At 59.4% G+C, this 57,671-nt stretch carries 52 protein-coding genes and 3 tRNA genes (1 of these 55 running past the window's edge); 31 read left to right on the top strand and 24 right to left on the bottom strand.

Annotated elements, in window-relative coordinates:
* A protein-coding gene (gene hemH, locus D8779_RS16975) for a ferrochelatase (protein ID WP_136665658.1) crosses the window boundary here: on the bottom strand, positions 1–497 show its start. The gene continues 526 nt to the left of window position 1, outside the view; only the first 497 of its 1,023 coding nucleotides appear in the window; it begins with the start codon at positions 495–497; the stop codon falls past the left edge of the window.
* A gap of 8 nt (positions 498–505) precedes the next feature.
* Complete coding sequence (locus D8779_RS16970; RefSeq protein WP_136665657.1) at positions 506–1,411, bottom strand: TIGR01777 family oxidoreductase; 906 nt, start codon at positions 1,409–1,411, stop codon at positions 506–508.
* A 191-nt stretch (positions 1,412–1,602) separates the two neighbouring features.
* Here D8779_RS16970 and D8779_RS16965 point away from each other — a divergent pair, with 191 nt between their 5' ends.
* The 12 genes from D8779_RS16965 to D8779_RS16910 all read left to right on the top strand — a co-directional run bounded on the left by D8779_RS16965 (position 1,603) and on the right by D8779_RS16910 (position 11,731).
* Complete coding sequence (locus D8779_RS16965; protein ID WP_136665656.1) at positions 1,603–2,595, top strand: NAD(P)/FAD-dependent oxidoreductase; 993 nt, start codon at positions 1,603–1,605, stop codon at positions 2,593–2,595.
* A complete protein-coding gene (locus D8779_RS16960; protein ID WP_136665655.1) occupies positions 2,592–2,837 on the top strand; it encodes a TIGR02450 family Trp-rich protein in 246 nt (81 codons plus the stop codon). The genes D8779_RS16965 and D8779_RS16960 overlap by 4 nt, the downstream gene beginning before the upstream one ends.
* 123 nt (positions 2,838–2,960) lie before the next feature.
* Positions 2,961–3,926: a YbgA family protein gene (locus D8779_RS16955; RefSeq protein ID WP_136665654.1), complete on the top strand. Its 966-nt coding sequence runs from the start codon at positions 2,961–2,963 to the stop codon at positions 3,924–3,926.
* The gene (locus tag D8779_RS16950; RefSeq protein WP_136665653.1) at positions 3,923–4,864 is read left to right on the top strand and encodes a MerR family transcriptional regulator; all 942 of its coding nucleotides are present in this window, start codon (positions 3,923–3,925) and stop codon (positions 4,862–4,864) included. The genes D8779_RS16955 and D8779_RS16950 overlap by 4 nt, the downstream gene beginning before the upstream one ends.
* 14 nt (positions 4,865–4,878) lie before the next feature.
* A complete protein-coding gene (gene phrB / locus D8779_RS16945; RefSeq protein WP_136665865.1) occupies positions 4,879–6,318 on the top strand; it encodes a deoxyribodipyrimidine photo-lyase in 1,440 nt (479 codons plus the stop codon).
* On the top strand, positions 6,315–6,737 hold the full coding sequence (locus D8779_RS16940; protein WP_136665652.1) for a nuclear transport factor 2 family protein: 423 nt from the start codon (positions 6,315–6,317) through the stop codon (positions 6,735–6,737). The genes phrB and D8779_RS16940 overlap by 4 nt, the downstream gene beginning before the upstream one ends.
* Positions 6,734–7,513: an SDR family NAD(P)-dependent oxidoreductase gene (locus tag D8779_RS16935; RefSeq protein WP_136665651.1), complete on the top strand. Its 780-nt coding sequence runs from the start codon at positions 6,734–6,736 to the stop codon at positions 7,511–7,513. The genes D8779_RS16940 and D8779_RS16935 overlap by 4 nt, the downstream gene beginning before the upstream one ends.
* The gene (locus tag D8779_RS16930) at positions 7,510–8,757 is read left to right on the top strand and encodes an NAD(P)/FAD-dependent oxidoreductase (RefSeq protein WP_136665650.1); all 1,248 of its coding nucleotides are present in this window, start codon (positions 7,510–7,512) and stop codon (positions 8,755–8,757) included. Before D8779_RS16935 ends, D8779_RS16930 begins: the two co-directional genes overlap by 4 nt.
* 17 nt (positions 8,758–8,774) lie before the next feature.
* The gene (locus D8779_RS16925; protein ID WP_136665864.1) at positions 8,775–9,575 is read left to right on the top strand and encodes a DUF1365 domain-containing protein; all 801 of its coding nucleotides are present in this window, start codon (positions 8,775–8,777) and stop codon (positions 9,573–9,575) included.
* Positions 9,562–10,836 carry an SAM-dependent methyltransferase gene (locus tag D8779_RS16920; protein ID WP_136665649.1) on the top strand — a complete coding sequence of 425 codons (1,275 nt, stop codon included), beginning with the start codon at positions 9,562–9,564 and terminating at the stop codon, positions 10,834–10,836. The genes D8779_RS16925 and D8779_RS16920 overlap by 14 nt, the downstream gene beginning before the upstream one ends.
* Entirely contained in the window at positions 10,829–11,356 is a 528-nt protein-coding gene (locus tag D8779_RS16915; protein WP_136665648.1) for a DUF2878 domain-containing protein, read from the top strand. Before D8779_RS16920 ends, D8779_RS16915 begins: the two co-directional genes overlap by 8 nt.
* 63 nt (positions 11,357–11,419) lie before the next feature.
* Positions 11,420–11,731, top strand: a complete 312-nt coding sequence (locus D8779_RS16910; protein ID WP_136665647.1) for a YkgJ family cysteine cluster protein — start codon at positions 11,420–11,422, stop codon at positions 11,729–11,731.
* Between the two features lie 12 nt (positions 11,732–11,743).
* Here D8779_RS16910 and rtcR read toward each other — a convergent pair whose 3' ends face one another.
* Positions 11,744–13,354, bottom strand: a complete 1,611-nt coding sequence (gene rtcR / locus D8779_RS16905) for an RNA repair transcriptional activator RtcR (RefSeq protein ID WP_136665646.1) — start codon at positions 13,352–13,354, stop codon at positions 11,744–11,746.
* Between the two features lie 229 nt (positions 13,355–13,583).
* On the opposite strand from rtcR, the gene D8779_RS16900 reads away from it, so the two are divergent.
* The 5 genes from D8779_RS16900 to rtcA all read left to right on the top strand — a co-directional run bounded on the left by D8779_RS16900 (position 13,584) and on the right by rtcA (position 20,344).
* Entirely contained in the window at positions 13,584–15,134 is a 1,551-nt protein-coding gene (locus tag D8779_RS16900) for a vWA domain-containing protein (RefSeq protein ID WP_136665645.1), read from the top strand.
* A 665-nt stretch (positions 15,135–15,799) separates the two neighbouring features.
* Positions 15,800–17,026 (top strand): RtcB family protein, encoded by a 1,227-nt coding sequence (locus tag D8779_RS16895; protein ID WP_136665644.1) that lies wholly within the window; start codon positions 15,800–15,802, stop codon positions 17,024–17,026.
* A 12-nt stretch (positions 17,027–17,038) separates the two neighbouring features.
* Positions 17,039–18,421, top strand: a complete 1,383-nt coding sequence (locus D8779_RS16890; protein WP_136665643.1) for a HEAT repeat domain-containing protein — start codon at positions 17,039–17,041, stop codon at positions 18,419–18,421.
* A 25-nt stretch (positions 18,422–18,446) separates the two neighbouring features.
* Complete coding sequence (locus D8779_RS16885) at positions 18,447–19,247, top strand: nucleotidyltransferase domain-containing protein (protein WP_136665642.1); 801 nt, start codon at positions 18,447–18,449, stop codon at positions 19,245–19,247.
* 47 nt (positions 19,248–19,294) lie between these two features.
* Positions 19,295–20,344, top strand: coding sequence for an RNA 3'-terminal phosphate cyclase (rtcA, locus tag D8779_RS16880; RefSeq protein WP_136665641.1), 1,050 nt, complete (start codon positions 19,295–19,297; stop codon positions 20,342–20,344).
* 40 nt (positions 20,345–20,384) lie between these two features.
* On the opposite strand, the gene D8779_RS16875 is transcribed toward rtcA, so the two are convergent.
* The 6 genes from D8779_RS16875 to hemA form a co-directional block, all read right to left on the bottom strand.
* The gene (locus D8779_RS16875; protein ID WP_136665640.1) at positions 20,385–20,900 is read right to left on the bottom strand and encodes an acyloxyacyl hydrolase; all 516 of its coding nucleotides are present in this window, start codon (positions 20,898–20,900) and stop codon (positions 20,385–20,387) included.
* 98 nt (positions 20,901–20,998) lie between these two features.
* The gene (gene murI, locus D8779_RS16870; RefSeq protein ID WP_136665639.1) at positions 20,999–21,802 is read right to left on the bottom strand and encodes a glutamate racemase; all 804 of its coding nucleotides are present in this window, start codon (positions 21,800–21,802) and stop codon (positions 20,999–21,001) included.
* Positions 21,792–22,547, bottom strand: coding sequence for a molybdopterin-synthase adenylyltransferase MoeB (locus D8779_RS16865; RefSeq protein ID WP_136665863.1), 756 nt, complete (start codon positions 22,545–22,547; stop codon positions 21,792–21,794). The genes murI and D8779_RS16865 overlap by 11 nt, the downstream gene beginning before the upstream one ends.
* A gap of 31 nt (positions 22,548–22,578) precedes the next feature.
* Positions 22,579–23,412: a peptide chain release factor N(5)-glutamine methyltransferase gene (prmC, locus tag D8779_RS16860; protein ID WP_136665638.1), complete on the bottom strand. Its 834-nt coding sequence runs from the start codon at positions 23,410–23,412 to the stop codon at positions 22,579–22,581.
* Between the two features lie 115 nt (positions 23,413–23,527).
* Entirely contained in the window at positions 23,528–24,610 is a 1,083-nt protein-coding gene (prfA, locus tag D8779_RS16855; RefSeq protein WP_136665637.1) for a peptide chain release factor 1, read from the bottom strand.
* Between the two features lie 9 nt (positions 24,611–24,619).
* Positions 24,620–25,915: a glutamyl-tRNA reductase gene (gene hemA / locus D8779_RS16850; RefSeq protein ID WP_136665636.1), complete on the bottom strand. Its 1,296-nt coding sequence runs from the start codon at positions 25,913–25,915 to the stop codon at positions 24,620–24,622.
* Positions 25,916–26,101: 186 nt separating this feature from the next.
* Between hemA and D8779_RS16845 the strand changes: the two genes are divergently transcribed.
* From D8779_RS16845 to D8779_RS16795, 11 genes are all read left to right on the top strand, one after another.
* Complete coding sequence (locus D8779_RS16845; RefSeq protein ID WP_136665635.1) at positions 26,102–27,832, top strand: tetratricopeptide repeat protein; 1,731 nt, start codon at positions 26,102–26,104, stop codon at positions 27,830–27,832.
* Positions 27,832–28,449 (top strand): lipoprotein insertase outer membrane protein LolB, encoded by a 618-nt coding sequence (gene lolB, locus D8779_RS16840; protein WP_136665634.1) that lies wholly within the window; start codon positions 27,832–27,834, stop codon positions 28,447–28,449. Before D8779_RS16845 ends, lolB begins: the two co-directional genes overlap by 1 nt.
* Positions 28,446–29,321: a 4-(cytidine 5'-diphospho)-2-C-methyl-D-erythritol kinase gene (ispE, locus tag D8779_RS16835; RefSeq protein ID WP_136665633.1), complete on the top strand. Its 876-nt coding sequence runs from the start codon at positions 28,446–28,448 to the stop codon at positions 29,319–29,321. Before lolB ends, ispE begins: the two co-directional genes overlap by 4 nt.
* Before the next feature lie 40 nt (positions 29,322–29,361).
* A tRNA-Gln gene (locus D8779_RS16830) sits at positions 29,362–29,436 on the top strand.
* Positions 29,437–29,486: 50 nt separating this feature from the next.
* Positions 29,487–29,561 (top strand) — tRNA-Gln (locus D8779_RS16825).
* Between the two features lie 45 nt (positions 29,562–29,606).
* Entirely contained in the window at positions 29,607–30,548 is a 942-nt protein-coding gene (locus tag D8779_RS16820) for a ribose-phosphate pyrophosphokinase (protein ID WP_090244757.1), read from the top strand.
* Between the two features lie 115 nt (positions 30,549–30,663).
* A complete protein-coding gene (locus tag D8779_RS16815; RefSeq protein ID WP_136665632.1) occupies positions 30,664–31,284 on the top strand; it encodes a 50S ribosomal protein L25/general stress protein Ctc in 621 nt (206 codons plus the stop codon).
* Between the two features lie 63 nt (positions 31,285–31,347).
* Entirely contained in the window at positions 31,348–31,938 is a 591-nt protein-coding gene (pth, locus tag D8779_RS16810) for an aminoacyl-tRNA hydrolase (protein WP_136665631.1), read from the top strand.
* 32 nt (positions 31,939–31,970) lie between these two features.
* On the top strand, positions 31,971–33,071 hold the full coding sequence (gene ychF / locus D8779_RS16805) for a redox-regulated ATPase YchF (RefSeq protein WP_136665630.1): 1,101 nt from the start codon (positions 31,971–31,973) through the stop codon (positions 33,069–33,071).
* 77 nt (positions 33,072–33,148) lie between these two features.
* Positions 33,149–33,225, top strand: a tRNA-Met gene (locus D8779_RS16800).
* Between the two features lie 96 nt (positions 33,226–33,321).
* Entirely contained in the window at positions 33,322–33,990 is a 669-nt protein-coding gene (locus tag D8779_RS16795) for a hypothetical protein (protein WP_136665629.1), read from the top strand.
* Between the two features lie 95 nt (positions 33,991–34,085).
* Here D8779_RS16795 and D8779_RS16790 read toward each other — a convergent pair whose 3' ends face one another.
* The 12 genes from D8779_RS16790 to D8779_RS16735 all read right to left on the bottom strand — a co-directional run bounded on the left by D8779_RS16790 (position 34,086) and on the right by D8779_RS16735 (position 48,718).
* Positions 34,086–34,994 carry a DMT family transporter gene (locus D8779_RS16790; protein WP_136665628.1) on the bottom strand — a complete coding sequence of 303 codons (909 nt, stop codon included), beginning with the start codon at positions 34,992–34,994 and terminating at the stop codon, positions 34,086–34,088.
* A gap of 3 nt (positions 34,995–34,997) precedes the next feature.
* Entirely contained in the window at positions 34,998–35,642 is a 645-nt protein-coding gene (gene can, locus D8779_RS16785; protein ID WP_136665627.1) for a carbonate dehydratase, read from the bottom strand.
* Between the two features lie 87 nt (positions 35,643–35,729).
* On the bottom strand, positions 35,730–37,640 hold the full coding sequence (locus tag D8779_RS16780; protein WP_136665626.1) for a bifunctional metallophosphatase/5'-nucleotidase: 1,911 nt from the start codon (positions 37,638–37,640) through the stop codon (positions 35,730–35,732).
* 214 nt (positions 37,641–37,854) lie between these two features.
* Positions 37,855–38,307: a ribosomal protein S18-alanine N-acetyltransferase gene (gene rimI, locus D8779_RS16775; RefSeq protein ID WP_136665625.1), complete on the bottom strand. Its 453-nt coding sequence runs from the start codon at positions 38,305–38,307 to the stop codon at positions 37,855–37,857.
* Between the two features lie 56 nt (positions 38,308–38,363).
* Positions 38,364–39,176: an energy transducer TonB gene (locus tag D8779_RS16770; RefSeq protein ID WP_136665624.1), complete on the bottom strand. Its 813-nt coding sequence runs from the start codon at positions 39,174–39,176 to the stop codon at positions 38,364–38,366.
* Positions 39,173–40,720 (bottom strand): 2-isopropylmalate synthase, encoded by a 1,548-nt coding sequence (locus D8779_RS16765; protein ID WP_136665623.1) that lies wholly within the window; start codon positions 40,718–40,720, stop codon positions 39,173–39,175. Before D8779_RS16765 ends, D8779_RS16770 begins: the two co-directional genes overlap by 4 nt.
* Positions 40,721–41,006: 286 nt before the next feature.
* Positions 41,007–42,251, bottom strand: a complete 1,245-nt coding sequence (locus D8779_RS16760; protein WP_136665622.1) for a saccharopine dehydrogenase family protein — start codon at positions 42,249–42,251, stop codon at positions 41,007–41,009.
* Between the two features lie 109 nt (positions 42,252–42,360).
* Complete coding sequence (locus D8779_RS16755; RefSeq protein ID WP_136665621.1) at positions 42,361–43,458, bottom strand: carboxynorspermidine decarboxylase; 1,098 nt, start codon at positions 43,456–43,458, stop codon at positions 42,361–42,363.
* A gap of 216 nt (positions 43,459–43,674) precedes the next feature.
* Positions 43,675–46,008 carry a DUF6160 family protein gene (locus tag D8779_RS16750; protein WP_136665620.1) on the bottom strand — a complete coding sequence of 778 codons (2,334 nt, stop codon included), beginning with the start codon at positions 46,006–46,008 and terminating at the stop codon, positions 43,675–43,677.
* A 13-nt stretch (positions 46,009–46,021) separates the two neighbouring features.
* Complete coding sequence (locus D8779_RS16745; RefSeq protein WP_338109875.1) at positions 46,022–46,627, bottom strand: DUF6160 family protein; 606 nt, start codon at positions 46,625–46,627, stop codon at positions 46,022–46,024.
* Positions 46,617–47,660 carry a hypothetical protein gene (locus D8779_RS16740; RefSeq protein ID WP_136665619.1) on the bottom strand — a complete coding sequence of 348 codons (1,044 nt, stop codon included), beginning with the start codon at positions 47,658–47,660 and terminating at the stop codon, positions 46,617–46,619. Before D8779_RS16740 ends, D8779_RS16745 begins: the two co-directional genes overlap by 11 nt.
* A gap of 2 nt (positions 47,661–47,662) precedes the next feature.
* Positions 47,663–48,718 carry a DUF6160 family protein gene (locus tag D8779_RS16735; RefSeq protein WP_136665618.1) on the bottom strand — a complete coding sequence of 352 codons (1,056 nt, stop codon included), beginning with the start codon at positions 48,716–48,718 and terminating at the stop codon, positions 47,663–47,665.
* A 286-nt stretch (positions 48,719–49,004) separates the two neighbouring features.
* On the opposite strand from D8779_RS16735, the gene mksB reads away from it, so the two are divergent.
* From mksB to mksF, 3 genes are all read left to right on the top strand, one after another.
* Entirely contained in the window at positions 49,005–50,246 is a 1,242-nt protein-coding gene (gene mksB, locus D8779_RS16730) for an Mks condensin complex protein MksB (RefSeq protein WP_136665617.1), read from the top strand.
* A 99-nt stretch (positions 50,247–50,345) separates the two neighbouring features.
* Positions 50,346–51,041 (top strand): Mks condensin complex protein MksE, encoded by a 696-nt coding sequence (gene mksE, locus D8779_RS16725; RefSeq protein WP_136665616.1) that lies wholly within the window; start codon positions 50,346–50,348, stop codon positions 51,039–51,041.
* Complete coding sequence (gene mksF, locus D8779_RS16720; RefSeq protein ID WP_136665615.1) at positions 51,038–53,872, top strand: Mks condensin complex protein MksF; 2,835 nt, start codon at positions 51,038–51,040, stop codon at positions 53,870–53,872. Before mksE ends, mksF begins: the two co-directional genes overlap by 4 nt.
* 52 nt (positions 53,873–53,924) lie before the next feature.
* On the opposite strand, the gene D8779_RS16715 is transcribed toward mksF, so the two are convergent.
* Genes D8779_RS16715 through D8779_RS16705 form a run of 3 tightly spaced genes read right to left on the bottom strand, consistent with a single transcriptional unit; the run spans position 53,925 to position 57,490 of the window.
* A complete protein-coding gene (locus tag D8779_RS16715; RefSeq protein WP_136665614.1) occupies positions 53,925–56,228 on the bottom strand; it encodes a PqiB family protein in 2,304 nt (767 codons plus the stop codon).
* Entirely contained in the window at positions 56,221–56,844 is a 624-nt protein-coding gene (locus D8779_RS16710) for a paraquat-inducible protein A (RefSeq protein ID WP_136665613.1), read from the bottom strand. The genes D8779_RS16715 and D8779_RS16710 overlap by 8 nt, the downstream gene beginning before the upstream one ends.
* Positions 56,831–57,490, bottom strand: coding sequence for a paraquat-inducible protein A (locus tag D8779_RS16705; RefSeq protein ID WP_136665612.1), 660 nt, complete (start codon positions 57,488–57,490; stop codon positions 56,831–56,833). Before D8779_RS16705 ends, D8779_RS16710 begins: the two co-directional genes overlap by 14 nt.
* Positions 57,491–57,671: the final 181 nt, after the last annotated feature.

The raw sequence follows: 57,671 nt of genomic DNA, 5'->3' as shown, positions 1-57,671 counted from the left end.
AGGTATTCAGGCTGATCATAGAACGGCGGCAGCAGCGAGAAGCGCATCGCAAGCTGATGTTCACGCACCACCCGCTTGGCCTCTTCGATCACCGTGGTGGTGGTGCTGTCGGCAAATTGCGGGTACAGCGGCGCCAGGGTGACCTGTTTGATGCCCTGGCTGGCCAGACGGGTCAGCACGGTTTGCAGCGATGGTTCACCGTAACGCATGGCCAACTCCACCGGCCCGTGCGTCCAGGATGCCTTCATCGCTTCCTGCAGGCGCTTGCTCAACACCACCAGCGGTGAACCTTCATCCCACCAGATTGAGGCATAGGCATGCGCCGAAGCCGCTGGGCGCCTAATCAGAATCAGCGACACAATCAGGCGGCGCAGTGGCCAAGGCACATCGATAACATAGGGGTCCATCAAGAACTGGTTGAGGTAGCTGCGCACATCCGCCACCGAGGTGGAGGCTGGCGAACCCAGATTTACCAGTAACAAGGCGTGATCGGTCATGCAAAGTCCTAGTTCGGTTGGCCGAGCAAGTCTGCCAGGGCCACATCCAAATGAGTGAAACGAAAACTGAAACCGGCTTCCTGCAACCGAATCGGCAACGCGCGCTGGCCGCCCAGCAATAGCCCAGACAACTCACCTAAAGCCAGGCGCAGAGCAAAGGCTGGGGCCGGCATAAAGGCTGGCCGATGCAACTCACGGCCCAGTGCCTGACTGAAGGCGCGGTTACGCTCAGGCGTCGGCGCGCAAGCATTATAAGGACCGCGGGCCTGCTCTTGCTGCAGGAGAAAATCAATCAGGGCGATTTGATCGGCAATATGAATCCATGGCATCCATTGCCGACCATTGCCCAGCGGGCCGCCTAGGCACAGCTTGAATGGCAGCAGCAAGCGCTTGAGAAACCCACCCTCAGTGGCCAATACCAGCCCGGTGCGTAGCAGCACCACGCGGATGCCCAGTGCCTCAGCACGCAAGGCGGTTTCCTCCCAGGCACCACACAACTGCGCGGCAAAATCCTCACTGACTGGCGGCGAATCCTCATGCAGCTCGCGCTCGCCGCCATCGCCGTACCAACCCACTGCCGAACCGGACAGCAGCACGGCCGGCTTGTGTTCGCGGCGGCGCAACCACGCCAACAGCTGTTCGGTCAGGCCGATTCGGCTGGCCCACAACAACGCCTTGCGCTTGCGCGTCCAGGGCCGATCAGCAATGGGCGCGCCGGCCAGGTTGACCACCGCATCCAGCGGTTCCTCGGCCAACTCATCGAGCTGGCCAATACCGCGCACGGCCTCACCGCACAGTGCCGCCACCTGTTCGGGGCGACGGCTCCATACCGTTAACTGATGGCCTTGTTGCAACCAGTAGCGGCACAGCGCCTGGCCGATTAAACCGGTGCCGCCAGTCAGAAGTATGTGCATCAGAATGCCCTCGCTGGTTCGTCCATCAATAACAGTCGGCTGATTTATGCCTGGTTGTGGCTTCAATCCGTCCGCAGGTTGTCTTAACTATAGGAAAGCCGAATCGACTTCGGACTAGCTTATACACAAAATCAATATTGTATAGCTTTTGTCTAAAGCGTAGCCTAACGCTTGAAAACACGAGGTAGACCATGACCATTCTTAATCCCATCGCCATTATCGGTACCGGTATTGCCGGGCTGTCAGCGGCCCAGGCGCTGCATGCCGCCGGTCACTCGGTGCAGCTGTTCGACAAGAGCCGTGGCAGTGGCGGGCGCATGGCCAGCAAGCGCAGTGATGCCGGCGCGCTGGATCTGGGTGCACAATATTTCACCGCCCGCGACCGCCGTTTTGTCGAGGTGGTGCAGCAATGGCAAGCCCGCGGCTGGGTCGCCGAATGGAGCCCCAGCCTCTACAACTTCAACAATGGGCAACTCAGCGCCTCGCCGGATGAGCAGGTTCGCTGGGTCGGCAGTCCGCGCATGAGTGCAATTACCCGCGCCATGCTCGGTGCCCTGCCGGTGAGTTTCTCTTGCCGCATCACCGAAGTATTCCGCGGCGAACAGCACTGGCACTTACAAGATGCCGAGGGCAACAGCCACGGCCCGTTCAGCCACGTGATTGTCGCCACCCCGGCGCCGCAGGCCACAGCGCTGCTGTCCAGCGTGCCAAAACTCGCGGGGGCCGCCGCCAGCGTGACCATGGACCCGACCTGGGCAATCGCCCTGGCGTTCGACGCCCCATTGCAGAGCAACGTCGAAGGCTGCTTTGTGAAAGACAGCCCGCTCGATTGGCTGGCGCGCAACCGCAGCAAACCCGGCCGCGACACCCACCTTGATACCTGGGTGCTGCATGCCACCAGCCAGTGGACCAAACAACACCTGGATCTGCCCAAAGAAGACGTGATCGAGCATTTACTCGGCGCATTCGCCGAGCTGATCGGTTGCGCCGTGCCCGCTCCGGCTTTCAGCCTGGCGCACCGCTGGCTCTACGCACGCCCAGCCAGCGCGCATCAGTGGGGGGTATTGGCCGATGCCGATCTGGGTATTTATGCCTGTGGCGACTGGTGCTTGTCCGGCCGGGTTGAAGGCGCTTGGCTCAGCGGTCAGGAGGCGGCGCGGCGTTTGCTCGAACACCAGCAATGAACACGCACAGGCACGCCACACCCAATAAGCACCGCATCAACCCACACAAGCTGCTGCTGTCGAAATGGACAGCCGCGCAGCCGCAAAACCGTGAAAAACATTTCCTCGTCACCGAACTGTTCTGTGATGAGGACGGCACGGTGTTACAGATCGAGCTGCAAGCGGTGCTCAACCAGCGCTGCCAACGCATGGACTGGCGCGCACTGGAAAATCCCGAACAGTGGTGCATGGGCTGGAAGTAATCAGCACAGACAAAGCCATACAGTAGTTGTACAAATATATTGACTTGTACAACTGCGAGCCTATGATGAAGTTAAGTTGTACATCCAGCAGGATCTGTACAAGTCGCCATCAGAGGTTACCCCATGAGCCCATCCGAAAACGCCGTCGCCAAACCCAAACTGGGCATCAGCGCTTGCCTGCTGGGCTCCGAGGTGCGCTACAACGGCGGTCACAAAGAGTCACGGCTGTGCAACCGAGTACTCAGCGAGTATTTCGACTTCGCCCCCTTATGCCCGGAAGTGGCGATTGGCATGGGCACCCCGCGTGAACCGATCCGTTTGGTCGGCGACCCACAAGCGCCCCGCGCCCTGGGCACCGTCAACCGCGAAATGGATGTCACCCAGCCCCTGGCCGCCTACGGCGAGCGCATGGCGGGCGAGCTGACCGATATCTGCGGCTACATTTTTATGCAGCAGTCGCCTTCCTGCGGCTTACACCGGGTCAAGGTGTACCAGGACAACGGCCGCCCCAGCGAGCCAGGGCGCGGTATTTTTGCCGAGGCGTTCTGCGCGCGGCACCCCAACCTACCGGTAGAAGAAGACGGCCGCCTTAACGACCCGATCCTGCGCGAGAATTTCATCACCCGCGTATTTGCCTACTCTGAATGGCAACAGCTGCTGCGTGATGGCCTGACCCGGCAAAGCTTGATTGCCTTCCACTCGCGTTACAAATACCTGTTGATGGCCACCAATCCGCAGCAATACAAACAGCTCGGGCGCATGCTCGGTGAGCTCGGCCAGCAGGATTTGAACGAGCTGGCCCCACGCTACTTCAGCGAGCTGATGAGCGCGCTAAAAAGCTGCGCCACCCGCCGCACCCACAGCAACGTGTTGCAGCACATCAGCGGTTACCTCAAGCGAGCGCTGAGCAGCGAAGATAAGCAGGAAATGCAGCAATTGATTGGCCAGTATCGCCATGGCGTCGTGCCATTGGTGGTGCCCATGACCTTGCTCAAACATCACTTGCGCCGCCACCCTGACACCTATATCGCGCAGCAGGTGTACCTGCAGCCGCATCCAGAAAGCCTCAGCTTGCGTAATGCCCTATGAGCCTTGAGCCGACCACCGACGGCCAGAGTGCGGACGACTACCAAGCCGCCATTGCTCAAGGTTTTATGCCGATCCGCGATGTCGCGCGCATCACTGGGGTCAACGCCGTCACGCTACGCGCGTGGGAGCGCCGTTATGGCCTGATCGTGCCGCACCGCACGCCCAAAGGGCATCGCCTGTATTCAGATGAGCATGTCGCGCACATTCAGGCCATTCTCACGTGGCTCAATCGTGGCGTGTCGGTCAGCCAAGTCAAAGGCCTGTTGCGCAGCAACCAGCCTGCGTTTGCCGAAGCCAGCTCACAGTGGGAAACCAAGCGCCAGCAACTGCAGGAAGCCATCTGCAACCTCAGCGAACGCCGTCTGGACGACTGCTTCAACAGAGAACTGGCGCTCTACCCGCCTAATACCCTGTGCGAGCAACTGCTTTTGCCGCTGCTTGAGGAGCTGGAGTTACGTTGGCGCAATCAATTTGGTGCACAGGCTGAGCGGGTATTTTTCTATTCGTGGCTGCGCAGCAAGCTCGGTGCTCGCCTCTACCACAACAACCGCCAACACAATGGTGCGCCACTGCTGCTGATCAATGTATCTGACCTGCCCATGGCGGCTGGCATGTGGCTGACCGCTTGGCTGGCGAGCAATGCAGGAGTGGCGGTTGAGGTGTTCGACTGGCCGTTGCCACCGCCTGAACTCGCCCTGGCGGTTGAACATATTCAACCGCGCGCGCTGCTGCTGTATTCCAGTCAGGCGCTCAACAGCACCCACCTGCAACGTCTGCTGGGCGGCTATGACTGCCCGTGCTTGCTGGTTGGCCAGGTGGTGCAGATCCACGCCGATGAGCTCAAGGTCATCGCGCAGCAAAACCCCGAACTGAGCCTGGCAGTCGATCCGCTGGCTGCGCTGCACTGCCTCACCGACCTCAACTTGCTGCACAGCTAATGGAAAATACCATGCTGCAACTCATCTGGTTTCGCACTGACCTGCGGGTACAGGACAACAGCGCGCTGGCCGCGGCCATGACCACCGGCCCGACGGTTGCCTTGTACCTGATCAGCCCCGGCCAATGGCTGGCGCACGATGATGCGCCGAGTAAGGTCGACTTCTGGTTGCGCAACCTCAAAGAGCTGGCCATTGAGCTGGGCAAACTTAACGTGCCGTTGCTGGTGCGACACGCCGATGACTGGAGCGCTGCGCCAAAGGTCATCAGCGAGCTGTGCCAGCAACTGCAGATCGGCCAGGTACAGGTCAACGAAGAATATGGCGTGCATGAAAGCCGCCGCGATGAGGCCGTGGCCGATGCACTAGACGCGCAAGGCATCAGCTTGCGCCGCCACCTGGATCAGGTTCTGTTCAAGCCCGGTAGCGTGCTGACTCAATCAGGCACCTACTTCCAGGTCTACAGCCAATTTCGCAAGGTCTGCTATCAGCGTCTGCACACCGCCCTGCCCGTCCGGATCGTCACCCCCAAGGCGCAAGAAAAGCTGGCGATCAGCAGTGATAGCCTGCCCGATCAGGTCAGCGGTTTTGCGCCACCCACTGACACGCTGCGTCAGCTGTGGCCTGCCGGCGAAGCCGAAGCGCAACGACGGATGGATGACTTCGCCGCCGAGCACATTGAGTGCTACCAGGGCGCTCGCGATTTCCCGGCGAAACCCGGCACCAGTCAACTGTCTGCTTACCTGGCTGCTGGGGTGATTTCGCCGCGCCAGTGCCTGCATGCGGCGCTGGCCGCCAATCAGGGTGAGTTCGACAGCGGCAATGTCGGCGTGGTGACTTGGATTAACGAGCTGCTCTGGCGTGAGTTCTACAAACATATTCTGGTCGGTTACCCGCGCGTATCCATGCACCGCGCGTTTCGCGCGGAAACTGAAGCCGTGGCCTGGCGTGATGCGCCGTTGGAACTCAAAGCCTGGCAGGAAGGCCGCACCGGCTTGCCGATTATTGATGCGGCGATGCGTCAACTGCTGGCCACCGGCTGGATGCACAACCGCTTGCGTATGGTTGTGGCGATGTTTTTGACCAAGAACTTGCTGATCGACTGGCGCGAAGGCGAGCGTTTCTTCATGCGCCACCTGATCGACGGTGACCTGGCGGCAAACAACGGCGGTTGGCAGTGGAGCTCCTCCACCGGCACCGATTCGGCGCCCTACTTCCGCATCTTCAACCCGCTCAGCCAGTCGCAGAAATTCGACCCGGATGGCCGTTTTATCCGCCAGTGGCTACCAGAACTGGTTGGCCTCAACAAAACCAACATTCATAACCCGGCGGCCATCGGCGGGCTGTTCGGCGTTGCCGATTACCCCGCGCCCATTGTCGATTTGAGCAAGAGCCGTGCGCGTGCCCTGGCAGCCTTCAAAAGCCTGCCGCACTTTGCTGCCAAGGAGGCGCTATGAGCGATTTTCTACGTCAGTTCGCCCAGGATTTTGCCGGACTGAACAAGAACAACCTAGACCGTTTGGACCAGCTTTACAGCGACGATGCGCTGTTCTGCGACCCCCTGCATGAGATACGCGGGCTGGCCAATATGCAGCGCTACTTTGCCGAGCTGTACGCTAACGTCAGCGAGCTGCGCTTTGACTTCTACGGCTTTGACCAGGTGCGCGAAGGTGAAGGCTACCTGCGCTGGACCATGAGCTATCGCCACCCACGCCTGGCGGCTGGCCAGTTGATCCGTGTGGAAGGCTGCTCGCACCTGCTGTGGCACAGCAAAGTCTATCGCCACCGCGACTATTTCGACGCCGGCAGCCTGCTCTATGAGCACCTGCCCTTACTCGGCTCGGCGATTCGCTGGCTAAAAAGGAGGTTGGCATGAACGTCAACGCACGACGTATCTGGCTCACCGGCGCCAGCAGTGGCATCGGCGCCGCACTCGCCGAACAGTTGCTGCAGCAAGGCCACCGCCTGGCACTCAGCGCACGCACGCTGGAGCCCTTGCAGGCCCTGGCCAAACGCTACCCCCACCAGGTATTGGTGGTCGCCGGCGATCTCAGTGATGCCGACGAAGTACGCACGATTGGCGAGCACATCACCCAGGTATGGGGCGCGCTGGATTGCGCCATCCTCAATGCGGGCACCTGCGAGTATGTCGAGGTCAGCACGTTTGAGGCCGCGATGATTGAGCGGGTGATGCGAGCCAACCTGTTTACCGCCAGCTACTGCATCGAGGCCGCTTTGCCCTTATTGCGTCTGGGTAACCGCCCGCACCTGGTCGGGGTCGGCAGCTCGGTGACCTTTATGCCGCTACCACGGGCCGAGGCTTACGGCGCATCGAAAGCGGCAATGCGCTACCTGATGGAAACCCTACGCATTGATCTGCGCGCCGAGAACATTGCCGTGACCCTGGTCAGCCCCGGCTTTGTCGACACGCCGCTGACGCAGAAAAATGACTTTGCCATGCCCATGCGCTGGCCGGTCGACAAAGCCGCACGCTATATCGCCGAGCGCCTGGCCGGGCAGCCTTTTGAAATCGCCTTCCCCGGCCCTTTTATTGCCATTCTCAAGCTACTTGGCTGCCTGCCCAAACGCTTACAAGTGGCCATCGGCGCGCGCATGGCCCGCACCGAAGCTAAGACTAAGGACACGCCATGAAAATCGCCATTATCGGCAGCGGCATCGCCGGTTTAACCAGTGCCTACCTGCTTAATCGTAACCACGACATTACGGTGTTCGAGGCGGGCGACTGGATCGGCGGCCATACCCACACCGTAAATGTGCAGGTGGATGGCCAGCCCTATGCGGTGGACACCGGTTTTATTGTGTTTAACAACTGGACCTACCCCAACTTTATCCGTCTGCTCAGCCAGATCGGTGTTGGCTTCAAAGATACCGAAATGAGTTTCTCGGTCAGCGATCCGGTGAGCGGCGTTGAATACAACGGGCACAACCTCAACAGTCTGTTTGCTCAGCGCAGCAACCTGATTTCAGCGAAATTCTGGGGCATGGTGCGCGACATTCTGCGGTTTAACCGTGAGGCGCTGATTGACCTGAACCTGCAACGTATCGCCAGCGATATGACCCTGGGTGACTACCTCAAGGCCAATGCCTACAGCGAGCGATTTATCCAGCATTACATCGTGCCCATGGGTGCGGCGATCTGGTCGATGTCGCTGAACGACATGTTGGGCTTTCCGCTGCAATTCTTTGTGCGTTTCTTCAAGAACCACGGCTTGCTCTCGGTCAGCGATCGGCCGCAGTGGTGTGTGGTGGAAGGCGGCTCCAGCAGCTACATCGCGCCGCTGACCGAATCCTTCAAACAGCACATCCGCCTGAACTGCCCGGTTAGCCGCGTAGAACGCGATGTAGACGGCGTCACCCTGCACAGCGCCGCCGGCAGTGAGCGTTTCGACAGAGTGATTTTCGCCTGCCACAGCGATCAGGCCCTGGCGCTGCTGGCCGAGCCCACGCGAATTGAGCAAGAAATCCTCGGCGCATTGCCTTATGCCGATAACGATGTGGTGCTGCATACCGATACACGCCTGCTGCCAAAACGGCCACTGGCTTGGGCCAGTTGGAACTACCGCCTGGGCGGGCCAGCGGATCAACCGGCGGCCGTGACTTATGACATGAATATTTTGCAGGGCATCCAGAGCGACACGACTTTTTGCGTCAGCCTGAACCAGACCGCCACCATCGACCCGAGCAAAATTCTGGCACGCTACACCTACGCTCACCCGCAATACAGCCTGGCCGGCACCCAGGCGCAAGCACGTTGGGAAGAACTGCTGGGCGCCAACCGCAGCTACTTCTGTGGGGCGTACTGGGCCAACGGTTTTCACGAAGATGGCGTGGTCAGCGCACTGCGCGTGGCCCGTGAATTCGGCGAGCAACTGTAATGAACAGCCCTGCGGCGATGAACAGCGCCCTGTACAGCGGCTGGGTGCAGCACCGGCGTTTTGCGCCGCGCGTGCACAACTTCCGCTACCGCATGGGCCTGCTTTACCTGGACCTGAGCGAGCAGGAGGCGGTACTCGCCTTGTCGCCACTGGCCGGGCGTGGCCGTTTTGCGCCCTTCGCCTTTCGTGAAACCGATTACCTGCCGGAGTTCACCTGCGCGGGCACCATGCTGATCGACGCAGTGCGCCAGCGTGTTACTGAAGCCCTAGGTCGCACGCCGCTGGGGCATATCTGCCTGCTGACCCAGCCACGCAGCTGGGGCCTGGCATTCAACCCCGCCAGTTTCTTTTACTGCCATGAGGCCGATGGCAGCCTGGCGGCGATTCTCTGTGAGGTGAGCAACACGCCGTTCCGCGAGCGCTACCACTACGTGCTGCCAGCAGAAGGCACAGGCCATCAGCACGTTGCCGTGGCCAAGGCGTTTCACGTGTCGCCGTTTCTACCGCGTGAGCTGGAGTACCGCATGAGCTTCAGCCCGGCAGGCGAGCGCCTGGGCATTCATATGGCCGACTGGCAAGCGGATGAAAAACTCTTCGACGCCACCCTCACCCTGCAACGCAGCGAACTGACCCGCGCCAGCCTGCACCGCTACCTGATTCAGTTTCCCTGGATGACCGGCAAAACCGTCGTGGCCATCTACTGGCAAGCCCTGCGCCTGTTGCTCAAACGCATCCCCCTGTTCACCCATCGGGCCGCTGAAGGCGATTTCCGCGCCGCCCGCTCCGTATCAAAGGAAGCCCCCCATGAAAAGCTCTAGCCTTGTCTCCGCGAAAGACAGTGTGCGCGCCGGCAGCGGCATCGGTGCCAGCCTGCTACGCCGGGCGGTGCTGCGCCAGCTCAAGCAACTGCGTCATGGCCAGTTGGTGGTCGTCGAAGGTGACGAACGCATGGAGTTCGGCGACCCGCACTCCAGCCTCTGCGCCGAGATCCAGGTGCAAGATGGCGCGCTCTGGGGGCTGGTGGCCGGTAACGGCTCAATCGGTTCGGGGGAGGCTTATATCCATGGTTACTGGACCAGCCCTGATCTGACCGCGGTGATCCGCGTGTTCGTCAGTAACCTCGATGTGCTCGACGCCATGGAAAACGGCCTGGCCCAGCTCGGCCGCCCGCTGATTCAGGGTCTGCACTGGCTCAACCGCAATACCCGCAAGGGTTCACGCAAGAACATCTCGGCCCATTACGACCTGGGCAACGACCTGTTCGAGCAATTTCTCGACCCGAGCATGATGTACTCGGCGGCCATGTTCCGCAGCGCCAACGACAGCCTGGAACAGGCGCAGCTGAACAAGCTTGAACGCATCTGCCAGAAGCTCGCACTCAAGCCCAGCGACCACCTGCTGGAAATTGGTACCGGCTGGGGCAGCATGGCGATCTACGCCGCCACTCACTACGGCTGCAACGTCACCACCACCACCTTGTCGCACGAGCAGTTTGCCTACACCGAGCAACGCATCAAGACGCTGGGCCTACAAGGCCAGATCACCCTGCTGCTGGAGGATTATCGTGATCTGGCCGGGCAGTACGACAAGCTGGTGTCGATCGAGATGATCGAAGCCGTGGGCCATCGTTTTCTGCCCACCTACTTCGAACAATGCGCCAACCTGCTCAAACCCGATGGGCTGATGCTGCTGCAAGCTATTACCATCCGCGATCAACGTTATGAGCAGGCGAAAAGCGCGGTCGACTTTATCCAGCGCTATATCTTTCCCGGCGGCGCCCTGCCCTCGGTGAACAAGATGCTGGAAATCATCACCGCCAAGACCGACATGAACCTGCACCACATGGAAGATTTCGGCCTGCACTACGCGCGCACTTTGCGCATCTGGCACGACAATCTGCGCCACGCGCGGCACAAGCTCGAACAACAAGGCTACGACGACTACTTCTTCCGTCTGTGGGAGTTTTACCTCTGCTATTGCGAGGGTGGCTTTATCGAGCGCACCATCGGCACCGCGCAACTGCTGCTGGCCAAACCGTCGGCCCGTCCGGCGCCATTACTGGGAAACCTCGATGCCTAAATTGATCGTCAACACCCTGCTGTTTCAGCTCGGCTGGTTCGCCTGCGTGTTTGGCGGCGACAGTTTATGGCTGCTGATTGTTGCCGCGGTGCTGGCAGTACACCTGCTCTGGACCAGCAGCTGGGCTGCCGAAGGCAAGTTGCTGGTGACGGTGTTTATTGCCGGCAGCGCCCTGGACAGCTTCCTGCTCAACCTCGGCGTGTTTGAGTTTGGCGAGCCGCGCACGCTGATCCCCCTGTGGCTCGCCTGCCTGTGGTTGCTGCTGGCTACCACGCTTAATCACTGCCTGGCCTGGACCGCGCAACCCTGGTGGCGCGGCAGCTTGCTGGGAGCCATCGGCGCCCCCCTGTCTTATTACGGCGGTGCACAGATTGCCGGCGTCAGCCTGCCCTATGGCACCTGGCAAAGCCTGCTGCTAATCGCAGCCATCTGGGCGGTAGTGATGCCCGTGCTGCATGGCTTCGCCAAGCTTTATCGCAACCAGCACGAACAGCGCCTGCGCACGCAGCAATCGGCCTAGCTAAAGCGCATCTAGGTCGTCAGCCCAGCCCCTGAGCGACGCCCATGGCGTACACTGCGCGGCATGAGCGAGAGCATTCCCCACATCCAGCTGCACACCCCAGAAGCCGTCAGTTGCTCCAACTGTGCGGCGTGCTGCTGCCAGCTGGAAGTCATGCTGATTACCGACACCGGTGTGCCGCGTCGCTATATCGACACCGATGACTGGGGCGGCGAAGTCATGCTGCGCCTGGATGACGGCTGGTGCGCCGCGCTGGACCGCAACACGATGCGCTGCACCATCTACGAAGTGCGCCCGCTGATTTGCCGCGAATTCGAGACCGCGTCCCCTGAGTGCCTGGAAGAGCGCAAGGGCATGTCGAGCATTTACCGCTAAGCGGTATTGCTGTTACAACGCCCGCACCATCTGCCAATCCAACCCAAAACGCGTCAAGTATTTGCGTAGCCGATCCGCATCGTTGGGCTGGCTTTTGCCCTGACGCGATTGGGCGAATAACCGGCGGCCTGCATCCGACAGGCTGGCAGCCTCGCGACAGATTGCCACCACCCCCGGCAACTGCAGCTGATCGAACAGATCCAGGGTCTGCCAACGCTCGCCAAGCAGGCGCTCCAGCTCTTGTTGCATGCCTGTCTTGACCAGTCCTTTACCGCTCCAGGCACTTTGCAGGCGCAGGATTTCATCTTCAACCTGGGCCTCGTCGATCCGCCCACTGTCGGCCAGGGTGGCCATACGGGTGATCGAGGCCGACAGCTCGCGGAAGTTGCCGCTCCAGGCCGCTTCCCTACTGCTGGCGAAAGCCAGGTAACGCTGCCGCGCCTGCAAATTGAAGCGTACCTGGCGGCCCTGCTCGCGGGCATAGCGCTCCAACTCGAACTCCAGGTTCGGTTCAATATCCTCCCGGCGCCCGGCCAGGCCCGGCAGCTCGAAGGTCCAGAGGTTGATGCGGGCGAACAGGTCCTCGCGAAACAGGCCCTGCTGCACCCGCTCGCGCAAGTCGCGGTGGGTGCCGGCGATCAGCAGAAAGTCGCTCTCCACCTCCTTGTCGCTGCCCAAGGGAAAGAAGCGTTTCTCCTCAATGGCCTTGAGCAACATGGCCTGCTCGTCCGGCCCCAATTCGCCGATCTCGTCGAGAAACAGCATGCCGCCATCGGCCGAGCGCAACAGCCCTTCGCGCGCATTTTGCGCTCCGGTAAAGGCGCCCTTGCTGTGGCCGAACAGCGCGGACATGGCGCCGTCGCCGCGCAGGGTGGCGCAGTTGACCTCGACGAAACGGCCCTGCAACAGGTGCCGGGCGCGCTTGAGCTCATAGATGCGCCGGGCCAGAAACGACTTGCCCGAGCCCGTCGGCCCGACCAGCAGCATGGGCGCCCGCGAGCGCACCGCCACCCGTTCGATCTGCTCGATGCTGCGGTTGAACGCCGGGTTGCGCGTGGCGATGCCGGATTTGAGGAACGCCAGGGTTTCCTGCTGCTCGCGGCGAAAGCGCGTGGCGATGCTGTCGTAGCGCGACAGGTCGAGGTCGATCAGGGTGCAGGTGCCGCTGTGGGTGGTTTCCTCCGCGCGCCGCCCCGGCGAGGTCTGCGCCAACCGCGCCGGCAAGTAGCGTGCCTCGGTCAGCAAAAACCAGCAGATCTGCGCGACGTGGGTGCCGGTGGTGATATGCACCAGGTAATCCTCACGCTCGGTATCGAAGGCGTAGCTGCTGACGAACTCATGCAGGACGCCGTAGACCTCCTGAAAATCCCAGGGGTCGTGCAGGACCATGGCATGCAAACACACCTCGGTTTCCGGCGAAACCGCGGCGATATCGTCACGTATGCGCCCAGCCAACCCTACGTCGCGGGGGCTATGGATCAGTTCGAGACGGTCAACCAGTAGGTCCTGCTGCTGGCACAGGCCGACGCTGGGCCGCCATTTGCTCCAGCGATTGGCGCCCTTGCCGACCCGATCCAGGGTCGCTCCAACAAAGCCGATGGCAACGGTGCGCTTGCGAGTCATGCTCAATCCCCAAAAATAAAAAATCATCTTATCTTTAAAGATAATTTCCAATCTATAAAGATAATAAAATTGAATTACAGCTCCTTATCGCGCCAACATAAAACAATCATAATTAAAATAATTTTCTTATAAATCAACAGTTTAAAAATAAAATTCATATTTATCACAACCATGGCACAGCCACTGCAATAGTCCTGGCAAGCACGGACAAACAGAGCGAGATGCCACGATGGCCAACATCAAATTGTTCAACACCAGGGAAGCCCAGCTACCAACCAGCGATGCGCTGAACAACCAGCAGGCACCAGCCTACGCCTACCAGCCCAAGCACAAGCTGGCCCAGCTGGCAGTAACCGGCTGCCTGAATCAGACCTTCTACGCCGACGCTGAAACCCAACTGGCCGAAGTGCTGAAGCTGGTAGCCGAGCTAGACGCTCGCTACGTGGCCAAGGCCGCGCTTTATGCCCGCAAGAAAGGCCATATGAAAGACATGCCGGCCTTGTTATTGGCAGCCCTGGCCGCGCAGCGTTCGAGCTTGATGCCGGCGCTGTTCGAGCAGGTGGTGGATAACGGCAAGATGCTGCGCACCTTCGTGCAGATCCTGCGTAGCGGCGTGACCGGGCGAAAGTCCCTTGGCTCGCAGCCCAAGCGTCTGGTGCAGACATGGCTGAACAGCGCCAGCGAACGCCAGCTGCTGCAAGCCGCCATCGGCAACCAGCCGTCGCTGGCGGACGTAGTGAAGATGGTTCACCCCAAGCCGGCCGACGCCTGGCGCGAAGCCTTTTTCGCCTGGCTGATCGGCAAACCAGCGGATGCTGCGGCCCTGCCGGCGCTGACCCGCGCACTGCTGGCGTTTCGCAGCGGTGCAAACAGCGAGCTGCCTGAGGTGCCGTTCCAGCTGCTCGGCAACGAGACGCTGAGCGCGGCGCAATGGGCCGAGCTGGCGGGACGGATGAGTTGGCAGGCTCTGCGCATGAATCTCAACACACTGGTGCGCCACGGCGCATTCGCGGTGGAGGGTTGTGCCGAAATGGTGGCGAAGCGTCTGGCCGATAGCGCGGCAGTGGCCAAGGCGCGGGTGTACCCATACCAGTTGCTGGCCGCCTACAGGATGACCGGGGATGGTGTACCGCTGGTAGTGCGTGAAGCGCTGCAGGATGCCCTGGAGCTATCGCTGGTCAACGTGCCAGCGCTGAGCGGCAAGGTGGTGGTGTGCCCGGACGTGTCCGGCTCGATGTCGAGCCCGGTGACCGGTTACCGCCAGGGTGCGACCACAGCGGTGCGCTGCATCGATGTGGCCGCACTGGTGGCGGCGGCGATCCTGCGCAAACAACCGCAGGCCCAGGTGCTGCCGTTCGAGAACAAGGTGGTTAAAGTGTCGCTCAACCCACGTGACAGCGTGATGAGTAACGCACAGAAGCTGGCGGCAATCGGTGGCGGCGGAACCAGCTGCTCCGCCCCGCTAAAGCAACTGGCGGATACCGGGGCCAAAGTGGATACGCTGATCCTGGTTTCCGACAACGAATCCTGGATCGACGCCCGCCGCCATGGCGCCACGGAAACCCTGCGCCAGTGGGAGCGGATCAAGCAGTTCAACCCGCAAGCGCGGCTGATCTGCATTGACCTGCAACCCTACGGCACCACGCAGGCAGCGGATCGTGCAGACATCCTGAATGTCGGCGGTTTCAGCGACGCAGTGTTCGATGTGCTGGCACAGTTCGCCAGCGGCACCTTCGGCGCCGGCCACTGGGTCGACGCCATCGAGAAGATGGAGCTATGAGAACGCGCTCGGCCAATAAGGGACGAGCGCACATAAATTAACGATTTCGAGCGTATTCGAATACCGGTGGGACTACATCCAAGACGTATCACCACGCCCTTGTCGAATACGCGCGAAGGCACGAATGCCAGTGGCTGTACAGGTTATGCCGGTTTCGATATCGGCCCGTGGCAACACGGAACAGTCACTTCCCTTGTCGTGCCACCTGATTCAACGGTTTTGCGACGAATGCCGGTGGAACTACACCCTTCCACGGTCGAGATGCGGGTTCGAGTCCCGTCGGCTCCATCATTGGGGGGCCGTAGTTCAATGGCAGAACACGAAAATACGTTTCACCACACCTTGTCGTCGCATCTTTTTCAGGCAGCGAATGCCTTGGGTACTACATTGTGTCGCGGGTTCGAGCCCCGCCCCGTTAACGGGTAGCTCAGCTGGTAGAGCAAATGTGCCCATCAACTCGTCGCTGCACGGAGGCCTGGCCTCCCCCCTTTTTTGATTGACCCGGCGAATGCCGGTGGAACTACAGAACGCAAAGGTCGCGGGTTCAACTCCCGCCAGCCGCAAGGCTGTAGCTCAGCGGATAGAGCACTGCGCATGTTTCACCAAGGATTGTCGCCGCAATGAGAGCACGCTGGCACGGCCAGCCCGAATACGAGTGAATGACAATGCAAAGCAAGACCTACAACCTGCTGGAAGTCGCCAACGGCAAGCCGATCAAGCTCTGGACCCAGGGCGTGCCGGTGGAGGCCGAAGCGCAGCAACAGCTGATCAACACCGCCAAGCTGCCGTTTATCTTCAAGCACCTGGCGGTGATGCCAGACGTGCATTTGGGTAAGGGGTCGACCATCGGCAGCGTGATCCCCACCCAGGGCGCGGTGATCCCAGCAGCGGTGGGCGTGGATATCGGCTGCGGCATGATGGCCGCGCGCACCTCGCTGACTGCTAGCGACCTACCGGACAACCTTAGCGGGCTGCGCGATGCCATCGAACGCGCCGTACCCCATGGTCGTACCAATACCCGCAGCGGCCGCGATAAAGGTGCCTGGGAGAATGTGCCCGATACCACCGACCAGGCCTGGGCCAACCTGGCTGGGCGCTTCAAGCTGATCACCGATAAGCAGCCGCGGCTGGAGAAGACCAACAACCGCAAACACCTGGGAACCCTGGGTACCGGTAACCACTTTATCGAGGTCTGCCTGGACGAGGCGCAGCGCGTCTGGTTTATGTTGCACAGCGGTTCGCGCGGCGTGGGGAACGCCATCGGCAGCCTGTATATCGAACTGGCCAAGGCCGATATGCGCCAGCACGTCGCCAACCTGCCGGACAAGGATCTGGCCTACTTCGAAGAAGGCAGCCAGCACTACCAGGACTATGTGGAGGCTGTGGGCTGGGCCCAGGATTTCGCCCGGCAGAACCGCGAACTGATGATGCAGGCGGTGATAGCCGCAGCGCGCCAGGTAATCGGCAAGCCTTTCGAGGCCAACCTGCAAGCGGTGAACTGCCACCACAACTATGTGCAGAAGGAACGCCACTTTGGCGAAGACGTACTGATCACCCGCAAGGGCGCGGTCTCGGCGCAGAAGGGCGAACTGGGCATCATCCCCGGCTCCATGGGCGCGCAGAGTTTTATCGTGCGCGGCCTGGGTAACGAAGAGGCGTTCAGCTCCTGCAGCCACGGCGCGGGGCGAGTAATGAGTCGTACCCAGGCGAAAAAACAGTTCAGCCTGGACGACCAGATCCGCGCCACCGCCCACGTGGAATGCCGCAAGGACCTCGACGTAATCGACGAGATCACCATGGCCTACAAGGACATCGAAAAAGTCATGCACGCCCAGCGCGAGCTGGTGGAAGTAGTCCACACCCTGCGTCAGGTGGTGTGCGTTAAAGGATAAAAGGACAGGACAATGAAACACCTGAAGGAATGGCTGGAGCGCCTACGCCGTCAGCCTCAGCACCCGCTGAGTAGTACGCACTACTGGCAACAGGATGCGCTGAATGTGCTTGCAGATTGCGACGAGCAAAGCGATTGGCTGCAGCTCAGCCGCAACAGTAACGGCTTTGTACGCGAGGTTGCCGTACGCGTGCTATGCGATACGCCAAGTCCGCAGGCTTTGCTCGCACTGGTCGAGCGACTCAACGACTGGGTAGCGCAAGTACGGCAGTTGGCCGAGCGCGGTGTGCAGCAATACCTGCATCCCAATCAGGCTGACGCGCTGCTTTACGCCTTGGAGCCCTTGCTGGCACTAGCCGGCAAGGGCCGCTGCAATCCTGACGCCATCCTGCAGCAAATGGCTGAAGTGCTGTCTCGACCAGAATTACACGCCGCGCTTATAGAGGCACTGAACGGTCGCCGAGGCAAAGGGGCACGCTTTCTTTTCGAGCTACTTCTGAAGAGCGAAGCAGGCGCGCTGCCGACAACGCTGCAAATAGCCATGAAGCACGCCGATACAGACGTACGGCGCATGGCGTTGACGGCCAGCAGACGCCTACCCCAGGCAGAGGCCAGAGTGCTTTTGCGCCTGGGCTTTGCAAGCCCAAGTGCGCAAATCAGGGTAACAGCGTTACGCGAATGGCTGGCGCAGGACGAGCAACTGCCACAGATACAGAACTTGCTGCGCCTGGGTTTGCTCGACCCCGCCCCTGCGGTTCGCTGCCTAGCCTGCTGGGCGGCGCCTCGCTATCAGATAAACAGCTCAGACGTGCTGATGCTTGGACTGGCCGAACAACCTACGGACAAGAACGGCTGGCTCGGACTTATCGGTCTAGCCAAGGATCTGGTTGAAACGCGGGCACTGCCGACTCTGCAGATTGCCTTGTTGCACACGGCGCCCGTGGTGCGTAGCAGAGCATTGGAAGCCATCGCGGCGATAGCCCCTGATGATGTGTTGGCGACCCTGCTGAGCGCTCTGGATAACCCATCCACCCAGGTAGTGCGCGCAGCCAGCCGGCTATTGAAACGCCAGCCCATACGCACGGGCGATGAGCAATTGTCGGCAGCCATAGTCAGCTCACTACGCCAGGGGGAAAGTCGCAAGCTTGTTACCTTGGCCGCGCTGACACCGCTCTGGATCCATCTGCAGCATTTGCTGCAGGCACTGGAAATAGCGGAGGACGAGGGGCAGCGAGAAGGACTGCTGGCGGCACTGAATATATGGCACAAGCGCCGGCGGCGAGCCTATGCATTAAGGGCCACGGCTGAGCAGCAGGCCCTGCTGAGCACCCATTTGTTGACGCTAATGGCAGCAGGAAAGCTGGAGCATTGCGATCCTCAATACTGGATAAATTGAAGACTGGTAACAAGGAACAAAACCGATGGACCTGCATCAACAACGCCACCCGCTCTCAGCAGAAATGCGTGAGTGGGTATTGCGCGAGCTGAAAGCAATAGAAGCGCAGCACGAGGTCACCGTGCTCTACGCCTGCGAGTCGGGCAGCCGCGCCTGGGGTTTTGCCTCGCCGGATAGCGACTACGATGTGCGCTTCGTCTATGTGCAGCGCCAGCCCTGGTACCTGCGCGTAGACGCACCGCGCGATGTAATCGAGCGGCCGCTGAGCGACGAGTTGGATATAGGCGGCTGGGAGCTGCGCAAGACTCTGCACCTGCTGCGCAAATCCAACCCCACGCTACTGGAGTGGCTGGACTCGCCGCTGGTTTATCGCAGCGAGTCGGGTGCTGCCGAGCAGTTGCGCGAGCTGGCCGAGCAGTTCTACTGCCCGACCGCCGCACGGCACCACTATCTATCGATGGCCAAGAAGAACTTTCGCGGCTACCTCCAGGACGAGCAGGTGCGCTTCAAGAAATACCTCTATGTGCTGCGCCCGTTGCTGGCCGTACGCTGGATCGACCAAGGCCTGGGTCGCCCACCAATGACCTTCGCCGCACTGCTCGACGCCACCGTACGTGATCCTACCCTGCTGGCGGAAATCGATGCCCTGCTGACGCTCAAGCGCCAGGTAGTGGAGTCGGCCTATGGTCCACGCCGTGAAGCGATCCACGCTTTTATCGAGCAGGCGTTGCAGCAAGCCGAAGCGCAGCCGGCACTGCCCAAAGCGGGCGGCGATACGGCCGATCTCGACCGTTATCTGTGCGAGACGGTGCTGCGCTATTCGTAACAATTGAAATACGGGCGTCTCTGCGCCCCATTATTTGAGTCAGAACTATGCAAAAGGATTTCCTCGAACTGGACGGTGCCATCGGCGGCGGTCAGGTATTGCGCAGCGCACTAAGCCTGTCGATGGTCAGCGGGCGGCCGTTTCGGATCGTCAATATTCGCGCCCAACGCAGCCGGCCGGGTTTATTGCGTCAGCATCTAACCGCAGTGCTGGCGGCGGCCGAGGTTTGCGGCGCTGACGTCGAAGGAGCGCAGCTCGGTTCGATGAACCTGAGTTTCCGCCCTGGCGCCATCGAGGCCGGCAACTACAGCTTCAGCATCGGCACTGCCGGTAGCTGCACCCTGGTGCTGCAGACGCTGCTGCCGGCTTTGCTGCGCGCGCCCGACAACAGCCGCCTGCGAATCAGCGGCGGCACCCACAATCCAGCCGCGCCTCCGAGCGATTTTCTCCAGCAAGCCTGGCTACCGCTGTTACGACGCATGGGCGCACAGCTGGAGTTGACACTGCTGCGCCATGGCTTCGCACCGGCCGGCGGCGGCCAGTTGGAGTTGCATGTGCAACCCGGCCAACTGCAACCGCTGTATCTGGAGGAGCGCGGCGCGGTGCTCGACCAGCAGGCGCGGTGCCTGCTGGCCGGCGTGCCTGGACATGTCGGCGCAAGGGAATTGGAGCGTTTGGCCAAGCGCCTGAAACTGCCGGAAGAGGCGCTGCATGTCGTCCACCTGCCGCAAGAACATGGCCCGGGTAACGCGTTGCTGCTGGAAGTACGCTGCGAACATGTCAGCGAGCTGTTCGCAGCCTTCGGTCAGCCGCGACTACGCGCCGAGAACGTTGCCGATCAGGTGGCGAAACAGGCCCGCGATTGGCTAGGCGGCGAGACCGCAGTAGCCGAACACCTGGCCGATCAACTGTTGCTGCCCATGGTCTTGGCCGGCGGAGGCAGCTTCACCACGCCGCGGCGCACCGCGCATCTGGAGAGCAATATCCAAGTGATCGAAGCCTTTATGCCGGTGCGTATCCGTTGCGAAACCTTGGCACCGGAGCAGGTAAGAGTCAGTTTTCTGACTGCCCCTCACAACCAACTGACAGAGCAATAAAAGGCCGGATGACAATCCGGCTTTTTAACAGTCCAAACCGCTAGAAGCTCAGGCGGTAATGCAGGGAATAGCTCTCAACCCCATCGTTGGGCTTTTTGATCCCGGCATTGGAGTAGTGCATGGCACGCACGCCGACTTCCTGATCAGCAAACCGCACGCCGAAACCGAGGCGATCCTCAAACTGGAAGGACGAGCCCAAGTCGTTGCTCTCAAGCTCAGTGCTGGAGAATGCTGCAATACCAATACCGGCCTCGACATAGGGTTTAAAACGTTCGCCGGCAAATTCGTAAACGAATACAGGGCTGAACGAAAGGCTGTGGTTACTGGCGGTTTTGTCGCCATCCCAATAGGTGTAAGCCGCATCCCAGTAACCGCTCAGGCGTCCCACATCACTGGCAAACCAGCTTTGGTTGAAATCAAACTGGGTGCCCAGGCGATAGGTCATGGTTGAGTCACCGGTTTGCCCGATGGCAACAGTCATATCCATTGCCTGCACAGTACTGACAGACCCGCAAGCCAGGGCTGCAAACGCAACCAAACTCACAATTTTTCTCATGGCAATTGTCCTTCTTCACCCAATAAAAATGCGCGTAGTCGCGGCAAAAGAGTACCGAAAAACCGCTGCCTGGGGGAAGCACTAAAGGTACTAGCGTACTACGACAGTGCCCGCACGTGAGCTGCGTCACCCCAGAGCAAGGGCAATACTTGCTGCAGCGCTTGCGGCTCGCCACTGGACCAGAACTGCGTCGGTTGTGCCGTGCCATTAGCGAGCAGATCATGGTCTGCCAGCAGACGCTGAACCTGGCGCGCCACTGCAGGCCCGGTGTCGATCAGGCTGATCGAGTCGGGCACCAAGCTGCGCAGCAGCGGTTTGATAAAGGGGTAATGGGTGCAGCCGAGAATCAGCGTATCGCAGCCTTCGGCCAGTAACGGTGCAACAAAGCCTTGTAGCAACTCACGGGTTGCCGCACTGTCCAGCTCGCCGGCTTCGATCTGCTCCACCAGCCCTGGACAAGGCTGGGTAATCACCCGTACATCGCTGGCGAAACGGTCGAGTAAGGCGGCGAACTTGGCGCTTTTCAGCGTGCCCGTGGTGGCCAGCACACCGACTACGCCACTCGTTGTCGCGGCCGCCGCCGGCTTTACCGCCGGCTCCATGCCCACCAGCGGTAACTGCGGATAACGCTCGCGCAGTTCGGCAACCCCGGCCACGGTGGCGGTATTACAGGCCAGCACCAGCGCCTTGGCGCCCTGGGCGAGTAGAAACTCAGCCAGTACCCGGCAACGCTCACGGATAAACTCCGGACTCTTTTCGCCGTAGGGCACATGCCCGCTGTCGGCTATATACAGCAGCGACTCACTGGGCAACAGCGTGCGAATTTCGCGCAGCACCGACAGCCCGCCGACACCTGAGTCGAACACGCCAATCGGCGCGCCTCTGCATGCGTTACGGGGCATGGCTGCCACAGACACTGCAACCGGGATCACGCTTGACTCGTAACTCACGGAAGCGGCTGCCGAGGGCATCGATCAGCAGCAAACGCCCCACCAGCGGCTCACCAAACTGCGCCAGCAACTTCAAGGCTTCCAGCGCCTGCAAACTGCCGACCATGCCCACCAGCGGGCCGACCACACCGGCTTCGCTGCACGTCAGCTCGGCTTCGCTGCCATGACCATAAATACAGTGGTAACAAGGGCTGTCATCGCGACGCAGGTCGAACACTGACAGCTGACCTTCCAAGCGGATCGCCGCGCCGCTGACCAGCGGCACTTTGGCCGCCACACAAGCAGCATTGACCGCCTCGCGGGTGCTGAAATTATCCGAGCAATCCAATACCAGATCCACAGCAGCCACGGCAGCGGCCAGCGAATCGCTGTCCAATCCCTGACGATGGACGTGCACGCACAACTGCGGATTGATCGCCAGCAGGCGTTTGCTCGCCGAATCGACCTTGCTCAGGCCAATGCTTTGGGTGTCATGCACGATCTGCCGTTGCAGGTTGGTCAAATCGACCGTATCGAAGTCCGCCAGGTGCAATTCACCTACCCCGGCCGCCGCCAGATACAGCGCCACCGGGGAGCCCAAGCCACCTAGGCCGATGATCAACGCACGGCTGTTTTTCAGGCGCAGTTGGCCGTCGATATCGATCTGTTGCAGGAGGATCTGCCGGCTGTAACGCAGCAGTTCCTCATCCGTCAGCATGTCCTGGGAATTCATGGCACTACTCTTGGCGTCACTCATTATCGAAACGTCCCAGACTGATGCGTTCGTGGCCGCCCAGGTCACGTCGGCTTTCCACCACGCTAAAACCACGTGCGCTGAGCAGCTCGCGCACCGCCGCCGCCTGATCGAAACCATGCTCCAGCAGCAACCAGCCACCTGCTTCAAGATAGCCCGGTGCCTGTTGGATAATCAGGCGGATATCATCCAGCCCGTCCGCCCCGGCGACCAGCGCGCTGCTTGGTTCAAAACGCACATCACCCTCAGCCAGATGACGATCATCGGCGGCGATATACGGCGGATTACTGACAATCAGCTGAAAGCGCTGGCCGGCCAAGGCACTAAACCAATGGCTTTCAACAAAAGCCGAGTTGCTCAATTTAAGCCGTGTGCGGTTGCGCTCGGCCAGCGCCACCGCCTCCGCTACTCGGTCTACCCCGGTTAGCCGCCAGGCCGGGCGTTCACTGGCCAGCGCCAAAGCAATCGCACCGGTACCAGTGCCCAGATCAAGCACCTGCGCCAGTGTGGCCGGCAGCAGCGCCAGAACAGTCTCAACCAACAGTTCTGTATCGGGCCGCGGAATCAGGGTGTGCGCCGCAACCTCCAACTCCAGGCTCCAGAAGCCCTGCTGACCGAGGATATAAGCCACCGGCTCCCCCGCCTGACGCCGCACCATTGCCGCCTGATAACACTCAAGCTGCGCCGCATCGAGCGCACGCTCCGGCCAGGTGTGCAGATAACTGCGCGGCTTGCCCAGGGCGTGGGCGAGCAGCAACTCGGCATCCAGGCGCGGGGTTGGCGAGCCAGGTAGTTCGGCGTTGCTCAACAGGGATTCGATGCTAGGCATTGGGGCGGCTATCTCACGTAGGGTGGATCGGGGCGCGCAGCTCGCGCTCTATCGATCCACCATGGGAACCTCTGGTGGATGAAAAAGCGTCATCCACCCTACCCAAATATCGGGGTTAATCGCTCAAGGCAGCCAGCTGATCGGCCTGGTACTCGACCAGCAGCGGCTCGATAATCGCCTCAACGCCGCCGGCAATCACTTCGTTCAGCGAATACAGGGTCAGGTTGATGCGGTGATCGGTGACCCGGCCTTGCGGGAAGTTATAGGTGCGGATGCGCTCGGAACGGTCACCGGAGCCCACCAGCAGCTTGCGCGAATCGGAAATTTCCTTGTGCGCGGCCGCCTCTTGCTGGTCCTTCAACTTGGCCGCCAGCCAGGCCATGGCCTTGGCGCGGTTCTTATGCTGCGAGCGTTCGTCCTGGCACTCCACCACGGTGCCGGTGGGAATGTGGGTAATCCGCACAGCAGAGTCGGTGGTGTTAACGTGCTGCCCACCCGCGCCTGAGGAGCGGTAGGTGTCTACCCGCAAATCAGCCGGGTTAATGTCGATGGCCATCTGCTCATCCGGTTCAGGCAGCACGGCAACGGTACAGGCCGAGGTATGAACACGACCTTGGGACTCGGTTTCCGGCACACGCTGTACACGGTGTGCGCCAGACTCAAACTTGAGTTTGCCGTAAACGTTATCGCCCTCAACCCGGGCAATCACTTCTTTATAACCGCCGTGCTCACCCTCGCTGGCCGAGAGCACTTCAATCCGCCAGCCCTGCTTCTCGGCATAGCGCGAGTACATGCGAAAGAGGTCGCCAGAGAAGATCGCCGCCTCGTCGCCACCGGTACCGGCGCGCACTTCGAGGAACACGTTGCGCCCGTCATTCGGGTCTTTGGGCAGCAGCATGCGCTGCAGACTGGCTTCCAGTTCGATTAGCTGTTCTTTGGCCTCGGCAACTTCTTCTTCGGCCATCTCACGCATATCCGGGTCGCTGTCCTTGAGCAGCGCCTGAGCGCCTTCAAGATCAGACTGGACCTTACGAAAAGCACTGAACGCCTGATAAACCGGCTCAATTTCGGCATATTCCTTGGAATAAGCGCGAAACTGAGCCTGATTGCTGATCACTTCGCCATCGCTAAGCAACGCCATCAGCTCTTCGAAGCGATCCTGCAACAGGTCGAGTTTATTGATCAGTGACGCTTTCATTGCAGACCTTTAATGATTGGCCGGGCCAGTATGGGCCGCAGCAGGCGACGCGCCCTCGTCGAGGGCAAACAGTTCTTGAGCGACGCCCAGCGCATCAACGCGGCCGTCAGCAGAGAATTTTTTCAACTGCACGCTGGGCGCATGCAACAGCTTGTTAGTCAGGCCGCGGGCCAGCAGCGCCAACACATCCTCAGCCGCGCTGCCGTTGCTGAGCAGGCGCAAAGCCTTGTTTAGCTCCTCATCGCGCAAGCGCTCGGCCTGCTGACGATAAGCCTTGAGCACATCGACAGCGGCCAGTTCGCGCAGGCGCTGCATAAAGTCCTGGGCACCGACGCTAACCAACTCTTCGGCGGCCTGAGCCGCACCCTGGCGGCTCTTGAGGTTCTCGGCGATGACCTCATGCAGGTCATCGACGGTGTACAGGTAAACGTCATCCAGTTCGCCCACTTCCGGCTCAATATCACGCGGCACGGCGATGTCGACCATAAAAATCGGTTTGTGCTTGCGCTGCTTCAGCGCCCGCTCCACCGCGCCCTTACCGAGAATCGGCAGCTGACTGGCAGTAGAACTGATAACAATGTCGCTGTTGACCAGCTCGCCAGGAATCTCCGACAGCAGCACCGCATGGGCACCAAATTGTTCAGCCAGGCTGCTGGCGCGCTCCAGTGTACGGTTGGCCACCACGATGCGCTTGATGCCCTGATCATGCAGATGGCGGGCGACCAAGCTAATGGTCTCACCTGCGCCAATCAGCAGTGCTTGGCTGCGGTTTAGGTCCGCGAATATCTGCTTGGCCAGGCTAACGGCAGCAAAGGCCACGGAAACCGGGTTCTCACCAATCGCGGTATCGGTGCGCACGGTTTTTGCGGTGCTAAACGTGGCTTGAAATAGACGCCCGAGCAGCGGCCCCAAGGTGCCTGCCTCGCGCGCCACGGCAAAGGCCGACTTCATCTGGCCGAGAATTTGCGGCTCGCCCAGCACCATGGAATCCAACCCGGACGCCACACGCATCATGTGCCGCACCGCCTCGTCATCCGCATGGATATAGGCGCAGGCACGCAGCTCATCGAGGCTCAACTGGTGATAATGGGCCAACCAGGCCAACACTTCATCGGCGTTTAACTCATCCTGTTCAAGGTACAACTCACTGCGGTTGCAGGTTGAGAGAATCGCCGCCTCACGACTGCTGGTGCGCTGGCACAGCTGCTGCAACGCCTCAACCAACTGCTCCGGGATAAAAGCCACGCGTTCGCGCACATCCACCGAGGCGGTCTTATGGTTGATACCGAGGGCAATAAAGGCCATGCACGATCGCTGACAGGGAGTGGGAGCCGGCGATTGTCCTACTTCGGCAAAGCGAGAACAACCACTGCTGCCTATTGTCCTAATAGCCAGACTTATCCGTGCCATTAAGGATCATGGCAGCCCATGGGCTTGCCACAATGCTTGTGTCATGATGCCCAAACCGCAGGTTGGCCACATACTCTTCCTATGAATAGATCCTTCGTTTTACTGACTGCTGCTGTCTTATTGAGCGGTTGCCAGACGTTTACTTCCTCTGCCCCGGATGGCACGCCACCCGTGGAAGACCCCGCTGTCGTCACCCCAGAGGCACAACCACAGGTCTACCGCGCGTTCAGCCAAGAGACCCTGTTGTCGTTGTTGATCGCTGAACTGGCAGGCCAACGCAACCGCTTCGACATTGCCCTGGAAAACTATGCCGTCCAGGCCGAAGCGACCCAAGACGCTGGTGTTGCCGAGCGCGGCTTTCGCATTGCTGAATACTTAGGGGCCGAACAGCCCGCACTGGAAACCAGCCTGCTGTGGGCCAAAAACGCCCCTGACAACATCGACGCCCAGCGGGCTGCCGCCGTGCAGCTGGCGCGTGCTGGCCGCTACGACGAGTCCATGGCGTTTATGGAGCAGGTCCTACAGCGCCAGGGCGACACCCATTTCGACTTCCTCGCCCTGTCTGCTGCCGAAACCGACCCGGACACCCGCGCCGGTCTGCTGCAAAGCTTTGATCGCTTGCAGGCGAAATACCCAGAGAACAGCCAGCTGCAGTTTGGTAAAGCCCTGTTACTGCAACAAGATGGCCGCCCGCAGGAAGCACTGGAGCTGCTGGAGCAACAACCCAGCAAAGACCGCCCCGTTGCTTCAATTCTGCTGCACGCACGCCTACTACAAAGCCTAGAGCGCAATGATAAAGCCCTCCCACTACTTGAGAGCGGCATCGAAAAGCACCCAGAAGACAAACGCTTGCGCCTGACATATGCGCGTTTGTTGGTCGCCGAGAATCGCCTGGATGATGCCAAAGGCGAATTTGCCTCACTGCTGCAGCAATACCCCAACGACGATGATTTGCGCTTTTCCTTGGCTTTGGTCTGCCTGGAAGCAAAAGCCTGGAAAGAAGCGATCATTTACCTGGAAGAGCTGGTCGAGCGCGACAGTCACAGCGATGCCGCACACTACAACCTGGGCCGCGCGTATGAAGAGCTGGACGACATCCCCAGCGCTCTGATCGAGTACGCCCTGGTCGGCCCCGGCAACGACTACCTGCCAGCACAGGCGCGACAAAGCGACCTTCTGTTCAAGCAGCAACGCGGCCGCGAAGCATCCAATCGCTTGCGTCAGGCCCGCGAAAGCCAGCCCGACTACGCCATCCAGCTTTACCTGATCGAGGCCGAAGCCTGGTCCAAGCAGCAGGACACCGAGCGCGCCTGGCAGCTCATCCAACAGGCTCTGGAGCAGTTCCCAGATGACCTCAACCTGCTCTATACCCGCGCCATGCTGGCGGAAAAGCGCGATGATCTGCCGCTACTGGAGCAAGACTTACGCTTTATTCTCGAGCGCGAGCCAGACAACGCCATGGCCCTCAACGCCCTGGGCTACACCCTGGCAGATCGCACCACGCGCTACGCCGAAGCCAAACAACTGATTGAGCAGGCGCACCAGCTCAACCCGCAGGATCCAGCCATTCTCGACAGCCTCGGCTGGGTGAATTACCGCATGGGCAACCTGGATGAAGCCGAACGCCTGTTGCGTCAGGCCATGCAAGAGTTTCCCGATCACGAAGTGGCCGCCCACTTGGGCGAAGTGCTGTGGGCGCAAGGCAAGCAAAAGGAAGCCCGCGCACTCTGGCGCGACGCTCTAAAGCAACAACCTGATAGCGACATACTGCGCAGCACACTGTTGCGCCTGACCGGAGCAGAGAAACTTTGATGTTTGCGCGCCACCTGCTGATTTTCAGCCTGATCACATTACTAGCAGGCTGCGCCGGCCTGACCTCTCGCGAAGCCCTCGAAGGCCAGGGCAATGCGCAAAGCTGGCAAGCCCATAAACAGCAAATTAGCAGCCTGGATGCCTGGCAGATCAACGGCAAAGTAGGTATCCGCGCGCCAAAAAACTCCGGCAGCGGCACCCTGTTTTGGCTGCAACGCCAAGATTACTTCGACATCCGCTTGTCTGGCCCACTGGGTCGCGGCGCAGCTCGGCTGACCGGCCGCTCTGGAGATATCCAACTGGAAGTGGCCAACCAAGGGCGCTACCAGGCCGAATCACCAGAGCAACTGCTACGCGAGCAGCTGGGCTTGAACCTACCCGTGTCGCACCTGTTCTGGTGGATTCGCGGCTTGCCCTCCCCTGACAGCAAAAGCCGCCTAAACCTCGACAGCCAGAGCCACTTGGCGCAGCTGAACCAAGACGGCTGGCATGTCGAGTTCCTCAGCTACAGCGAACAGAATGGCTTCTGGCTGCCTGAACGCATCAAGCTCAGCGGTTTTGACTTGCAAGTCACCTTAGTGATCAAGGACTGGCAACCGCGCCAGCTTGGCCAATGAGCAACCCAGCAATACCCGCCGCTGCCGAGCTAATTCTGCCGGCACCGGCCAAACTCAACCTAATGTTGCACATCCTAGGCCGCCGCGCCGACGGTTATCACGAACTGCAAACGCTGTTTCAGTTTCTCGATTTTGCCGATGAGCTAGGTTTTGCTCTGCGCACCGACGGCCAGATTCGCTTACATACCCCCATCGAAGGTGTGCCTCACGACAGCAACCTAATCGTGCGCGCTGCGCGTCTGTTGCAAATGCATGCCGGATGCACACTGGGCGCCGACATCTGGCTGGACAAGCGCTTGCCTATGGGCGGCGGCATCGGTGGCGGCAGCTCGGATGCCGCCACCACCCTGCTCGGCCTTAAGCACCTGTGGCACCTCGACTGCAGCGAAGATCAGCTCGCTACCCTGGGCCTGAGCCTGGGTGCAGATGTGCCGGTATTCGTGCGCGGCCACGCGGCCTTTGCCGAGGGCGTCGGGGAAAAACTGCAACCGGTGACCCTGAGCGAACCGTGGTTTCTCGTGGCGATTCCGCAAGTGCTTGTCAGCACAGCGGAAATTTTCTCCGACCCTGAGTTGACACGGGATACGCCGCCCATTAAAGTTCGCAGCCTTCTTGAGGGGGGTGGTCGTAATGACTGCCAGCCGGTGGTCCAGAAGCGTTACTCAGAAGTTCGTAACGCTTTGATCTTGTTGAACAAATTTGTTCCGACTAGATTAACCGGCACTGGAGCTTGTGTGTTTGGGAGCTTCCCAAACCAGGACGATGCTGATAAAGTCGCCCGCCAACTTCCAGCCACTTTGCCAAGTTTTATTGCCCAAGGCCGTAACATCTCGATGTTGCACCGCAAGCTAGAAAAATTGGTCGAGAAGTGAATGCGTGCTGTTAGTTGTAAAGCAATATCGGGTTATATGTAGGGGCGTCGCCAAGCGGTAAGGCACCAGGTTTTGATCCTGGCATGCGTTGGTTCGAATCCAGCCGCCCCTGCCATTCCGTCCTGGAGCGGAGATATAACTCAGAGCATTCGGTTACACAGATACAGGGGCGTCGCCAAGCGGTAAGGCACCAGGTTTTGATCCTGGCATGCGTTGGTTCGAATCCAGCCGCCCCTGCCATTTCTGTACTCATCCAGGTATACCCTCAGCCGGCAGGTACTGCGCGTGTCCAAGATGATGGTTTTTACGGGGAACGCTAACCCCGATCTGGCGCGACGTATCGTACGTCAGCTGCACATTCCCCTCGGTGATGCTTCTGTCGGTAAATTTTCCGACGGCGAAATCATGATTGAAATCAACGAAAACGTCCGCGGTAAAGACGTCTTCCTGATTCAACCGACGTGCGCGCCAACCAATGACAACCTGATGGAACTGGTAGTGATGGCCGATGCCTTCCGCCGCTCCTCAGCGACCCGAATTACTGCAGTCATCCCCTACTTTGGCTATGCCCGCCAGGATCGCCGTCCGCGCTCCGCTCGCGTGGCCATCAGCGCCAAAGTTGTGGCCGACATGCTCACCGTTGTAGGCATCGACCGGGTACTTACCGTCGACCTGCACGCGGATCAGATCCAGGGCTTCTTCGATATCCCAGTAGATAACATCTACGGCTCCCCAGTTTTGGTGGACGATATCGAAGACCAACGCTTCGAAAACATGATGATCGTCTCCCCAGATATTGGCGGCGTGGTGCGTGCGCGTGCCGTGGCCAAGTCACTGGGTGTTGACCTGGCGATCATCGACAAGCGCCGCGAGAAAGCCAACCACTCCGAAGTGATGCACATCATCGGTGACGTGGAAGGCCGTACCTGCATCCTGGTCGATGACATGGTGGATACCGCCGGCACCCTGTGCCACGCAGCCAAAGCACTGAAAGAGCACGGCGCCTCAAAAGTCTTCGCCTACGCCACGCACGCCGTACTGTCGGGCCGCGCGATCGAAAACATTGAGAAATCTGTACTCGACGAGCTGGTGGTGACCAACACCATCCCGCTGTCTGCCGCCGCGCAATCCTGCTCGCGTATTCGCCAGCTGGACATCGCCCCGGTAGTTGCTGAGGCAGTTCGCCGCATCAGTAATGAAGAATCGATCAGCGCGATGTTCCGTTAATTCGGAATACGCACTGAGCACAAACGCCCTGCCCTAATGGCACGGCATGTCAACCAACCGTCCCGTCGCTGGTCGCAAGCGTAACGGACGGTTTGGTTATTTTGGAGAAGTGAAAATGACTGTTGAATTTACTCTGAATGCTGAAGCGCGTTCTGACCTGGGGAAAGGTGCGAGCCGCCGCCTGCGTCGTAACGTTGCGATGGTTCCTGCTGTAATTTACGGCGGCGACAAAGCCCCGGAATCGATCAGCCTGCTGGCCAAAGATTTCGCCAAGCTGCTGGAAAACGAAGCTGCCTACAGCCACGTGCTGACTCTGAACGTTGCCGGCAGCAACGAAAGCGTGCTGATCAAAGCTCTGCAGCGCCATCCAGCCAAAGGCTTTGTGCTGCACGCTGACTTCGTTCGCGTTGTGGCGGGCCAGAAGCTGACCGCCCTTATCCCACTGCACTTCCTCAACCAGGAAACTTCGGTTGGCGTTAAGCAGCAAGGTGGCGAAGTTTCCCACGTCCTGTCTGAAGTAGAAGTTTCTTGCCTGCCGAAAGACCTGCCAGAATTCATCGAAGTCGACATGGCTGCCGTTGAAGTGGGTCAGATCGTTCACTTGGCCGACCTGAAACTGCCAAAAGGCGTTGAGCTGGTTGCATTGGCTCACGGTAACGACCTGGCAGTGGCTAACATCCACGCCTCGCGCGTTGCTAAAGAAGAAAGCGCAGAAGGTGAAAGCGCTGCCGAGTAATCGTGCATCGCCGGAAAAGAGCCCAGCCAATGGCTGGGCTTTTTCACAGAAAGGGCTCCTAACATGACTGCCGTACAACTGATCGTTGGCCTGGGTAACCCTGGCCCTGAATACGACCAGACCCGGCATAATGCAGGGGCCCTTTTTGTTGAGCGCCTGGCTGACAGCCAGCGCATCAACCTGAGCCTGGACAAAAAATATTTTGGCCTTACTGGCAAATTCAGCCATCAAGGCCGCGATGTTCGTCTGTTGATCCCCACCACCTTTATGAATCGCAGCGGCCAAGCCGTAGCGGCACTGGCGAATTTCTTCCGCATTGCACCGGAAGCCATTCTGGTGGCCCACGACGAACTCGACATGCCTCCCGGCGTCGCCAAACTCAAACAGGGTGGCGGGCACGGCGGGCATAACGGACTGCGCGACATCATCGCCCAGCTCGGCAATCAGAATAATTTTTACCGCCTGCGGCTTGGCATTGGCCATCCCGGGCATAGCAGCATGGTCTCCAACTTCGTCCTCGGCCGCGCCCCACGTAGCGAACAGGAACTGCTGGATACCAGCATTGATTTCGCCCTAGGCAGCCTGCCAGAAATACTCGCAGGCGACTGGAGCAAAGCCATGCACAAACTGCACAGCCAGAAAGCCACCTCTTAACTCTTTACCGCCATTCGCGCGAGGGACACACCATGGGATTCAACTGCGGCATCGTCGGCCTACCCAACGTCGGCAAGTCCACCCTGTTCAACGCCCTCACCAAATCCGGTATTGCGGCAGAAAACTTCCCGTTCTGCACCATCGAGCCGAACAGCGGCATCGTGCCGATGCCCGACCCGCGCCTTGCCGCGCTGGCGGCCATTGTCAACCCGAAGCGCATCCTGCCCACCACCATGGAATTCGTCGATATCGCCGGCCTAGTGGCGGGCGCATCCAAAGGTGAAGGCCTGGGTAACAAATTTCTCGCTAACATCCGCGAGACCGACGCCATTGCCCACGTGGTGCGCTGCTTCGAAGACGAAAACGTGATTCACGTCGCCAACAGCGTTGACCCTAAGCGCGACATCGAAATCATCGATCTTGAGCTGATCTTCGCCGACCTCGACAGCTGCGAAAAACAGCTGCAGAAAGTCACCCGCAACGCCAAGGGCGGTGACAAGGAAGCGGTCGTACAGAAAGGTTTACTGGAACAGCTGATCAACCACTTCAGCGAAGCCAAACCCGCGCGTAGCCTGATGAAAACCATGAGCACCGACGAAAAAGCGGTGATTCGCGGCTTCCACCTGCTCACCACCAAACCAGTGATGTACATCGCCAACGTCGCCGAAGACGGTTTCGATAACAACCCACTGCTCGACGTCGTGCGCGCTATCGCCGAAGAAGAAGGCGCGATCGTGGTGCCGGTGTGCAACAAGATTGAAGCAGAAATCGCCGAACTCGATGACGGCGAAGAAAAGGACATGTTCCTCGAAGCCCTAGGCCTAGAAGAACCCGGCCTAAACCGCGTAATCCGTGCCGGCTATGAAATGCTTCACCTGCAGACTTACTTCACCGCTGGCGTCGAAGAAGTCCGCGCCTGGACTGTCAAAATCGGCGCCACCGCCCCGCAAGCAGCTGGCGTGATCCACACAGACTTCGAAAAAGGCTTTATCCGCGCCGAAGTGATCGCCTACAACGACTTCATCCAGTACAAAGGTGAAGCCGGCACCAAGGAAGCCGGCAAATGGCGCCTGGAAGGCAAGGAATACATCGTCAAAGACGGCGACGTCATGCATTTCCGCTTTAACGTGTAAGCGTTTGATCGTGCGCAGAAATTTTCACTCAACAGGGTTGACAGCCAACCCCAAGACGCGAATAATGCGCGCCACTCGGCTACGTAGCTCAGCTGGTTAGAGCATAGCATTCATAATGCTGGGGTCCGGGGTTCAAGTCCCTGCGTAGCCACCAAACAAAACAAGGGTTTACCGAAAGGTAAGCCCTTTTTTGTGCGCGTGAGTAACTACAATGTGACTACAACGCGCCCACAACGGGAATGGAAGCCAAATGAGATATCTGAAAGTAGTCTTGCTCGCTGTCATGTTATTCGCGGCAGGCCTCACTGCCTACGACAGACTCCCACTGCAGTACAAGCACACCATTTCTGACTGGTATAACCGGATTGGGGCGCCTCACTACGTCGAAGCGCCAGATCTCTATTCAGAACGAGACCAGGCATCAGTTATCAGCGACATGCAGGCACGCGGCCACAAGCTGAAGTGCTATGGCAACCTGGGTGATCGAGAGCGAATTGATAAGCATAACGACTATTTATGCTCCGCTCATATCAGTACCGCTTACAACAACATCCAAGCTCGGCTGGTCACTTTCTTCTTTGCTAAAGGAAAGCTAAACCACGTACGCATCGAGTTTGCGAGCAGCAGCTTTGATGACCTACAGGGTTACTTATCTACAAGCCTTGTCGCCTATCCACGTATGGATAAGAGCCCATGGGCAAGATTCGAGAAGGGACTGATGGTCTGGAGAGTAAAAGAGGGTGTACTGATGGCTTCGGCCGAGAAAGCCCACGGAAGCAACCCCATTATTTTATGGAGTAGCCGCACCAGCTTCCGAAGCAAACACCCTGGAAGGGAGTGCCCTACTCCGCCAGCAAACTCCCCATTGCTCAAATCGCTGATTGAAAGCGAGGACTACAAAGCCTGGTGCGCGCTTTGAAGCAATGCTGACAACCGTAGCGCTGATTCAAAGTGATCCGCCTGGGCTGCCAACCACACTGCTTAACCAGTGGCATTAGCACAAAGCTGGGTTATCTAGCGGCGCTTAACCTGTGTCTGCGTACCCAACAGCAAGCCCGCAAAGATCAGCACAGCGCCAAGCCAGTGATAACTCTGCAAGCCCTCCCCCAGCAGCAACCACCCCAGTACGGCGGTAAATACCGGCATCAGGTAGTTAGAGAGGGCTGCCCGCGACGCGCCCAATACTCGGATGGCATGGTTCCAAGCCAGATAGGCGAGCAATGAGGCGAATATCGCGGTGTAACTGATGGCGGCCACGTTCTCTGCCGTCAGGTTGAAGTGAGCGCCCTGGGCCAGCTCGTAAAGGTAGAACGGCAGAATCAGCGGCACGCCCAGCAGCATCAGCACACCAAGCAGGGCTAACGGTGGGATCGGCAGCAAATACGCAGCCCAGCGCCTGAGCAGTAGCGAATACAGCGCCCAGTCGGCCACCGCCAGCAGCATGATCAAATCGCCCTTGTTGAATGCCAGGCCACTGAGGCTGGTCCAGCTACCTTTGCTGATCAACACCAGCAGTCCGCCTGCGGCCACTGCCATGCCCCACCAGGCGCGACGCTGAGGCCATTCGCCGAGCAGCAGGCCCGCGCCAATAAAGGTCATCAGCGGCAGGCAGGTGTTAACCAAGGTGATATTAATTGCCGCCGTAGTTTGCGCGGCAGCGTATAGCAGGCTGTTGTAGCCGGCGATGCCAACGCCGGCGAGTGCCAACAGACGCCAGCCGGCAACACGCAGTGCAGCGCGATGCCGCCACAAAGGCTTGGCTACGAAGGGCAGCAGCAGAACCAGAGCCAGGCTCCAGCGCCAGAATGACAACGCAAACGGCGGAATTTCACCCGCAAACGCCCTGGCCACCAAGGCATTGCCGGACCAGCACAGCGTTGCCAGTAGCAGACCGGCCAACGCGACACGCACGGAAGACTGCATGCTTCAGCTCTGCCCGAGCGGGCGCAGGCGGTATTGCGGCGGCAATTGCTCCATACCATTAACGGCAACGTTGAGGTCCTTCCAGCGGCCGTCCTTGATGCCGTAGATACAGCCATGCACCGATAATGGCTGCCCACGATGCCAAGCGTTCTGCACGATGCTGGTGTGGCTGACGTTGGCCACTTGCTGAATCACGTTGAGTTCGCAGAGGCGGTCGACCTGCTCTTCTTCGCTGGGAAACTGCGCCAAGTGCTCGCGGTGCTCGTAGTAGAGATCACGAATGCTGCGCAACCAGCCGTCGATCAGGCCGAGCTGGCCATCCTGCATCGAGGCACGCACGCCGCCGCAGCCGTAATGGCCGGTGACCAGGATATGTTTGACCTTGAGCACATCGACCGCGTATTGGATCACCGACAGGCAATTGAGATCAGTGTGCAGCACCACGTTGGCGACATTGCGGTGCACAAACAGGTCACCCGGCAACAGACCAACAATCTCGTTGGCCGGCACCCGCGCATCGGAGCAACCGATCCACAGGTACTCTGGCACCTGCTGCTGGGCCAGCTTGGCGAAGAACTCGGGATCTTCTTCCTTGATCGCCTCGGCCCAGCGCGCGTTGTTGTCGAAGAGGTGTTGTAGATCGCTCATGCTTCGCTCCCAGGTTCGTCGATGCGCACCATAGGAGCGCTACGGGCTTTTGACAAGCACGCGCGGCTCTCGATCACAGCAGTCTGCTCAAGCCCGTCGGCGACGCAGCAACCAGATAATCAGCAGCAGGCCCGCCAACAGCACCAGGCTCACGCCCCACTGCAAGGGCCCCGCGTAGCGGTACAGCTCAGCCGGCTGCAGGCTAGGCGCACGCCGCATACGCTGCTCGGCGGCCGCGCCCTGGGTCGGAATATCGGCCAGACCGTCGCCGTCCAAGTCCGGCAGGCTGCGAATATGGTCGAGCAGCCCCTGCCACTCTTTATATTCCTGCACGCCGGGCTGCTGCGGATCGGCATCAATGATGGCGTCCTTGATCGCCGCCAGCGGCCGGCCCTCCGCATCCTTGGGCTGCACGTTGAGCAGGCCCTGGGTCAAGTCGCTGACCAGCCAAGTAAAGCTGCCCACGTAGCTGGTGGCGCCAATGCTGTAGAGGCGCGGGTCCGCCAGATCCAACGCGGTGTAGCCCTTGATTGGGTCGCCCAGCTCAATCCTGCTGACCCGATCAAACGGCACGCGCCAGGGGTTATAGGCAAAACGCAGGCCTGACACGCGCGGGTAATAGCTTTTGCTTTCACGCACCTGATAGGCCAGAAGCAGAACCTCGAGCAGGTTCTTCAACTCCTGCCCTGTGACATACACCTTGATCAACGGATAACCCGGCGCATCATCCAGCTCGCCAATGCCCAGCGGGGCGATGCGAAACAGATCGGACACGGCCTGTACGCCGTGCCGACCTTTGATCAGGTTGTCGCGGATGGTGCCATTGCCAGTGAACGACACATCGCTGCCCGTGGCCTGGCGTAGGGCATCGGTGACCAGGTTGCCGAGAATAGGATCGTCATACGCGCGGGTCAGGGTCTTGTCGACCTTGGCCAGCGGTTGGTCGAAGGTGTAACCCTTGGGCGCCAGCATCTGTGCGCTGACCACTTGTTTGAAGTCCTCGACCTGGGCGGTAATGGCGACGCTGCCGGCAATCTGGTCATTGATCGGATGCAGTTGGTAGTCGACAACCTGCGGTTTGCCATCCGCCGGCAGGCGCATACGCAGCTCGCCCAGGTGCTGAATCTCAGAGCCGGCCTGCATCACTGGCGTACGCCCGTTAACCAGCACAGGTTGCGCCAACGCCGTGTGCGAGTGGCCACCGACCACGATATCGATACCCGGCACCTGCTCGACCAGCTCGACCTCCTCACCGCGCCAGCTGCCGTCCTCCTGCTGCACCACGCCCATGTGCGAGAGCAGAATCACCACCTCGGCGCCCTCCTCGCGCAGCTTGGCAACCATGGCCTGGGCGGTCGCGACCGGATCGGAAAACACCGCCGGCTTGATCATCGGGCTGACCGCCACAGCGTTATTACCGAGCAAGCCGAACAAACCAAAGCGGATGCCGCCCTTGTCGATCAGCTTGTACGGCGCAATGCGCCCAGCCCGGTAGTGCGCCTGCAAGCTGTCGTCTTCTTTGCGCGCGGGATCGAAGCCGAGGTTGCTCGACAGCAGCGGCATCAGCGCAGCGCCCTTGATCTTGTGCACCGAGCTGATCATAGCGGCCAAGCCGGCCGGACGAAAATCGAATTCGTGGTTGCCCAGGGTCGCGGCGTCATAACCCAGCTCGGTCATCAGACGCAGCTCGCCACCGGTTTCGCGGGTCACGGTATGAAACAACGTACCCATGCTGAAATCGCCACCGTCGAGCAGCAGCACCGGTTGTTCGCCAGCAGCCGCGCGGCGCTGCTCCAGCAAGGTGGCCAAACGCGCAACACCGCCGACGGTGTCGTCATCGCCGGTGGTGGCCGGGGAATATTCGTTGTTCGGGCCAAAGCCGAGCAGACGTGATTGCCAGTCGTTGGTGTGCAGGATGGTAAAGCTGCGCTCGGCGCTGGAAGCCTGAGCGGCGGTAAATAGACAAGACACCGCGAGCAACGCAGCAGACAGGCGCATGACAGATCCTTAGGCAATGGGCCGAACACAACGGCCGCGCAGGGCAGCGACTCAGTATGCGACAAGCCCTGCGTCAGGTCAGCGGCGGATCACGCCGCACGCGGTAGCCAATCGTGTCAGCGCCTGGCGCGAGGGCACGATACGCTAAACCGCTCAACGCCATTCGCGGCTAAAGCCCCTCCCACAAAATCAAGACTTCAAGGGTGATGCGGCGCTAGTCGAACAGCGGGCACACCATCACCAAGGCATCTTCACGGCCACCAACGGCCGGGTAGTAATCACGACGCCTACCGACTTCGTTAAAGCCGTAGCGCTCGTACAGGCGATACGCTCCCTGATTGCTCGCCCGCACTTCTAGAAAACAGTCATTGGCACCCTGCTGCTGGGCCTGCTGCATCAAGTGTTCGAGCAGCTTCAGCCCCAGGCCGCGGCCCTGGCTTTCAGCTTTGACGGTGATATTGAGCAGGTGCGCTTCGTCCATGATGATCTGGATCACACCATGGCCGACCTGCTGCTCGCCTTCGAACATCACCCAGCAGTTGTAGGAGGTCAGGCTGTCGGTAAAGATGCCGCGTGTCCAGGGATGACTAAAAGCGGCGTATTCGATCTTCAACACCGTATCGATATCCGCCACAGTCATCGGGCGGAAGCTGATTGCATCACTCATTCAGGTTGACTCGGCAAGCAGTGGAAACCTCGACCCGCAGGCCGGGAAAGATGTATTCAATGGTTGGCCAACCAGCGCTGACGCACCCGGCGCATGGCCTGCCACAACTCGCGCTTACGCTCGGGCTCATCCATCAGCAACTCCAGGCCCGGCAAGGCCCAGGCAGCGCCCAGCCCTTCAACCTGCAGTTCGCGGTTATAGGCTTCGGCATCCGCCTCACCGGCAAAGCGAATCGCCGGCAAACCGACCAGCCACAGGCAGCTGCAGGGCTCCTGTTCTTCCAGCCGCGCGCCGACAAAACTTTGCACAAATTCCAGCGCCGCATCGGGCCCTTGGTCAATTTGCCCGCGCGCCAGCAGCGGCCAGCGCACCGGCTCGCCAATCAGTTGCGGGCTGTCGGGCAGGCCGGCGGCACGCAGCAAGTCTTTGAGGAGCAGGTAGGCAGGATCACGCCCTTGCAGTGGCTCACCGGTGGGCAACTCGACCAACACGGCGCAGGCGCCAGCGCGCAGCAGTTGCAGGGCAAAGCGCGGCGGTGCAACAGAAACCTTTGGCTCAACCACCTGCGCCTCAGTTTCAGCAACCTGGGAGATGCCCTGACGCGCCGCCACAGTGGGGCGTGGCACTTCAATTTTTGTCCGGGCAATCGGCGCTTCTACTGCCTGCGGCTGATATGCCGGCGCGGCCTCTGCCACTCGCTGCTCCACCACCTGTTCGGCTAGCGGGATCGGCACCTCGACTTCAGGCTCGACAAGCGTTCCCAGCAGTTCAGGGCGCGAGGGTGCAGCAAAGGGCAATTCCACACGCGGCAGCCAGCTGGCCACCTGCATGGCACTCAGGTAAGCACGGCGACGAAGCTCTGTAATCAAACGTCAGCCGCCTGTGGATGCGCTTTTTGCCCCGCCTGCATGAGGTTCAGCGCATTGATATAGGCCTTGGCTGAGGCCACCAGAATGTCGGTATCGGCGCCGTTACCATTGACGATGCGCCCGCCCTTCTCCAGACGCACGGTGACTTCACCTTGCGAATCGGTGCCTTGGGTAATGGCATTGACCGAATACAGCTGCAGGCTGACCTCGGAACGGGCGATCGACTCAATGGCCTTGAAGGTGGCATCCACTGGGCCTGAACCATGAGCGCTGGCTTTATGCTCGGCGCCATCAACGCTGATCACCACCTGAGCCTGCGGCACTTCACCGGTCTTGCTCGCTACGTCCAGAGTCACCAGCTTGAAGTGCTCCGGCGCTTCTTCGCTAAGGGTGTCGGAGACCAGGGCTTGCAGGTCTTCGTCAAAAATCTCGTGCTTCTTATCGGCCAGATCCTTGAAACGGGCAAAGGCGGCGTTCAGCTCGCTTTCACCGGCCAACACAATCCCCAGCTCATCCAGGCGCGAGCGGAAGGCGTTACGCCCGCTCAACTTACCCAACGACAGCTTGTTGGTGTGCCAGCCCACGGACTGAGCGGACATGATCTCGTAGGTTTCGCGGTGCTTGAGCACGCCATCCTGGTGAATGCCCGACTCGTGGGCGAAGGCGTTGGCGCCGACAATGGCCTTGTTCGGCTGCACCGGAAAACCGGTGATGCCGGAAACCATGCGTGAGGTGCTGAGGATATGCGGCGTATCGATGCGCGTGTGCACGCCCAGCAGGTCAGCACGGGTTTTGATCGCCATGACGATCTCTTCCAGCGCGGCGTTGCCGGCACGCTCACCGAGGCCGTTGATGGTGCACTCCACTTGCCGCGCACCCGCCACAACCGCGGCCAAGGAATTGGCTACGGCCAGACCCAGGTCGTTGTGGCAATGCACCGAGAACACCGCTTTATCGGCGTTGGGCACGCGGTTAAGCAGTTGGCGAATGGTTTCTGCGTACTCATGCGGAATCGCATAGCCAACCGTGTCGGGAATATTGATGGTGCGCGCGCCAGCATCGATCGCGGCTTCGACGATACGGCAGAGAAAATCCAGCTCCGAACGCCCGGCGTCTTCACAGGAAAATTCGACATCGCTGCACAGATTGCGTGCGCGCTTAATCGCATGCACAGCCTGCTCAACCACCTGATCCGGCTGCATGCGTAACTTGTACTGCATGTGAATCGGGCTGGTGGCGATAAAGGTATGGATACGCCCGGAGTTGGCGCCCTTAAGCGCTTCGGCGGCGCGGTCGATATCCGCGTCCAGGGCACGCGACAGGCTGCACACCGTGCTGTCCTTGATGCTGTCAGCAATCGCCTTGACCGCGGCGAAATCGCCCGGGCTGGCGATGGCAAAACCCGCCTCGATCACATCGACGCGCAAGCGCTCCAGGGCCTTGGCGATGCGCAGCTTTTCCTCACCGGTCATGGACGCGCCCGGGCTCTGCTCGCCGTCGCGCAGGGTGGTATCGAAAATAATGACGCGATCGCTGCTGCTCATGCTGGTTTCCTCACGGAGTCGCCGTAGCACGCACCCGACGTCGGGGCGCGTGTCGATAGGGGTTGATTGTCGCGTGAAATGCCGCAGGCGGGAAGCGCGGCGCACACCAACGCCCCATCGCGGCTAAAGCCCCTCCCACGGCTTGATCGCACAAGCCTGCACGTAGGATGGATGTCGCTCTTTACATCCACCAACAACAAGCGACGGTGGATTTGCACCAGAAAGCAAAACGCCCACCAAAATGGTGGGCGTTTTCAGGCTAATCGATCGAGCTAACGCTAGCCGATCAGAGCGCTTGATCCCAAGGACGATCGCCATCCTTGTCCTTGATCCGGGTCGGTAGGCCCATCACGTCGAGCAACTTGAGGAACGGCGCAGCCGGCAGCTCTTCAACGTTGGCCATACGTGACACATCCCACTCACCACGCGCCACCAGCAGCGCAGCGGCTACAGGCGGCACGCCAGCGGTGTAGGAAATGCCCTGACTGTCGGTCTCAACATAGGCGTCTTTATGGTCGGCCACGTTGTAGATAAACAGCTCGGCCGGCTTGCCATCTTTAGTACCTTTGACCAGGTCACCAATGCAGGTCTTGCCGCTGTAACCCGGCGCCAGCGACGACGGGTCAGGCAGCACAGCCTTGACCACTTTCAACGGCACCACTTCGAGGCCTTCAGCGGTTTTCACCGGCTGCTCGGAAAGCAGGCCTAGGCTGTTGAGCACGGTGAACACGTTGATGTAGTGCTCACCGAAGCTCATCCAGAAGCGCACGTTAGGTACGTTCAAGTGCTTGGACAGGGAATGCACTTCGTCATGCCCGGTCAGGTAGAGATTCTGTTCACCGACTACCGGCAGATCGTCGGTACGTTTGACTTCAAACATGCTGTTGCTGGTCCACTGGCTGTTCTGCCAGCTCCAGACTTGACCGGTAAATTCACGGAAATTGATTTCCGGGTCGAAATTGGTGGCGAAGTACTTGCCGTGGGAACCGGCGTTGACGTCGAGGATATCGATCGACTCGATCGTGTCGAAGTACTGCTGCTGCGCAAGCGCGGCATAGGCGTTAACCACACCTGGGTCGAAACCGACACCGAGGATGGCAGTGATGCCCTTGTCCTGGCATTCGGCCAGGTGCTTCCACTCATAGTTACCGTACCAAGGTGGCGTTTCGCAGACCTTGCCCGGTTCTTCGTGAATGGCGGTATCAAGATAGGCCACACCCGTATCAATGCAGGCGCGCAGCACCGACATGTTAAGGAAGGAGGAACCCACGTTGATGACGATCTGCGATTCAGTTTCGCGGATCAGTGCCTTAGTTGCTTCTATATCCAGCGCATTGAGGGCATAGGCCTGGATTTCAGCCGGCTGCTTCAAGCTGCCTTTGGCCTTTACGCTGTCGATGATGGCCTGGCATTTGGAGATGTTGCGCGACGCGATAGCAATACGACCGAGTTCGTCGTTGTGCTGCGCGCACTTGTGGGCCACCACCTTGGCGACACCTCCTGCACCAATGATAAGAACGTTCTTTTTCAATTTCTTTATCTCTCCTTCAATTGTTAGCTCGTAGGGTGGATGACGCTTTTCTCATCCACCAGCGCGATCGCCGAAAGGTGGACGGAAAAAGCGCCGTCCACCCTACGGATCAGCTGAGGCTGGACAGGTAATCGTCAAAACCAAATTCGCGAACCACCTCAACACTACCGTCGAGTTGCTTCACCACGATGGACGGCATTTTCAGGCCGTTAAACCAGTTTTTCTTAACCATGGTGTAACCCGCAGCGTCGATAAACGACAGACGATCGCCGATGGCTAGCGGACGATCGAATTGGTACTCACCGAAGATATCGCCTGCCAAGCACGACTTGCCGCACACCATGTAGGTGTACTCGCCAGTGCAGGGCTCCATCTTGGCGTTGAGCCGGTAGATCAGCAGATCAAGCAGGTGCGCTTCGATCGAGCTGTCGACCACGGCCAAGTGCTTGCCGTTGTAGAGGGTGTCGAGGACCGTGACTTCCAGGGAAGAACTCAGGGTAATCGCCGCTTCGCCCGGCTCCAGATACACCTGCACGCCGAAACGCTCGGAGAAGGCCTTGAGCCGCGCGCAGAACTGATCCAGCGGATAGCCTTCGCCGGTGAAATGAATGCCGCCACCGAGGCTGACCCACTCAACCTGCTGCAGCAGATGGCCGAAACGCTCTTCGATGGTACTGAGCATCTGATCGAACAGCTCAAAGCTGCCGTTCTCACAGTTGTTGTGGAACATAAAGCCGGAGACTTTATCCATCACCGTGGCGATCTTTTCCGGGTCCCACTCGCCGAGGCGGCTGAATGGTCGCGCCGGATCGGCCAGCAGATAATCCGAGCTGCTCACCTGCGGGTTAACGCGCAGGCCGCGCACTTTGCCGGCAGAAGCTTCGGCAAAACGCTCAAGCTGGCCGATGGAGTTGAAGATGATCTTGTCGCAGTTAGCCAGCATCTCAGGGATTTCATCGTCAGCCCACGCCACGCTGTACGCATGGGTTTCACCGACGAACTTCTGCCGACCGAGCTTGAGCTCATACAGAGAAGACGAAGTGGTGCCGTCCATGTACTGCTGCATCAGGTCAAACACCGACCAGGTGGCAAAGCACTTGAGCGCAAGCAATGCCTTGGCCCCGGAGTGTTCGCGCACGTAGGCGATCTTTTCCAGGTTACCCAGCAGCTTTTGCTTGTCGATGAGGTAGTACGGCGTCTTGATCATCTGTATGCCTATACAAGGTCGGCCGGCAAGAAATCAGCTGCGCTGACCCCTCCCCAAAAAGTGGAGGCGAATTGTGCCGATAACAGCGGCATATCGAAAGAGCAACGGGGATATTTCGTCGACTGCACGACCGTTGGTGGCGCACAGCAGCAAACCAGCAGCCATTCAATATGACCGCCGGGAGAATGCAGCACGGGGGTTACAGCGCCATGACGGTTAGTTGATTGGCGTCGCGGTGAGATTGGCGCGGATGTCGGCGTTTTGCAGTTTGATCCCGAACATCGAGGTCACCGCACCGCCGGTGGGGTGTACGTGTTGAATCCGGTCGATATTCACCTCCTTGAAATGCACCCGTCCGTTCACCGCAAAACCAAGCGGGTCGGGAGTCACTGGCGTGCAACCCGAACCGGTTTTATTGCACACCTTGGTCGGTGCCACGTCGAGATTAAGGTCGACATTAAACCCGTAGGTGTTGGCATTGGGATTATTCGGGGTGCCGTCGGAGGTGTGGAAGTTGTCCACCACCAACTGACTACCTGTGCCATTCACCCCGTTGACCCGCCCGGTTTCAATGATGATCTGGTTGCGCTTCTCGTTCGTCGATACCGCGTTGGCCGGATTGCCGGAGCCATCACGCACGAACACGTTCTTCAACTTGACCGACAGCCCTTCATTGCCACGGTCTTCCCAGCGCCCGCCACTGGCGCTGCACGTCGCGGAAGAGCTGCCGCTGCCGCCGACACAAAGAGCGCCAGCCCCACCCGAGCTAATCGCCAGGGTTGAACCTTGCTCATAACGTTTGAGCACCAAGCGGCCGATGCTGCGGCCGGTCAGCCGATCGCCCCAACGCACGTTGCCTACATCCAGCTTCGACCAATAGGTGCCCTTACGCAGCTCGACACCGTTGTTGCTGATATCCAGCGAGCCCTCGCGATAGTGCATCTCATAACTGCTGCCGGACAGCCACAGGCCGCGACCATTTTCATCCACGGTGACCGCCGCATTGGCCTCAGTAATATAGAAGTCGGCGTTGTAACGCAGGCCATCGCCCACGGCACCACCGGCCTTGAGGGTAATTTGACCATTGAGGGTAAAGTCATAGGCGGGGAAGATTTCCATCAGCACCAGCAACTCGGTGCCGCCCTGCAGCGGTGCATTGGCGTCACCGACACGCAAGCCATCAAAGCTGTAACTGCCCACCACATTCTTCAGCCCCAGGCGCATGCCATCGAAATGACCGTTGTAGCCACCACTGTTTAGGTCGCTGTTGCTGCCGGCATAGCAACTGGTGCTAACCCCCGCCGCGCAGCTCTTGGTCAGATCGAAGGTGAACTGGCCAGTGCCGTGGGTACGCAGACCACTGAACCACATGCTGTTGCCGTTATCGGTGAGCGCCAGCGAGCTGTTGACCATATTCCAACTGAGATCGGCACTGATGCCCTTCTGCCCGGAGTTGGGGTCACCGCCCGGCCGCAGTTTCAACCAGTTCTGCCGCGCGCCCTGATCGAGGAAGTTCAGCTCCAGCGCCAGGCCGCCGAGTTTTTGATTGCTCGGGTTGCCCATGATCAGGCCGCCAAGGGTGGCGTTGAATTTGAGATCCTGAAAGGCAATTTTGGCGTAGCTGCCAGCGCCGTCCTGCTCTAAATCGAGGGTTAGGCCGGCGTTGCTGATTAGGCTGCCGGCGAAGTTCTCGGCGCGCAGCACGCCTTCGTCCTGATACTGGAACAGGCTGTTAGCGATGGTGATATTGGGCTTGATCCGCAACCCCTCGCCGCTGGCCCCGCCGCCGGCAATACTGATGCTGCCACCCAAGCGCAGGTCCATGTTCAGCTTGCCAAAGCTGCGCTGGGCATCAACGTCACGCAGGTCCGGGCTACCCGGGGTAACCGCCACACCCAGTGTCGGGTCGCCATGGGCCAGATCGAGGCCGATACCGGCAATCGAGCCAACAAAGCGCGAAGTGCCCAGGTCCAGTTTGATTTCTTGGCCGTTGCCGCCGCTGACGATATCCAGGTAAGCGTTGTTCAGGTAGGTATCGAACGACAGGCCTTTGACGATCAGATCAAAGCCATTGTCGCGGTAATAGAAAGTCGCCGCGCTCAGCGACAGCTGGCTGTCATCCACACTGAAACCGCTAACGCCACTGGCCCCGCCGCCACTCAGTTTGAGTGTGGCGCCCAGGGTGAAAAAGGCGCGAAAGGAACCGAAGCTTTTGCTGCTACCGGCCAGTTCGATGTTATCGATGCTCAGCACCTGGGCACTGCCGCTGTGCTGCACCTGCAATTGATCGCCGACCACATCCAGCGTGGTGGTCGAGCTGCTGCCAGCCGTTTGCGCTTTACCACTGACGCCCTTGAGGCTGAGGGTCTGACCATCCTGAATGTAATTAACACTGCCGGCCGACCAGCCGCCGCCAGTGGTTTGCAGACTAATACCATCGCGTCCACTGACGGCGGACAACGCCTGATCATCCAGCGCCTGCATGGCCTGCGCCAGGGGAGTCACTAAGGGGCAGAAGAGCGCGAGCAATAACAGCGAATAACGGGGCATGGCTCAACACTCCTCAATTCTGTGGGAAGACCAGCACGTTGCCCTGCATGCGGATGGTGCCGTCGATCTTCGCCGAGAAGATATTGGTCTGCTGGTACGACGGATTACCGCCATTGGCCACACTCAGCGATTTGTTCTGCCAGCCGCCTTGGTTGGCAACACCAAAGGCGAAACTGCCGTCCTTGAACTTCACCTCGTTGGGCAAACCGAACTCCAGCACATCCTGATTGAAGGCCGCACCATCCCCGCCAAAACCGCTGTTGATGGTGCGGGTGCGCAGCGTCAGCCCTTCAAAACTGAACACACCCTTGAGGTTGTCCAGTACATACCAGCCACCATCGGCCTCAGAGCGAATCGCTACGCGCATACCGCAATTTTCCGGCGTAGTGGCTCCCGCATTGGCGCAGCTGCGCTGGGTGGCCGTCCAGGTACTGGGGTTGTTGCTGGCCGGTTTGCTCCAGAGCACACCGCCGTCCTTGTTGATGCTGAACTCACCCGACAGGTAAACCCCGCCTTGGCCATTCATGCCGCTCAAGGTGTCATCATCCAGCGCCTGCAGCTCGGCATAGGCCGGCAAGGCAAACAGCGCACCGAGGGCTAACCAAGTTTTAGAGATCACGGCTGGTCACCTTCAGGTAGTTGATGCTGAGCCCCTGGATGGCGTTGTAGCCAAAGTTGTAGCCCCCCGTAGAAAAGCTCCCGGTTCCGGCTTTGAGGTTATCAATCACGATATTGGTGCGTGGAGCGTTGGCATAGAAATCACTGGCAATCGCATTACGCGCCGCCAACGGGCGCGCACTGCCATTGGCGGCGCGGGTCACAGGATTGGGCAGCTCCAGCACAAACTGGCCGTTACTGCTGACATCAAACAACAACGGCTGGCTCTTGCCATAACCCAGAGAAATATTGGCGTAGGCATTGCTCAGCGTCAGGGTGCGAGCGGTCTGTTCCTGCGCGGTGGTGCAATTGGCCGTACCCGCTGCGCAGGACATCAGCTGCAGGCTCTTGGCGAAAATATTTACCCGTGCTTCACCCACCAACTGCCCCCGTGGATCGTCTCCCCACAACCGCAGGTAGCTGCCATCCATGACCAGTTCACTGAAGTCGAGATTGATGATGTCGGTGCGCCCGGCGGCCACCTGAAAATCGAAACGAATGCCCAGGTCGACTCGCTCGGATGCACGGCTGGAACAGTTGCTCCCGGCAGCCGCATAACCGCTGATACAGGCTTGCCCACCCGCGCCGGTTAATCGCTCGGGGAACTTGAATTCCAGCACGCTGATATTGCTCGGTGTGGTCTGCACCCATTGGCCGTCATCGCGCAGCGTGCGCAGGCTCTCGCCTTTGGCCAGGGTGATCTCAAACGGATGATCCAGCCGACCAATGTTCACCGGGTTCAGGTTCGCGCCTTTATTGCTACCGGTTGCCCCGAGGTAGAACTCCTTCACCGCAATCGGCACGTTCTGCCCCGAGGCATTATTAATGTCATTGATGGTGATCACCGCACCGGAGGCATCCATCAAGATCCCGTCCAGCACAAAACCAAATCCGGCACCTTGAACAGCGGACAGCTCCTGATCATCCAAGGCTTGCAGCTCTGCCTGGGCCGCAGCCGACAACAGCATCGCGCCTACCACACTCAGCCTGCGCATGATTAGCACCCCGCCGTAGCAGTGCCCAGACACGTGTCCTGGCGAGGAATACCGTTGAAGGCCTGGTCAAAATCGATATTGATCGGGGCCACCATGTTGCCGTTGGCATCACGGTATTTGGGCAGATTCATAAAGGCCCCTTTCAATGTATTGATCAGCGAATTGTTGTCCATGTCACGCCAGGCAACATCCTGGGTCTGCATGGAGATAAAGAAGCCCTTGGCGGCCCCTTCAATTGCGGCGGTTGCCGCCGAGTCACTCACTGCCATGTTACCCACGGGCAGAGACTGAAATTGCGATAACGAGAAACAGGTTTGGATACCAAGCAAAGCGCAGCCGTTAGATTTGATAATGGCCAGCGCGGCATCGGAGATCCCCGGCAAGCAGCCGCTGGTGCAATTTAGACCATCACCATTCTTAATCCCCGACATACCGGCACGAATGGGATCTGCGGCGCCATTGGGCGCCACTAGCTGGGCATCGGCTTCTAGTACGCTGGTGCGATAAATCCCCCCTAGGAACAACGCCAACCTCTGCCCAGCGTTAGCACTGTTATAAATCGCATCCGCAGTCCCTTTGATATGAACTGGAATGTTGCCGGTCAGGCTTTGAATATCCCCCGACAAAATACCCTTGGCCTCACCGAAGCCAATCCGCACACCCACCACCTTGTTGCCGGAATAAGCCAGTTCGAGAAAAGGATTGGCGATCTTGAACGGGTTGATGGTGTCGTCGGCATTGACCGTGCCCAATGCAAAATTATTAATCAACAGATCTGAAGAGCCCGCGATCTCACCCGGCCGAGTAACTGCGTCGTTGTATTGGCCAAGCTGCAGCTTCTTCATATTCAGCTGAGTCTCGACGTTCATGCCAAAATTGATCCGGGTGTAATCAATGCCCGCATTGCTATCCGTCGCCAGGTTAATAAACGCCTGCCCGGTCACCTCCGATAACTCGTTATCCGCCAACTCCACCATTTTGGCCTGAGCAGTCGCGCTGATTAATCCAGCACAGATCAACGCGAGCGCAGTGTTGGCAAAACCAAGGGTCGGACGCATGGCTGATTCCCTGTCGTTCTTATTTGAATGGCAGAGCCCAACGGACTCCACGCCTTGATTAACACTATAAAAAACCAGTCGCCTGAGCGTGCCGACCCATAGTCGAGAAAAACTCAGAACCGCGCCCCAGCACGAGCCAGGCGGCCACCACGCTGTTACCCATCACCACAACCTCGGTTACACGCGCCCAGGCATATCAGCAGACGATGACTGACACTCAAGCCTTGACCGTGGCTTGCAGTACAATCGGCGTTTTTTGCGAAAAGCTCGCGGAGCGGATGCCCCGATGATTGATCCCAAGCGCGTACTGCGCGCCCTTGCTGAACACTGGACGTTGCTTGAGCCGCTGTGTGAGCGCTTCGATGCCGGCACCTTGAGCCTGGTGGAGCTGCGCAACCAGCTCGCCGCGCAGTTGCCCGAAGGCACACCAACCGATGTGACGGCCCTGCTCGACCAATGGATCCGCCTGGATATCCTGGTGCCGGTGGCCAAGAGCCCTAATCGCTTTGAGCTGAATGCGCAGATTCACGACTTCCTCGCCTACCTGCGCCGCGAGCATCGCCTGGGCCTGTGCCTGGAGATCGAAGCCTACTTGCGTCACCTCGAACGCCTGGCTGGCTATATCAAGGATGCGTTTGAGGTACGCGACGCCAACGACCTGGCCCGCCAACTGCGCCTGCTGGATATGCGCGTACGCGATGTATTGAAGAAGCTGGCCAACGATGAGCAGGCGCTGGTTGCCGTGGCCGACCGAGCCAAAACCAGCGACCGACAGATCCCCCTGCGTCAACGTTACGCTGAAGTACTGGCGACCTGGGATGAGTACGTCGAACCGATGATCCAGCTGGTCGCCGCCGACGGCGCCTTCGAACAGGGCGTGTACCGCGTCGAACACGTATTGCTGCGTTTGCTTAGCGAACAGCAACGCCTCGGCCAACTGGTTGACGATGACCTGCTGTTGCGCACCCACGCGCGCATCCTGGAAATGCAGACCACCGCCCAGCTGACCCTGCGCCGTGCTCGCGAGCTGCTATTACCCCTACGCGAAGAGGCGCGCCGGCATAACGCCGTAACCCGCGGCGCAGCCCTGGCCCTGGCGGCAATCCGTAAAAAAGGCCTGGACGCCGTGCCGCAAGCCTCCCTGCCACTGTTCAGCCGCCCGCAAAGCACCTTTCTCGGCACCGCCTCGCAGGTCGAGGCTTATGTTTATGCCCTGGCCCGCTTCGAGCCTAAGCCCGCGCAATTTCCCAAAGCCCACACCACGCGCAAGGGCGAAGCCCCGCGCGCGCCACGCACCGCGCGCGAAATGCTCGAGCGTTGTGAACAAGCGCTGCCGCTGCCTGACCTGATGGTCTGGCTGCTGGAGCAGGAGCCCGAAGGCGCCACCGATGAATTGCTCTACTGGTTTTCACGCCTATCGCGCGACGCTCGCTTCCAGCGCGAACGCCTTGAGCGCCGCGACTATCTGACTGCCGAGCATCAGCTCAGCCTAAGTTCCTTTGCCTTGCTGAGCAGCCCCCATGCTTGAACCTTGCGTAGGGTGGACAACGCGCAGCTTGTCCACCACCTCCGACTGCCCGGTGGAAAACACGGTTTTCCACCCTACGACTGCCTGCGAGCATTGCGTATGAATATTGACCTGAAAGAACTGACCCAACTTGCTCCGATCTTCCGTGAGCTGTTCAAGGGTTACCACGTCAGCCGCCGCGACCCGGAGCTGTATGCTCAGCTGTCCAACCTGCAGGACCAGTACCGCGCGCTGTTCAAGGCCCTGGGCTATGAGCTGACCTGCGACAGCCGCGGCTTCTACTACTTCGTCCCTGAGCAAATGGGCGCGCAGGTCAACAAGACCGCCCAGCGTCTGGCACTGTTCACCTTTATTCTGGTGGAGCATCTGGCCGACCAAGGCCGCGACCCGCTGGCCGTACTCGATGGCGGCAGCCTCGGCCGTGACGAGCTGCCGGCGCTGCTGGAAAAATACCGCGATCTGTTCCTCCAAGCCGAAGTCACCAGCGTTGAGGAGCTGGAGGAGAAAGTCATGCGCCGCCTCAGCCAACTGGGCTTTGCCAGCGAGGACAACGGCATCTACCGCTTCCTCGCCCCCATGCACCGTTTCCTCGATGTGTGCCTGTCGGTGCAACAGGATCGCGACCTCGCTGCGACCCTGCACAGCAGCCTGCCGCTACCGACCCCAGTGCTACTGGACGATGAACAAGAAGACGAAATAATCAGCCTCGCCGAAGCTGACATGGACGAATCCGAAGAAGATGCCCTGGCCCGCGCCATGGCTGAAGAACGCGATGCTCAGGAGACCCTTGCATGAGCCAGGAACGCTACGGCATTCGCCGCTTCGCCCTACTGAACACCGCCGGCTACAGCCTTGGCCTGTTCCCCCTGGAAAATCCGCTGTCGGTGTATGGCGCCAACAACCTCGGTAAATCCGCCTCGATCAACGCTCTGCAATTTCCGATTCTGGCGCGCATGTCCGACATGAGCTTCGGCAAGTACAGCCTGGAGCAGTCGCGCAAGTTCTACTTCGCCAGCGACACCAGCTACATCCTGGTCGAAGTGGTCCTGCCTCACGGCCCGCATGTAATCGGCGTGGCCGGACGCGGCCCAGGTGGCGGTTTTGGCCACCAGTTCTTTGCCTACCAGGGCACCCTGGACCTGCAGCACTACCAGAAAAACGGCACCTGCCTGCGTCAGCGCGAACTGTTCAATAACCTGGAGCGCGAAGGCATCAAAGCCTACGAGCTCAAGCCGGAAGAGTTGCGCCGCCTACTGGTCGGCGGGCATACCTCCGTGCCGCTGGACCTGACCCTGATTCCGCTGCGCTCCACCAGCGAGCAGAGCCTGAAGACCTTCCGCGCCCTGTTTATTAACCTGCTGCACATGCGCGAGATCACTGCGGCCAAACTCAAGCAGCTGTTCCTTGATGCGTTTGAACACAGCCTGCGCTCGGGGAGCGTCGACTATATCGCCGCCACCGAAGAAGCCTTCCGCGACGTACGGCGCATGGAGCAGGATTACCAAGCACTGGTCACCGCCGGCCCACAAATCGAAGCCCTAGCGGCCGGCGTGGCCCAACGCGAACTGTTGCGCGGCAAACTGCACCGCATCTCGCCGCTACTCGATTCCTTGCTCGGCACCTGGCAAGACTATGCTGGCGCGCGCCGCGAAGAGCTGGTGATCCAGGCCGAGCATTACCAAGGCGAGCAGGACGGCCTGCAGCATGAACAGCGCGGCGGCACGGCCGAGCTGATGCGTATGGAGCGCCAGATCAGCGAAATTCAACGCTGGCTCGGCGAGCTTTCGGTCTTAAAGAATCGCTTTGCCCTGATTGAGGACGCACGCGTACTCGAAGCACAACTGCTCGCCGCCAAAGACGCCCACGACGAACTGGCCGGCGCCCTGGCACAGTCGCGGCAATTCTCCTCCGAAGATTTAGATGAGCGCCTGCGCGACCTGGAAAAACGCCTGAAATCGGTGAAGCAGCAGCTCGAACACGCCGACAACAACAGCTACTCACGCCTGCGCGAAGAATTTTCCCAGGCCGACGTCGATCGTCTGATGCGCCTGTTCAACGGCCAGCTGTTCAGCCTACCACTGGGTGAAAAAGGCATTCAGGTTGCTGAGGGCGATGCTTGGGTGAAATCCCTGGAAGCCATTCTCGATGGTTTCAAAGGCGAGCATTTTGAGGTGCCGGGCCTGTCCATCGACCTCTCGCATATCGAACCACCCGCCTTGCAAGCGCTGGCCGACCGCGCGGCCCTGCGTGATCAAAAAGACCGCCTCGACCGCGAATACAAACAACTGAAAACCCAGCAGGCCGTTGCCTCGGACCGTGCGGCGAGTAAGGCGCAAGCCGAGCAGCTGTATCAGGCCGTACTGGATGCACAGAAGGCCCTGGAAGACTTCCGCCGCAGCCAAACCCTGGCTGTCGAAGAAAACGGCAAACTGGAACAGCTGGCCCAGCTGGAAGCGGCCCAGGATGAACTCAAGCGCACCTCGGATGCTTTTACCGAACGCGTACAGCAGCTCTCCGCCAAGCTGCAACTGGTCGGCCGTCAACTCGCCGACCTGGAAGCCAAGGAGCGCACGCTGGAAGACGCCTTGCGTCGTCGCCAGTTACTGCCGGCGGACCTGCCCTTCGGAACACCGTTCACTGACCCCATTGACGACAGCCTGGATAACCTGCTGCCGCTGCTCAACGACTACCAAGACGCCTGGCAAGGCCTGCAACGCATCGACGGGCAGATCGAGGCGCTCTATGCGCAAGTGCGCCTGAAGGGCGTGGCCAAGTTCGACAGTGAAGATGATGTTGAGCGTCGCTTGCACTTGCTGGTCAACGCCTACGCCCACCGCCAGGACGAAGCCCTCACCCTGGCCAAAGCGCGCCGCGCCGCCGTTACCGACATCGCCCGTACCCTGCGCAATATCCGCAGTGACTACGACAACCTCGAACACCAGCTGGCGCTGTTCAACCGCGAAATCAACAAGCGCCAGGTCTCCAACCTGGAAAGCTTCCGCATCGTCCTGGCGCCGAACAAAGACGCGCTCAAGCACATCGACCAGATCATCCACAGCGCAGGCCAATACGAACAGGGCGAAACCCTCTCGGTGTTCGACCTGCAACAGAGCAGCGATCAAGACAGCAAGAACGAAGAGGCCAAGGACTATCTGTCGCGCCTGGTGGCGGCCAACCATAACCAGTTGGGTTTGAAGGATTTGTTCGAGTTGGCCTTTGAGATCACCAAGGTGCATGGCCAACCGGTGATCCACACCGACATCGATGGCGCAGCTTCCAACGGCACCACCATGACCATCAAGGCGCTGACCAACATGTACCTGTTGCTGCACCTGATGGACCGCGACCAGGCCGGTAAGGTGCGCTTGCCGTACTACCTGGACGAGGCGGCGGACATCGATGAGAAAAACCAGCAGGCGCTGATCGAAACCAGCCTGCAACTAGGCTTCGTGCCGATCCTAGCCTCGGTTAAACCGCAGGTCTCGGCCCACGTGGCCATCGACCTGGAAGGCGGCAGCGGGCCGAACGGCATCTATATCGACGAGGCGGATTGGAAATATATCCAACGTCGCGACAACGCCAAAGCCAGCAGCACAGCACTTGTGGCCGACAGCGAACCGGCGTGATACCCCCCCATAACTAACGAGGGCCTCTAATGCGGCCCTCGTTAGTTATGGCTTACTTGGCCAAAGGTATTTTCGGCGCCCAGCGCAACCACTCATCCTTGACCTCGTCATACAAGGCAAAGGTATGCCCTGGTTGCGCTGGCCCACCCATCTGCGGATTGTCCGGTGACGCGAAGGCGATACCGCCTTCCAGCAGAGCCTCCAACGACTCAGTGCGCACTTTCACCCCGCTGAACAAGCCCGCATCTACGCCAATCCCGCTGGCATTCCAGAAACGGCTACCGCTGCGCACCAACGGCGCATAGCGCGGCTCAATCAGAATATTGATCAGCACCCGATCAGACGTCGGCCCCAGCTCAAAATGGGTGACTTTACCGACCGGCACTTCACGGTAACTGACCACCACTCCCGGCTTGATCGAACCGCGTCGCGCAGCACTGAGCACCAAACGCAAACCTTGTTCGCGGGCATTTTGCGTAGGTGCCGATTCGGCCGCGACAAAATTAGTTTGCACGGCACCGGGCTTACTCGCCGGGCGCACCTCCAAGTACTGACCACTGACCAAGGTTTCCAGATTGGCCGCACGGGTCAGGCTGACCTCTGGCTTGACCACCCAAAATTGCGTGCCGACTCGGGCAATCTGCTGAGTTGCCTGAGTGACCCGTACATGCAGAATCACGGCCTGTAGGTCGTCAGTCAGCTCGATATTTTCGACCTTGCCAACATCCAGGCCCTTGTAGCGAATCGCCGTTCCTGGACTTAAACCATCACCACTGGGCACGCGTATAGTCAGCTCCACACCTTTTTGCAGGGCCACTTCCTGGTTGTCGTGGAGGGTAAAGCGCTCGACCCGCTTGTTTCCTTTGGGCGCACTAGGGTTGGGCGTTTCAAAGGCAATGCCGCCGGCTAACAGGGTCTGCAATGACTCACTTTTCACCTCGATACCCGACAAGCCTCCCTTGAGGGTAATACCGCTGGCATTCCAGAAGCGTGTACTGCTGTTCACCAGGTGAGCGTGCTCAGGGTCGATATGCACCCCAAAAGCCACCTGTTTGTCATCGCGCGATAACTGGAAGCTTTGCACTGAACCAACCTTGACCTGTTTGAACAGTATCGGGCTGCCCACTTCCAGAGAGCCGCGCGTGTCGCTGAACAACACCAGGTGCAAACCCGGCGCGGCAAGATCAAGTGGCGGGGCTTTGGCTTTAGCCACAAAATCACGTTGCGCCGCCTTACCCGCCTCGCCCGGTCGAATCGCGATGTAGTTGCCTTTAACCAGCGCCTCAAGACCGGTTATACCGGCCAGTGAGATCGAAGGTTTAACCACCCAAAAATCCGTGCCTTCGACCAGATAGTCTTCGGTACGCGGATCCAGCATCAGCTCCACGCGCGCACCGTTGAGGTCCTGATCAATCTTGAAGGTCTTCAAATGACCGACCTGAATTCCCTTGTACATCACCGGCGTGCGGCCCGGCTCCAATCCATCAAACTCATGCAGCTTAAGCGACACGCGAATGCCAGCCTGGGCGCTGTCAAAGTCTTCATACAGGCGAAATGGCAGACTGGGATTAGTCGGCGGGCTGTCAGTACGATGCTCTGGGGTGGCAAATGCGATCCCGCCTGCGACGATGCTGGCTAATGACTCGGTGCGCACCTTAACGCCCGAGAGCCCTGCGTCGATGGAGACACCACTGGCGTTCCAAAAGCGCGTATGTTTGCGTACTAAAGAGGCAAACTCAGGCTGAATGAACACCTTGACCTCAATTAGATTCTGTTCCTCCATCAGGGCATAACTTTTTACCCGCCCAACCTGAATTTGCTTATAGAACACCGGGCTGTCACGGTTGAGCGAACCCAAGCGCTCAGCCTTAAGGGTTAGATGCAAACCCGGCACGGTATCAGCCAGTGGTGGCGGCTCACTCAGAGCGGTGAATTTATCTGTAGGTTCGCCGTCGCCGGGGCTGGCAGTGATGTAATTACCTGAAACCAGGGTTTCCAACCCTGTGATGCCCGCCAACGAAACGCTCGGTTTAACCAACCAAAAGCGTGTATTGGTGCGCAAGTGCTGCTCAACTCGCTTGTCCATTTCCAGGGTGGCGCGCACTCCGCGTCGCTGACCGCTATCGTCCAATTCCAAAGCCGTTACCTTGCCGATGGGCATGCCTTTGAAAATCACCTCTGTTTTCCCCGGCTGAATACCGTCGCCATTCTCGAACATCACCTGGATCTCGATACCGGCTTCGTTGTAGGCACGCCAACCGAGCCAGCCGCCAATCAGCAGCGCAATCAGCGGCAACACCCAAATGGCCGACCAGTTTGAAGCAGGGCGGGCCTTGGCCAACGGCAAATCATTCATGGTGGTCATCTGAGTCCGTGTTGTCCCATATCAAGCGCGGGTCAAAGGTTAAAGCCGCCAACATGGTCAGCACCACTACGCTAGCAAATGCCATCGCACCATAACCGGGCACAATACTGGCCAAACTGCCGAAATTGACCACTGCGACCAGTATCGCAATGACAAAGATGTCCAGCATCGACCAGCGCCCTATCCATTCGATAAAGCGGTACATCAGCACTCGCTGGCGGGCTGACATCGGCTGATGGCGTTGCACCGAATACAGCAGCAAGGTAATACCGACCAACTTGAAAGTCGGCACCAGAATACTGGCGATAAAGACTACCGCGGCTATAGGCAGCATGCCGTAATTCACTAACTCAATAACACCCGACATGATGGTGTCAGACTGGCCCTTGCCCAACGAGTTGACGGTCATGATCGGCAGCACGTTAGCTGGGATATACAGCACTGCAGCTGTTAGCAGCAGTGCCCAGGTACGGGCCAGGCTGTTGGGTTGGCGCGCATGCAATTGTCCACCGCAACGTGTACAGAACTGCTTAGCGCTCTCAGCCTGAATGGGGTTGAGCTGGTGGCATTCATGACAAATCATCAGCCCCGCATCAATCGCCCTCATATTCATCCTCTCCTGACAAAGCTTCCCATATCTGATGCGGCGACATAGTCACCTCCAGCCAGACCTGAACCAACAACAATGCAATAAAACACAATAGCCCCAGACCAATGCTCAACTCGGCTAAATCAACCAGCTTCACGATGGCCACCAGAATGCCCATCAGGTAAACCTCAAGCATGCCCCACTCACGCATATGGTGATAAATGCGGTAAAGCAACAAACCATAACTGCGACCAATATCCAGGCGAATACTCAACAACACGGCAAATTGAATAAGCAGCTTGAGTAAAGGCACCGCCATGCTGCACAGAAACACCACCACAGCCACACTTTGCATACCGCTGTTATAAAGCCCAATTACGCCCGTCCAGACCGTATCCTTAGTCGCTTGCCCTAGCAGGTTGAGGTGCATGATCGGCAAAAAATTGGCGGGTATGTACAGCAATAACGCTGCGATTACCAAGGCCATACTGCGGCGTATAACCTGTGTTCGGTGCGTATACAGCTCATAGCCACAGCGCGGACACTCAACCCGCTGCCCAGCTGAGGCCGATGGTTTACGCAACAATAGATCGCACTCGTGGCAAGCTATCAATTGCTTAAGCTTTAGCCCGGAAAATGTCTTGGGAAGTGCCGCATCGCCCATGTAAAAAACTCTAATGAAAGCGCACCGAGGCATCATAGCCATGACCCGGCCCGCTGCCTATCAAAGGCTCGCCCGTGGGTGGTTTGTTTTTCGTCGCACAAAGTAAAACCCCCGACCAGTTTCCTGATCGGGGGTTTTGGTGTAGGTGCTTGACGATGACCTACTCTCACATGGGGAAACC

Origin of the sequence: Pseudomonas leptonychotis, assembly GCF_004920405.1 — a bacterium.
Lineage (GTDB): Bacteria > Pseudomonadota > Gammaproteobacteria > Pseudomonadales > Pseudomonadaceae > Aquipseudomonas > Aquipseudomonas leptonychotis.
Note: the sequence above shows the minus strand (reverse complement) of the source record. Positions and strands in the feature narration are given on the sequence as shown.

What these genes read in the sequence shown, in the direction of transcription:
- D8779_RS16940 (WP_136665652.1), top strand. Translation starts at nt 6,315, where the DNA reads ATGAGCGATTTTCTACGTCAGTTCGCCCAGGATTTTGCCGGACTGAAC.
- D8779_RS16965 (WP_136665656.1), top strand. Translation starts at nt 1,603, where the DNA reads ATGACCATTCTTAATCCCATCGCCATTATCGGTACCGGTATTGCCGGG.
- D8779_RS16950 (WP_136665653.1), top strand. Translation starts at nt 3,923, where the DNA reads ATGAGCCTTGAGCCGACCACCGACGGCCAGAGTGCGGACGACTACCAA.
- D8779_RS16960 (WP_136665655.1), top strand. Translation starts at nt 2,592, where the DNA reads ATGAACACGCACAGGCACGCCACACCCAATAAGCACCGCATCAACCCA.
- pth (WP_136665631.1), top strand. Translation starts at nt 31,348, where the DNA reads ATGACTGCCGTACAACTGATCGTTGGCCTGGGTAACCCTGGCCCTGAA.
- D8779_RS16705 (WP_136665612.1), bottom strand. Translation starts at nt 57,490, where the DNA reads ATGGGCGATGCGGCACTTCCCAAGACATTTTCCGGGCTAAAGCTTAAG.
- D8779_RS16875 (WP_136665640.1), bottom strand. Translation starts at nt 20,900, where the DNA reads ATGAGAAAAATTGTGAGTTTGGTTGCGTTTGCAGCCCTGGCTTGCGGG.
- ispE (WP_136665633.1), top strand. Translation starts at nt 28,446, where the DNA reads ATGAGCAACCCAGCAATACCCGCCGCTGCCGAGCTAATTCTGCCGGCA.
- can (WP_136665627.1), bottom strand. Translation starts at nt 35,642, where the DNA reads ATGAGCGATCTACAACACCTCTTCGACAACAACGCGCGCTGGGCCGAG.
- D8779_RS16735 (WP_136665618.1), bottom strand. Translation starts at nt 48,718, where the DNA reads ATGCGTCCGACCCTTGGTTTTGCCAACACTGCGCTCGCGTTGATCTGT.
- lolB (WP_136665634.1), top strand. Translation starts at nt 27,832, where the DNA reads ATGTTTGCGCGCCACCTGCTGATTTTCAGCCTGATCACATTACTAGCA.
- D8779_RS16890 (WP_136665643.1), top strand. Translation starts at nt 17,039, where the DNA reads ATGAAACACCTGAAGGAATGGCTGGAGCGCCTACGCCGTCAGCCTCAG.
- D8779_RS16815 (WP_136665632.1), top strand. Translation starts at nt 30,664, where the DNA reads ATGACTGTTGAATTTACTCTGAATGCTGAAGCGCGTTCTGACCTGGGG.
- D8779_RS16755 (WP_136665621.1), bottom strand. Translation starts at nt 43,458, where the DNA reads ATGATCAAGACGCCGTACTACCTCATCGACAAGCAAAAGCTGCTGGGT.
- D8779_RS16740 (WP_136665619.1), bottom strand. Translation starts at nt 47,660, where the DNA reads ATGCGCAGGCTGAGTGTGGTAGGCGCGATGCTGTTGTCGGCTGCGGCC.
- D8779_RS16715 (WP_136665614.1), bottom strand. Translation starts at nt 56,228, where the DNA reads ATGAATGATTTGCCGTTGGCCAAGGCCCGCCCTGCTTCAAACTGGTCG.
- rtcA (WP_136665641.1), top strand. Translation starts at nt 19,295, where the DNA reads ATGCAAAAGGATTTCCTCGAACTGGACGGTGCCATCGGCGGCGGTCAG.
- D8779_RS16885 (WP_136665642.1), top strand. Translation starts at nt 18,447, where the DNA reads ATGGACCTGCATCAACAACGCCACCCGCTCTCAGCAGAAATGCGTGAG.
- D8779_RS16780 (WP_136665626.1), bottom strand. Translation starts at nt 37,640, where the DNA reads ATGCGCCTGTCTGCTGCGTTGCTCGCGGTGTCTTGTCTATTTACCGCC.
- ychF (WP_136665630.1), top strand. Translation starts at nt 31,971, where the DNA reads ATGGGATTCAACTGCGGCATCGTCGGCCTACCCAACGTCGGCAAGTCC.
- D8779_RS16790 (WP_136665628.1), bottom strand. Translation starts at nt 34,994, where the DNA reads ATGCAGTCTTCCGTGCGTGTCGCGTTGGCCGGTCTGCTACTGGCAACG.
- D8779_RS16750 (WP_136665620.1), bottom strand. Translation starts at nt 46,008, where the DNA reads ATGCCCCGTTATTCGCTGTTATTGCTCGCGCTCTTCTGCCCCTTAGTG.
- prmC (WP_136665638.1), bottom strand. Translation starts at nt 23,412, where the DNA reads ATGCCTAGCATCGAATCCCTGTTGAGCAACGCCGAACTACCTGGCTCG.
- D8779_RS16895 (WP_136665644.1), top strand. Translation starts at nt 15,800, where the DNA reads ATGCAAAGCAAGACCTACAACCTGCTGGAAGTCGCCAACGGCAAGCCG.
- prfA (WP_136665637.1), bottom strand. Translation starts at nt 24,610, where the DNA reads ATGAAAGCGTCACTGATCAATAAACTCGACCTGTTGCAGGATCGCTTC.
- D8779_RS16900 (WP_136665645.1), top strand. Translation starts at nt 13,584, where the DNA reads ATGGCCAACATCAAATTGTTCAACACCAGGGAAGCCCAGCTACCAACC.
- mksF (WP_136665615.1), top strand. Translation starts at nt 51,038, where the DNA reads ATGAGCCAGGAACGCTACGGCATTCGCCGCTTCGCCCTACTGAACACC.
- D8779_RS16925 (WP_136665864.1), top strand. Translation starts at nt 8,775, where the DNA reads ATGAACAGCGCCCTGTACAGCGGCTGGGTGCAGCACCGGCGTTTTGCG.
- rimI (WP_136665625.1), bottom strand. Translation starts at nt 38,307, where the DNA reads ATGAGTGATGCAATCAGCTTCCGCCCGATGACTGTGGCGGATATCGAT.
- D8779_RS16970 (WP_136665657.1), bottom strand. Translation starts at nt 1,411, where the DNA reads ATGCACATACTTCTGACTGGCGGCACCGGTTTAATCGGCCAGGCGCTG.
- D8779_RS16845 (WP_136665635.1), top strand. Translation starts at nt 26,102, where the DNA reads ATGAATAGATCCTTCGTTTTACTGACTGCTGCTGTCTTATTGAGCGGT.
- hemA (WP_136665636.1), bottom strand. Translation starts at nt 25,915, where the DNA reads ATGGCCTTTATTGCCCTCGGTATCAACCATAAGACCGCCTCGGTGGAT.
- D8779_RS16930 (WP_136665650.1), top strand. Translation starts at nt 7,510, where the DNA reads ATGAAAATCGCCATTATCGGCAGCGGCATCGCCGGTTTAACCAGTGCC.
- murI (WP_136665639.1), bottom strand. Translation starts at nt 21,802, where the DNA reads ATGCCCCGTAACGCATGCAGAGGCGCGCCGATTGGCGTGTTCGACTCA.
- D8779_RS16935 (WP_136665651.1), top strand. Translation starts at nt 6,734, where the DNA reads ATGAACGTCAACGCACGACGTATCTGGCTCACCGGCGCCAGCAGTGGC.
- D8779_RS16865 (WP_136665863.1), bottom strand. Translation starts at nt 22,547, where the DNA reads ATGCTGACGGATGAGGAACTGCTGCGTTACAGCCGGCAGATCCTCCTG.
- D8779_RS16915 (WP_136665648.1), top strand. Translation starts at nt 10,829, where the DNA reads ATGCCTAAATTGATCGTCAACACCCTGCTGTTTCAGCTCGGCTGGTTC.
- D8779_RS16795 (WP_136665629.1), top strand. Translation starts at nt 33,322, where the DNA reads ATGAGATATCTGAAAGTAGTCTTGCTCGCTGTCATGTTATTCGCGGCA.
- D8779_RS16765 (WP_136665623.1), bottom strand. Translation starts at nt 40,720, where the DNA reads ATGAGCAGCAGCGATCGCGTCATTATTTTCGATACCACCCTGCGCGAC.
- mksE (WP_136665616.1), top strand. Translation starts at nt 50,346, where the DNA reads ATGAATATTGACCTGAAAGAACTGACCCAACTTGCTCCGATCTTCCGT.
- rtcR (WP_136665646.1), bottom strand. Translation starts at nt 13,354, where the DNA reads ATGACTCGCAAGCGCACCGTTGCCATCGGCTTTGTTGGAGCGACCCTG.
- D8779_RS16910 (WP_136665647.1), top strand. Translation starts at nt 11,420, where the DNA reads ATGAGCGAGAGCATTCCCCACATCCAGCTGCACACCCCAGAAGCCGTC.
- mksB (WP_136665617.1), top strand. Translation starts at nt 49,005, where the DNA reads ATGATTGATCCCAAGCGCGTACTGCGCGCCCTTGCTGAACACTGGACG.
- D8779_RS16920 (WP_136665649.1), top strand. Translation starts at nt 9,562, where the DNA reads ATGAAAAGCTCTAGCCTTGTCTCCGCGAAAGACAGTGTGCGCGCCGGC.
- D8779_RS16955 (WP_136665654.1), top strand. Translation starts at nt 2,961, where the DNA reads ATGAGCCCATCCGAAAACGCCGTCGCCAAACCCAAACTGGGCATCAGC.
- D8779_RS16710 (WP_136665613.1), bottom strand. Translation starts at nt 56,844, where the DNA reads ATGAGGGCGATTGATGCGGGGCTGATGATTTGTCATGAATGCCACCAG.